Source organism: Rossellomorea marisflavi, assembly GCF_022170785.1.
GTDB lineage: Bacteria > Bacillota > Bacilli > Bacillales > Bacillaceae_B > Rossellomorea > Rossellomorea marisflavi_B.
This window is the reverse complement of sequence record NZ_CP081870.1, coordinates 4,152,942-4,210,612: the sequence shown is the minus strand read 5'-3', so window position 1 is coordinate 4,210,612 and position 57,671 is coordinate 4,152,942. Positions and strand designations below refer to the sequence as shown.

At 48.9% G+C, this 57,671-nt stretch carries 55 protein-coding genes and 2 pseudogenes (2 of these 57 cut by a window edge); 39 read left to right on the top strand and 18 right to left on the bottom strand.

Annotated elements, in window-relative coordinates:
- Positions 1–319 carry the 5' end (the start) of a DMT family transporter gene (locus tag K6T23_RS21655; RefSeq protein WP_238283313.1) on the bottom strand. 578 nt of this gene lie to the left of the window's left edge, so the window shows 319 of its 897 coding nt (coding positions 1–319); the start codon lies at positions 317–319; the stop codon falls past the left edge of the window.
- A gap of 287 nt (positions 320–606) precedes the next feature.
- Here K6T23_RS21655 and K6T23_RS21650 point away from each other — a divergent pair, with 287 nt between their 5' ends.
- From K6T23_RS21650 to K6T23_RS21620, 7 genes are all read left to right on the top strand, one after another.
- On the top strand, positions 607–1,458 hold the full coding sequence (locus K6T23_RS21650) for a PRD domain-containing protein (protein WP_142129811.1): 852 nt from the start codon (positions 607–609) through the stop codon (positions 1,456–1,458).
- Between the two features lie 103 nt (positions 1,459–1,561).
- On the top strand, positions 1,562–3,460 hold the full coding sequence (locus K6T23_RS21645; protein WP_238283312.1) for a beta-glucoside-specific PTS transporter subunit IIABC: 1,899 nt from the start codon (positions 1,562–1,564) through the stop codon (positions 3,458–3,460).
- Positions 3,461–3,526: 66 nt separating this feature from the next.
- Positions 3,527–4,993 carry a glycoside hydrolase family 1 protein gene (locus tag K6T23_RS21640; protein WP_056539667.1) on the top strand — a complete coding sequence of 489 codons (1,467 nt, stop codon included), beginning with the start codon at positions 3,527–3,529 and terminating at the stop codon, positions 4,991–4,993.
- A 155-nt stretch (positions 4,994–5,148) separates the two neighbouring features.
- Positions 5,149–5,583, top strand: coding sequence for a hypothetical protein (locus K6T23_RS21635; RefSeq protein ID WP_056539665.1), 435 nt, complete (start codon positions 5,149–5,151; stop codon positions 5,581–5,583).
- 182 nt (positions 5,584–5,765) lie between these two features.
- Positions 5,766–6,347, top strand: a complete 582-nt coding sequence (locus K6T23_RS21630; RefSeq protein ID WP_056539663.1) for a biotin transporter BioY — start codon at positions 5,766–5,768, stop codon at positions 6,345–6,347.
- A 99-nt stretch (positions 6,348–6,446) separates the two neighbouring features.
- Positions 6,447–7,907 carry an AMP-binding protein gene (locus K6T23_RS21625; protein WP_238283311.1) on the top strand — a complete coding sequence of 487 codons (1,461 nt, stop codon included), beginning with the start codon at positions 6,447–6,449 and terminating at the stop codon, positions 7,905–7,907.
- A complete protein-coding gene (locus K6T23_RS21620; protein WP_238283310.1) occupies positions 7,904–8,995 on the top strand; it encodes an acetyl-CoA C-acyltransferase in 1,092 nt (363 codons plus the stop codon). Before K6T23_RS21625 ends, K6T23_RS21620 begins: the two co-directional genes overlap by 4 nt.
- A 45-nt stretch (positions 8,996–9,040) precedes the next feature.
- Here the strand turns inward: K6T23_RS21620 and K6T23_RS21615 are convergent, their stop codons facing one another.
- From K6T23_RS21615 to K6T23_RS21600, 4 genes are all read right to left on the bottom strand, one after another.
- Positions 9,041–9,520, bottom strand: coding sequence for a DUF2798 domain-containing protein (locus tag K6T23_RS21615; RefSeq protein ID WP_159646283.1), 480 nt, complete (start codon positions 9,518–9,520; stop codon positions 9,041–9,043).
- 134 nt (positions 9,521–9,654) lie between these two features.
- Positions 9,655–10,917, bottom strand: coding sequence for an Nramp family divalent metal transporter (locus K6T23_RS21610; RefSeq protein WP_056539652.1), 1,263 nt, complete (start codon positions 10,915–10,917; stop codon positions 9,655–9,657).
- A gap of 227 nt (positions 10,918–11,144) precedes the next feature.
- Positions 11,145–12,542, bottom strand: a complete 1,398-nt coding sequence (locus K6T23_RS21605) for an MATE family efflux transporter (protein ID WP_238283309.1) — start codon at positions 12,540–12,542, stop codon at positions 11,145–11,147.
- Between the two features lie 29 nt (positions 12,543–12,571).
- Positions 12,572–13,399, bottom strand: a complete 828-nt coding sequence (locus K6T23_RS21600) for a MerR family transcriptional regulator (RefSeq protein ID WP_238283308.1) — start codon at positions 13,397–13,399, stop codon at positions 12,572–12,574.
- Between the two features lie 213 nt (positions 13,400–13,612).
- Here K6T23_RS21600 and K6T23_RS21595 point away from each other — a divergent pair, with 213 nt between their 5' ends.
- Positions 13,613–13,936: a helix-turn-helix domain-containing protein gene (locus K6T23_RS21595; protein ID WP_238283307.1), complete on the top strand. Its 324-nt coding sequence runs from the start codon at positions 13,613–13,615 to the stop codon at positions 13,934–13,936.
- Positions 13,937–14,029: 93 nt separating this feature from the next.
- Entirely contained in the window at positions 14,030–14,299 is a 270-nt protein-coding gene (locus tag K6T23_RS21590) for a hypothetical protein (protein WP_238283306.1), read from the top strand.
- A 71-nt stretch (positions 14,300–14,370) separates the two neighbouring features.
- Here the strand turns inward: K6T23_RS21590 and K6T23_RS21585 are convergent, their stop codons facing one another.
- Positions 14,371–15,552 carry an MFS transporter gene (locus K6T23_RS21585; protein WP_079514026.1) on the bottom strand — a complete coding sequence of 394 codons (1,182 nt, stop codon included), beginning with the start codon at positions 15,550–15,552 and terminating at the stop codon, positions 14,371–14,373.
- A gap of 242 nt (positions 15,553–15,794) precedes the next feature.
- Between K6T23_RS21585 and yeiL the strand changes: the two genes are divergently transcribed.
- From yeiL to K6T23_RS21570, 3 genes are all read left to right on the top strand, one after another.
- Positions 15,795–16,469 carry a transcriptional regulator YeiL gene (gene yeiL, locus K6T23_RS21580; protein WP_238283305.1) on the top strand — a complete coding sequence of 225 codons (675 nt, stop codon included), beginning with the start codon at positions 15,795–15,797 and terminating at the stop codon, positions 16,467–16,469.
- A gap of 11 nt (positions 16,470–16,480) precedes the next feature.
- The gene (locus K6T23_RS21575) at positions 16,481–17,182 is read left to right on the top strand and encodes a tubby C-terminal domain-like protein (protein WP_238283304.1); all 702 of its coding nucleotides are present in this window, start codon (positions 16,481–16,483) and stop codon (positions 17,180–17,182) included.
- A gap of 109 nt (positions 17,183–17,291) precedes the next feature.
- Positions 17,292–18,098 carry an MBL fold metallo-hydrolase gene (locus K6T23_RS21570; RefSeq protein WP_238283303.1) on the top strand — a complete coding sequence of 269 codons (807 nt, stop codon included), beginning with the start codon at positions 17,292–17,294 and terminating at the stop codon, positions 18,096–18,098.
- Positions 18,099–18,137: 39 nt separating this feature from the next.
- Here the strand turns inward: K6T23_RS21570 and K6T23_RS21565 are convergent, their stop codons facing one another.
- Positions 18,138–18,356, bottom strand: coding sequence for a TIGR04104 family putative zinc finger protein (locus K6T23_RS21565; protein WP_056539629.1), 219 nt, complete (start codon positions 18,354–18,356; stop codon positions 18,138–18,140).
- A gap of 161 nt (positions 18,357–18,517) precedes the next feature.
- Between K6T23_RS21565 and ytvI the strand changes: the two genes are divergently transcribed.
- Positions 18,518–19,576 carry a sporulation integral membrane protein YtvI gene (gene ytvI / locus K6T23_RS21560; RefSeq protein WP_079514034.1) on the top strand — a complete coding sequence of 353 codons (1,059 nt, stop codon included), beginning with the start codon at positions 18,518–18,520 and terminating at the stop codon, positions 19,574–19,576.
- Positions 19,577–19,629: 53 nt separating this feature from the next.
- On the opposite strand, the gene K6T23_RS21555 is transcribed toward ytvI, so the two are convergent.
- The 5 genes and pseudogenes from K6T23_RS21555 to K6T23_RS21535 all read right to left on the bottom strand — a co-directional run bounded on the left by K6T23_RS21555 (position 19,630) and on the right by K6T23_RS21535 (position 24,709).
- Complete coding sequence (locus K6T23_RS21555; protein WP_238283302.1) at positions 19,630–20,433, bottom strand: sulfite exporter TauE/SafE family protein; 804 nt, start codon at positions 20,431–20,433, stop codon at positions 19,630–19,632.
- Between the two features lie 84 nt (positions 20,434–20,517).
- Positions 20,518–22,428, bottom strand: a pseudogene (gene thrS, locus K6T23_RS21550) (threonine--tRNA ligase).
- Positions 22,429–23,105: 677 nt separating this feature from the next.
- Positions 23,106–23,480 (bottom strand): hypothetical protein, encoded by a 375-nt coding sequence (locus tag K6T23_RS21545; RefSeq protein WP_238283301.1) that lies wholly within the window; start codon positions 23,478–23,480, stop codon positions 23,106–23,108.
- Between the two features lie 223 nt (positions 23,481–23,703).
- Positions 23,704–24,266: pseudogene (locus tag K6T23_RS21540) on the bottom strand (TVP38/TMEM64 family protein).
- The gene (locus tag K6T23_RS21535; protein WP_238283300.1) at positions 24,263–24,709 is read right to left on the bottom strand and encodes a MarR family winged helix-turn-helix transcriptional regulator; all 447 of its coding nucleotides are present in this window, start codon (positions 24,707–24,709) and stop codon (positions 24,263–24,265) included. The pseudogene K6T23_RS21540 and the gene K6T23_RS21535 overlap by 4 nt, the downstream one beginning before the upstream one ends.
- 158 nt (positions 24,710–24,867) lie before the next feature.
- Between K6T23_RS21535 and K6T23_RS21530 the strand changes: the two genes are divergently transcribed.
- The 6 genes from K6T23_RS21530 (at position 24,868) to K6T23_RS21505 (ending at position 30,589) form a co-directional block, all read left to right on the top strand.
- Positions 24,868–25,245, top strand: a complete 378-nt coding sequence (locus K6T23_RS21530; RefSeq protein ID WP_238283299.1) for a GntR family transcriptional regulator — start codon at positions 24,868–24,870, stop codon at positions 25,243–25,245.
- Positions 25,245–26,126, top strand: coding sequence for an ABC transporter ATP-binding protein (locus K6T23_RS21525; protein WP_238283298.1), 882 nt, complete (start codon positions 25,245–25,247; stop codon positions 26,124–26,126). The genes K6T23_RS21530 and K6T23_RS21525 overlap by 1 nt, the downstream gene beginning before the upstream one ends.
- On the top strand, positions 26,107–26,715 hold the full coding sequence (locus K6T23_RS21520; RefSeq protein ID WP_238283297.1) for an ABC-2 transporter permease: 609 nt from the start codon (positions 26,107–26,109) through the stop codon (positions 26,713–26,715). The genes K6T23_RS21525 and K6T23_RS21520 overlap by 20 nt, the downstream gene beginning before the upstream one ends.
- A gap of 71 nt (positions 26,716–26,786) precedes the next feature.
- On the top strand, positions 26,787–27,260 hold the full coding sequence (locus K6T23_RS21515) for a hypothetical protein (RefSeq protein ID WP_238283296.1): 474 nt from the start codon (positions 26,787–26,789) through the stop codon (positions 27,258–27,260).
- A 123-nt stretch (positions 27,261–27,383) separates the two neighbouring features.
- Positions 27,384–28,142, top strand: coding sequence for an ABC transporter ATP-binding protein (locus tag K6T23_RS21510; RefSeq protein WP_238283295.1), 759 nt, complete (start codon positions 27,384–27,386; stop codon positions 28,140–28,142).
- Positions 28,139–30,589, top strand: coding sequence for an FtsX-like permease family protein (locus K6T23_RS21505; RefSeq protein ID WP_238283294.1), 2,451 nt, complete (start codon positions 28,139–28,141; stop codon positions 30,587–30,589). Before K6T23_RS21510 ends, K6T23_RS21505 begins: the two co-directional genes overlap by 4 nt.
- Before the next feature lie 259 nt (positions 30,590–30,848).
- Here the strand turns inward: K6T23_RS21505 and K6T23_RS21500 are convergent, their stop codons facing one another.
- Positions 30,849–31,283: a GNAT family N-acetyltransferase gene (locus K6T23_RS21500; protein WP_238283293.1), complete on the bottom strand. Its 435-nt coding sequence runs from the start codon at positions 31,281–31,283 to the stop codon at positions 30,849–30,851.
- 137 nt (positions 31,284–31,420) lie between these two features.
- On the opposite strand from K6T23_RS21500, the gene K6T23_RS21495 reads away from it, so the two are divergent.
- From K6T23_RS21495 to K6T23_RS21460, 8 genes are all read left to right on the top strand, one after another.
- A complete protein-coding gene (locus K6T23_RS21495) occupies positions 31,421–31,876 on the top strand; it encodes a MarR family winged helix-turn-helix transcriptional regulator (protein ID WP_238283292.1) in 456 nt (151 codons plus the stop codon).
- Positions 31,877–31,948: 72 nt separating this feature from the next.
- Positions 31,949–32,458, top strand: coding sequence for an arsinothricin resistance N-acetyltransferase ArsN1 family A (locus tag K6T23_RS21490; protein WP_420493486.1), 510 nt, complete (start codon positions 31,949–31,951; stop codon positions 32,456–32,458).
- The gene (locus K6T23_RS21485) at positions 32,455–33,756 is read left to right on the top strand and encodes an NAD(P)-binding domain-containing protein (RefSeq protein ID WP_238283290.1); all 1,302 of its coding nucleotides are present in this window, start codon (positions 32,455–32,457) and stop codon (positions 33,754–33,756) included. Before K6T23_RS21490 ends, K6T23_RS21485 begins: the two co-directional genes overlap by 4 nt.
- A 172-nt stretch (positions 33,757–33,928) precedes the next feature.
- Complete coding sequence (locus K6T23_RS21480; protein ID WP_238284495.1) at positions 33,929–34,255, top strand: ArsR/SmtB family transcription factor; 327 nt, start codon at positions 33,929–33,931, stop codon at positions 34,253–34,255.
- 13 nt (positions 34,256–34,268) lie between these two features.
- Positions 34,269–35,564, top strand: a complete 1,296-nt coding sequence (locus K6T23_RS21475) for an arsenical efflux pump membrane protein ArsB (protein WP_056539998.1) — start codon at positions 34,269–34,271, stop codon at positions 35,562–35,564.
- Positions 35,565–35,597: 33 nt separating this feature from the next.
- A complete protein-coding gene (arsC, locus tag K6T23_RS21470) occupies positions 35,598–36,017 on the top strand; it encodes an arsenate reductase (thioredoxin) (RefSeq protein WP_238283289.1) in 420 nt (139 codons plus the stop codon).
- 106 nt (positions 36,018–36,123) lie between these two features.
- Positions 36,124–36,819 carry a FadR/GntR family transcriptional regulator gene (locus K6T23_RS21465; protein ID WP_238283288.1) on the top strand — a complete coding sequence of 232 codons (696 nt, stop codon included), beginning with the start codon at positions 36,124–36,126 and terminating at the stop codon, positions 36,817–36,819.
- A 5-nt stretch (positions 36,820–36,824) separates the two neighbouring features.
- Entirely contained in the window at positions 36,825–37,994 is a 1,170-nt protein-coding gene (locus K6T23_RS21460) for a CynX/NimT family MFS transporter (protein WP_238283287.1), read from the top strand.
- Between the two features lie 38 nt (positions 37,995–38,032).
- Here the strand turns inward: K6T23_RS21460 and K6T23_RS21455 are convergent, their stop codons facing one another.
- Positions 38,033–38,701 (bottom strand): SOS response-associated peptidase, encoded by a 669-nt coding sequence (locus tag K6T23_RS21455; protein ID WP_238283286.1) that lies wholly within the window; start codon positions 38,699–38,701, stop codon positions 38,033–38,035.
- Between the two features lie 176 nt (positions 38,702–38,877).
- Between K6T23_RS21455 and K6T23_RS21450 the strand changes: the two genes are divergently transcribed.
- Together K6T23_RS21450 and K6T23_RS21445 are read left to right on the top strand one after the other, a co-directional pair.
- On the top strand, positions 38,878–39,600 hold the full coding sequence (locus K6T23_RS21450; protein ID WP_238283285.1) for a hypothetical protein: 723 nt from the start codon (positions 38,878–38,880) through the stop codon (positions 39,598–39,600).
- Positions 39,597–40,301, top strand: coding sequence for a hypothetical protein (locus K6T23_RS21445; protein ID WP_238283284.1), 705 nt, complete (start codon positions 39,597–39,599; stop codon positions 40,299–40,301). Before K6T23_RS21450 ends, K6T23_RS21445 begins: the two co-directional genes overlap by 4 nt.
- A gap of 274 nt (positions 40,302–40,575) precedes the next feature.
- Here K6T23_RS21445 and K6T23_RS21440 read toward each other — a convergent pair whose 3' ends face one another.
- Positions 40,576–41,361, bottom strand: coding sequence for a DUF3891 family protein (locus K6T23_RS21440; RefSeq protein ID WP_238283283.1), 786 nt, complete (start codon positions 41,359–41,361; stop codon positions 40,576–40,578).
- Positions 41,362–41,576: 215 nt separating this feature from the next.
- Between K6T23_RS21440 and K6T23_RS21435 the strand changes: the two genes are divergently transcribed.
- Positions 41,577–42,014, top strand: coding sequence for a hypothetical protein (locus tag K6T23_RS21435; RefSeq protein ID WP_238283282.1), 438 nt, complete (start codon positions 41,577–41,579; stop codon positions 42,012–42,014).
- 36 nt (positions 42,015–42,050) lie between these two features.
- Here K6T23_RS21435 and K6T23_RS21430 read toward each other — a convergent pair whose 3' ends face one another.
- Complete coding sequence (locus K6T23_RS21430) at positions 42,051–42,629, bottom strand: pentapeptide repeat-containing protein (RefSeq protein WP_238283281.1); 579 nt, start codon at positions 42,627–42,629, stop codon at positions 42,051–42,053.
- 188 nt (positions 42,630–42,817) lie between these two features.
- Here K6T23_RS21430 and K6T23_RS21425 point away from each other — a divergent pair, with 188 nt between their 5' ends.
- From K6T23_RS21425 to K6T23_RS21405, 5 genes are all read left to right on the top strand, one after another.
- On the top strand, positions 42,818–43,270 hold the full coding sequence (locus K6T23_RS21425; protein WP_048015655.1) for a MarR family winged helix-turn-helix transcriptional regulator: 453 nt from the start codon (positions 42,818–42,820) through the stop codon (positions 43,268–43,270).
- Positions 43,267–45,699 (top strand): MMPL family transporter, encoded by a 2,433-nt coding sequence (locus K6T23_RS21420; RefSeq protein WP_238283280.1) that lies wholly within the window; start codon positions 43,267–43,269, stop codon positions 45,697–45,699. The genes K6T23_RS21425 and K6T23_RS21420 overlap by 4 nt, the downstream gene beginning before the upstream one ends.
- 281 nt (positions 45,700–45,980) lie before the next feature.
- The gene (locus tag K6T23_RS21415; protein ID WP_238283279.1) at positions 45,981–47,702 is read left to right on the top strand and encodes a sensor histidine kinase; all 1,722 of its coding nucleotides are present in this window, start codon (positions 45,981–45,983) and stop codon (positions 47,700–47,702) included.
- Positions 47,680–48,828, top strand: coding sequence for a response regulator transcription factor (locus K6T23_RS21410; RefSeq protein WP_238283278.1), 1,149 nt, complete (start codon positions 47,680–47,682; stop codon positions 48,826–48,828). The genes K6T23_RS21415 and K6T23_RS21410 overlap by 23 nt, the downstream gene beginning before the upstream one ends.
- Positions 48,825–50,087, top strand: coding sequence for an ABC transporter substrate-binding protein (locus tag K6T23_RS21405; protein ID WP_238283277.1), 1,263 nt, complete (start codon positions 48,825–48,827; stop codon positions 50,085–50,087). The genes K6T23_RS21410 and K6T23_RS21405 overlap by 4 nt, the downstream gene beginning before the upstream one ends.
- 341 nt (positions 50,088–50,428) lie before the next feature.
- Here K6T23_RS21405 and K6T23_RS21400 read toward each other — a convergent pair whose 3' ends face one another.
- Complete coding sequence (locus K6T23_RS21400) at positions 50,429–50,608, bottom strand: hypothetical protein (protein WP_238283276.1); 180 nt, start codon at positions 50,606–50,608, stop codon at positions 50,429–50,431.
- Positions 50,609–51,180: 572 nt separating this feature from the next.
- Between K6T23_RS21400 and K6T23_RS21395 the strand changes: the two genes are divergently transcribed.
- The 3 genes from K6T23_RS21395 to K6T23_RS21385 all read left to right on the top strand — a co-directional run bounded on the left by K6T23_RS21395 (position 51,181) and on the right by K6T23_RS21385 (position 56,525).
- A complete protein-coding gene (locus K6T23_RS21395) occupies positions 51,181–52,464 on the top strand; it encodes an IS110 family RNA-guided transposase (protein WP_238281583.1) in 1,284 nt (427 codons plus the stop codon).
- A gap of 713 nt (positions 52,465–53,177) precedes the next feature.
- Positions 53,178–54,638 carry a glycoside hydrolase family 68 protein gene (locus K6T23_RS21390; RefSeq protein WP_238283275.1) on the top strand — a complete coding sequence of 487 codons (1,461 nt, stop codon included), beginning with the start codon at positions 53,178–53,180 and terminating at the stop codon, positions 54,636–54,638.
- A 315-nt stretch (positions 54,639–54,953) separates the two neighbouring features.
- Entirely contained in the window at positions 54,954–56,525 is a 1,572-nt protein-coding gene (locus K6T23_RS21385) for a glycoside hydrolase family 32 protein (RefSeq protein WP_238283274.1), read from the top strand.
- Positions 56,526–56,818: 293 nt separating this feature from the next.
- On the opposite strand, the gene K6T23_RS21380 is transcribed toward K6T23_RS21385, so the two are convergent.
- Positions 56,819–57,319, bottom strand: coding sequence for a GNAT family N-acetyltransferase (locus K6T23_RS21380; RefSeq protein ID WP_238283273.1), 501 nt, complete (start codon positions 57,317–57,319; stop codon positions 56,819–56,821).
- A gap of 220 nt (positions 57,320–57,539) precedes the next feature.
- On the opposite strand from K6T23_RS21380, the gene K6T23_RS21375 reads away from it, so the two are divergent.
- Positions 57,540–57,671, top strand: the 5' end (the start) of a protein-coding gene (locus K6T23_RS21375; protein WP_056539525.1) for a GntR family transcriptional regulator. It continues 498 nt past the right edge of the window; the window shows 132 of its 630 coding nt (coding positions 1–132); the start codon lies at positions 57,540–57,542; its stop codon lies beyond the right edge, outside the window.

Below are 57,671 nucleotides of genomic sequence, written 5' to 3'. Positions count from 1 at the left end.
CGATAATCGGCATCGTATAGACGAGGACAGAGGAAATGCCCGAGTCGACAAACTGGATCCCGTAGGTGCACAGGGCGTAATAGCCTACGCACATGAGCATGCCGAGGGCGAAGAATCTGCGCCACTCATTTCCTTTTGGAAGGATCGGTTTCCTTCTTATGATTAACACAGTGATGAGGACCAATGCACCGATGAACAGTCTCAGGGTCGTAAAGAAGAACGGAGGGATGTCTTGAAGTCCCACCTTCATGCTTACCCATAAATACCCCCAAATGATGCTGATGATTCCAATCATGCTGATGACTTTTATGTTTTTCATTTAGAAACAACTCCTATACAGTGTCAGCCACCTCAGTGGCACGGGAACCATCCTACAATCTGGAGTTGACTCCAAGTCAAGCATTTGCGAGGGTGGTATATAATGGATGTTTTAGTGCTGGTTCAAAACTATTGACATCGTTTTCACAAAGCAGTATAGTATGAGTACAAAGTCATATCAGGATTGTTACTGACTCGATCAGGCATTACCTATGTTAAAAGCACAAAGGTTCACTGTGTGTTTTTAAGATAGGATTTTGTTGTTTTAGGGGATATGGAGGACGTTCCATGAAATTTTCAAAGGCATTCAATAACAACGTAGCATTGGTAGAAGATCCATCAGGGACTGAATGGATTGTGATGGGGACGGGCGTAGGGTTCCAAAGGAAAAAGGGAGATCCCATTCCCGAAGAGAATATCCGGCGCAAATTCGTTGCAGAGCAGTCATCGACCCGCAGACCATTGATGCAGGTGTTGGATGAAATTGATTCCGAGGTCCTCGATGTTTCAGTGGAAATCATCAAGAATGCAGAGGCGGAGCTTGGGGTCACATTCAATAATAATAGTTACCTCACCCTCGCCGATCACCTGAATTTCGCCGTTAAACGAGCGAATGAACGGGTGGACTATCCCGATACGAACCGGTGGGAAGTGAAGAATCTTTATCCGAAGGAATACACAGCGGCGAAAAACGCCATCCGTCAGGTGTTCGACAGGCTGGACGTGCTGCTTCCGAAGAGTGAAGAAACCTTCATTACCTATCATTTTGTCAACGGACAGCAAGAACGCAAAACCGATATTGAAGAAACACTCAAGATGACAGAAGTGATCAACCGGATCATCGAGATCGTCCAGTATCACTTCCAGGTGAAGCTTGATGAGGATTCCCTCAATTACACCCGCTTCATCACGCATCTGCGCTACTTCTTTATCCGGCAGTTCAAACAGGAACAAGGCGACCCCGAGGAAGTCGATGTCACCTTACTTGAGGTCGTGAAGAACAAATATGAGAAAGCCTACCGGGCAGTGGAGAAAATCTCCCACCTGCTCCTCAAGCAATACGGCTGGACGCTGTCATCGAATGAGACCCTGTATCTCACGCTTCACGTGTGGCGCGTCACCAACCAATCAGCTAAATAGCTTCATGGTGGATTGTTACTGATTCGATCAGGCATTACCCAAATGGACTTGGCCAAAGGGCCGATTCCGTTTGGGTATTTTTTTGGACAAAAAGGGGGAACGAATGATGGCAAAGAAGTATAGAGAATTAGCCGAACAGGTAGTTGAAAACATCGGAGGTGGAGGGAACGTCGATCAGGCGTGGCATTGTGTCACCCGGCTCCGCTTCAATCTTCATGACAAAGAAAAGGTCAATATCGATACAATCAAATCAATCGACGGGGTGCTTGGCGCCCAGTTTTCAGGTGATCAGTTCCAGGTGATCATCGGGAACACGGTATCGGATGTATTCGAGGAAGTTGAACCGCTTGTGGGCGGATCCGGGAGTGCTCCGGAAGGCAAAGGACAAAAGCAAGGCGCGTTGTCTGCAGTCATGGACTTCATTTCCGGTATCTTCACTCCGATCCTGCCGGCTCTTGCCGGTGCGGGGTTACTGAAAGGGTTCTTGGCCCTGTTTGTTACTGTCGGATGGTTGAAGGATACGGGAGACACGTATGCCGTACTTAATGCCATAGGAGACAGCGTGTTCTACTTCATGCCGTTCTTCCTGGCCGTATCTGCTGCCCGTAAGCTAAAGACCAATGAATACTTGGCTCTTGCCGTGGCTGGAACGCTTATGTACCCGACGTTTATGAATGCAGCCAACGGTTTTACCGACGCGAAAAGCTTCACCTTGTTCGGTGCAGATTTCATCTCGATTCCTGTATTGAGCTATGCATCAAGCGTCGTACCGATCATCCTCGGCGTCATTCTGCTAAAGTACGTGTACAACTTAGTGAAAAAAGTGATTCCATCAGTCATTTCACTTATGTTCTCATCGATGATCACTTTGTTGATTGTTATGCCTCTTACCCTCTGGGTGATCGGCCCGCTTGGAACCAACCTAGGAAACGGCTTATCTGATATCTTCCTGTGGCTCTTCACACATGCAGGTCCTGTCGCAGGAGCGTTAATGGCCGGGTTGATGCCGTTGATCATCATGACCGGAATGCACTATGCATTCGTTCCGATTGCCATCCAAAATTTGAACCTATACGGCAATGACGCTGTCCTACAGCCGATGATGTTCATCAGCAACCTGGGACAGGCCGGATCCGCATTCGGTGTGGCTGTACGTACTAAGAATAAAGCACTTCGTCAAATGGCAATCTCGGCAGGGATCTCCGCCACTATCGGAATCACCGAGCCGGCCATGTACGGGGTCAATATGAAACTGAAAAAGCCATTTGTATACGCGTTGGGTTCCAGTGCCGTCCTTGGGGCGTTTGCCGGCTGGTACGGATTCAAAGCCTTCGCACTCGGCGGACTTGTGGGGGTATTCTCCCTCCCGGTCTTCGCAGATCCGAGCGGTGCATCAGCTGCGATCATCATTGCCATCATCCTGTTCGTCCTTTCGCTTCTCCTTCCGTTCATCCTTGTCCTGATCCTTGGGTTCGAGGATATCCCGGAAGACGGTGCGACTGTAAAAACAGATACTGAGCCGAAACAACCGATTGCTACTGGTAAACAAGGAAGCATCCAGTCTCCTCTTGAAGGAACCATTGTTCCACTGAAAGACGTATCCGACGCGACCTTTGCCGAAGAGATCATGGGAAAAGGGATTGCGATTGAACCATCTGCCAACCGTATTGTGGCGCCAATCAGCGGCACAATCATGGTCCTTGCCGATTCCAAGCATGCCATTGGGATCAAGGGGGACAACGGTGAAGAAATCCTCATCCATATCGGGATTGATACGGTTTCCTTGAAGGGTGAGCACTTCAAGGCCCATGTCGCAACGAATGACCGGATCGAAGCCGGTCAGGTGCTCGTCGAGTTTGACCGCGGCGCCATCAAGGAAGCGGGCTTGGAGGCGGTCACCATGGTGATCATCACCAATACGGCCGATTATCTGGATGTGCTGCCGATGAACGAATCCGGCCCGATCTTTGAAGGAGAACAACTGCTGACATTAGTGAAATAAATACAGCTTGGAGGCTGCAGAGCAGCAGTCTCCAAAGCATTCCATTATAGAAAGGGACGATGAAACATGACGAAAACAATAACAGGATTCAAACCAGACTTCCTATGGGGCGGAGCGACAGCTGCGAATCAGGTGGAAGGAGCATACAATCTTGATGGAAAAGGTCTTTCGACAGCTGATATGGTCCCTCATATCCCGAAGGAAAAGCGCGGACTCAACGTGAAAATGGACGTGACTTCCCAATACATCGAGGATGTCCTTGCGGGCAAAATCGACGATCGCTTCCCGAAACGTGACGGAATCGACTTTTATCATCGCTATAAAGAAGATATCGCGTTGTTTGCCGAGCTTGGCTTCAAAGTGTTCCGCCTCTCCATCAACTGGGCGAGGATCTTCCCGAACGGCAACGATGCCGAGCCGAATGAAGCAGGCCTTCAATTCTATGAGAACGTCTTTAAGGAACTGAAGAAATATGATATCGAGCCGCTCGTGACCCTGTCCCACTATGAGACACCACTAGAACTGACGCGCACATATAACGGTTGGTACAGCCGTGAAGTCATCGACTTCTACGTCCGCTACGCCGAAACGGTGTTCACCCGCTATAAGGACTACGTGAAATACTGGCTGACGTTCAATGAAATCAACGTGATCACGCACAGCCCGTACACCGGTGGAGGAGTCCTCATCGATCGCCTCCCTGAGAAAACAAGCGATCAGATTGCCTACCAGGCAGCCCACCACCAATTCGTGGCGAGTGCATTGGTGACGAAGCTTGCCCATGAGATCATCCCGGGTGCACAGGTAGGCTGTATGCTTGCCCGCATGCAGACATATCCTGTGACGAACCATCCAGATGATGTCCTGAAAGCACAGCGCATGAACGACCTCAACCTGTTCTTCACCGACGTCCATGCCAAAGGGGAGTACCCGTCCTTCATGAACCGATACTTCGCTGAAAACGGCATTGAAGTCATCAAGGAAAGAGGAGACGACGAGATCCTGAAGCAGTACCCGGTAGATTTCATCTCGTTCAGTTATTACATGTCCATTTCCGTGACAACCCACGGTGAATTCGAAGCAACGGCTGGAAACCTAGTAGAGGGTGCAGTGAAGAACCAATACCTCGAGTCATCCGACTGGGGCTGGCAGATCGATCCGAAAGGCCTCCGCGTGGCTCTTCAGGATTTCCAAACCCGCTACGGAAAACCACTATTCGTCGTGGAAAATGGTCTTGGAGCATACGACACGGTTGAAGAGGATGGTTCCATCCACGATCCTTACCGCATCGACTACCTTCGTCAGCATATCGAGCAGATGAAGGAAGCCGTGAAGGACGGAGTCGATCTTATGGGCTACACCGCTTGGGGACCGATCGACCTTGTGAGCATGTCTACTTCGGAAATGTCCAAGCGCTACGGGTTCATCTATGTGGATCAAGATGACGACGGAAACGGTACATTGAACCGTTCGAAAAAAGACTCCTTCGCCTGGTATCAAAAAGTGATTGAAACAAATGGTGAAGAACTATAATCCTTCAGGACGGCAGATGACCCTGCCGTCTTCTTTTTGTGCATTTAATGAATATAAATACCTACTAATAAATACCTAAAAAGATTGAATAATATTCCTTTTTATCGTATTCTAGTCAATGGTTTAAAAATAGAGAGTAGAATGGGAGATTCAACATGAAAAAACTACTGTATGTACTGATGGCCGGTCTAGTTTTACTGACAAGTGCCTGTTCGATTGGGAGTTCACCTGATAAGGCAGTCGAAGCCCTTTATAAGGCCGCACTTAAGAACGATGAAGAAACCTATAACAACATTGTCGGGGGTAACAGCGATCTTGTTGGTTCAATTGATATGGTTGCAGGAATGGTCCGCGAGATGGGCGGGGTAGAGAAGTTGAACTTCGAAACCATCAAAAAAAAGAACCTGCTTAAAGAGATTGAGGAAGATTTAGATGAACAATACCAGAATCCATGGGAAGTCGTCATGGTAAGTCCAAAGAAATCTGAGGATGAGGATGAAGAAGTCGTGTTCTGGATCATGGAGAAAGTTGACGGTGATTACCTCGTTGGCGAAGTCGACACCGACTATAAGGATGATGTATTAAAATAAACGATTGTTTGTGTGCCACCGGACCGCCTCTGATCAGGAGCTCTCCGGTGGTTTTTCATTTAGAAGCTACTCTTAACAGGGTGAATTTTTATATGTAAACCTGTAATAAAATTAAGTTGACATAAATCATCCCAGTGTCTATGATAAAACTATCAAATGACATAAAAACAGGTGATCATCATATGAAAATCAGAGAAATGACTTTAGTGGCGGTCTTCGCGGCCGTAATGGGCTCATTCGGGTTGATCCCGTCCATCGCCCTTAGCTTCACCCCGGTTCCCCTTACCCTTCAGACGATGGGTGTGCTCCTGTCGGGAGGTATTCTGGGGGCTAGACTGGGTTTCATGAGTCAGGCGGTATTCCTTCTACTTGTCGCCGCGGGCGTACCCCTTCTATCTGGTGGACGCGGCGGACTCGGTGTTTTCGTCGGTCCGAGCGGAGGCTACATCATTTCATGGGCTGTCACGGCGTTTGTCATCGGCTATGTACTGTCCCTTTTCAAAAAAGTGAAATTCCACCATGTGCTACTCGTGAATCTTACCGTCGGCATCTTCCTTATCTACCTGATCGGGATCCCGGTGCAGGCAATGGTCATGGGTATTTCGATGATGGATACGGTGAAGGTCAGCCTTGCCTACATACCGGGGGATATCATCAAGGCAGTGGTCGGGTCGATCCTCGTCTACAAGCTCCGCACCCATCCTGTCATCATGCGCTCACTGGGCTCGTTGAAACGGACAGGCAATCTATCGAAAACGGCTTAATCGAAAGGACACACTTGTGTCCTTTTTTGCTTTATAAGAAGGAATCCGCCATCTATTCCACGAAAGGGTCAAAACAGACCATACAAAAGGAGAGAAACGATGAAGACCATCACCAAGGCTTATACACAGCACGCAAAAATCAGAGCTGAAAAGACAGCCATCCATACAGAAGATAAAGACGTTACCTATCGGGAGTGGGCAGAAGCAGTCGAGCGAACAGCAGCTTGGCTACAATCCAGGGATGCAGGCAATCGGACAATCGGTATCCTCCTGCCAAACGGGATCGACTTCCTGCAGTTTTTCGCAGGGGCAGCCATGGCAGGGGGGAATGCCGTCCCTTATGACATGAAATGGAAGAAGTCGGAACTGGAGAAGCGGGTGTCCCTCTCGAAACCTAGCATTATTATCATGACTGAAAAATCCTTCAATCATTTGAACGGAGTATTTCCGGAGGCGAGAAAGGTTGAAGATTGTCTTCAAGAAATAGCGGATACGCCTTTCACAACCATCACACCCCCTGGAGACAATCCCCCTTTCTATACAGGCTTTACCTCCGGGACGACAGGCAGTCCGAAGGCCTTCGTGCGCTCCCATGATTCATGGGTGAAGAGCTTCGAGTGCAGTGTCCATGACTTCGGACTGGATGAAACGGTTCATACTCTCATACCGGGGTCCCTTTTTCACTCTCATTTCCTCTATGGAGCCATCAGTACGCTTCATCTTGGCGGAACGGTGTATCTATTGGATAAATTCTCTCCAAGCCAGACGATGGAGTGGCTTGGGTCCTGGCCCATCACAGCCCTCTATGTAGTCCCGACGATGGTGGAAGCCTTCCTGAAAGAAGGGCAGAGTGTGGAGAGGACATTCAAGCTTCTTTCCTCAGGGGCCAAATGGACGGAGGAATCAAAGGCGAAAATCGGGATGATGTTCCCCGCTATGGAAATGATCGAATTTTATGGAGCGGGTGAGTTGAGTTTTGTCTCCTTCCTAACGGGTCAAGACGGACAGTCCAAGACCTCGACTGTCGGAAAGCCGTGCCGGCATGTGGAAATCGAAATCCGTGATCGCAGCGGAGGGGTCATCACCTCTCCTGATGAGGTCGGGAAGATCCATGTCCGGAGTCCTTTCTTGATCGACGGCTACTATGAAGAGGAAGACGGGACGATTGAAGGGATAAGGGATAAAGACGGGTGGGCCACGGTCCATGATATGGGCAAGATTGATAAGGACGGGTTCCTGATCATTGAAGGACGGGAGAAAAACATGATTATGTACGGGGGCATCAATCTATTTCCGGAAGAGATTGAAACGGTCCTTGCCCGCCATCCGGGGGTGGAAGAGGTCGCCGTCATCGGGATGCCCGACACTTACTGGGGACAGATCGCCGTCGCTGTGGTAGTTGGACATGCGGAGAAACTTGAATTGAAGCGTTTCTGCAAGGATCATCTTGCTGGATACAAAGTGCCAAGACGGTGGCTCTTCGTCCCCTCCCTCCCTTATACGACGAGCGGGAAAGTAGCCAGGGCTGAGCTCCGAAGACAGCTGGAGTCTCCCGTATGAAAAGGGCTGTGATCGTCCAGGCGAAGCGAACCCCGATTGGAAAAGCCGGAGGAATTTTGAAGGAGCTGGAAGTCCATGAATTGGCGGCTCCCCTTATCCGTCATCTCGCCGGAGATGCCAAGGTCCCCATTTGTGATGTCATCCTCGGAAACGTGGTTGGTCCAGGAGGTAATGTGGCGCGCCTGGCAAGTCTCGAAGCGTGTATCCCTCTTGCTGTACCGGGAATGACCATCGACCGACAGTGCAGTGCAGGATTGGAGGCGATCCGCCTTGCTTGTCACCTTATCCAGGGAGAGGCTGGGCACGCATACATTGCAGGTGGAGCAGAAAGCGTCAGCACCTCACCGTTCCCAAGTCGCGCCCGGTTTTCACCGGATGAACTTGGGGACCCCGAGATGCCAGCAGCAGCCGAGCTGGTGGCCGAGCGATTCTTCATTACGAAGGAAGCCCAGGATGAGTATGCCCTCCTCAGTTTTGATCGGAGCTGGCGGGCCCATGAGGATGGCATGGTTCATCAGGAAATCCTCCCCCTTCCCGATGTGGATACTGACGAAGAGCTGATGAAAAAGAGGAATCTTCCTGCATTGTTGAAGAGGGCCAGACCCCTCATCAAACCGGGAGGCACCGTCACGGCCGCGAATAGCTGCGGAATCCATGACGGGGCTGCGGCTGTCCTTGTGATGGAGGAGTCCCTTGCAAGAAAGAAGGGCTTAAAACCCGTTCTGCGTTTTGTGGACAGTGAAGTCGTCGGGGTTCATCCCCACTTTCCAGGCGCAGGACCGATCCCGGCGATCAAGGAAATCCTCGAGCGCAATCAGCTTACAATGGACGACATCGGTTTGGTCGAAATCAATGAAGCGTTCGCCTCCAAGATTGTCGCATGCGCCACGGAGCTCTCCATCCCCTATGAAAAATTGAATGTATCGGGCGGTGCTTTGACGATCGGTCATCCATACGGGGCCTCTGGAAGCATCATGGTGACGAGGCTTTTTTATGAGGTGCAGAGACGGAACGGTGTCCGCTTCGTGTTAGCGGCCATTGGAAGCGGCGGAGGAATAGGGTTGACGGTATTGTTCGAGGTTGTTTAATGAGTGTTCCCGCCCATTATCATAAAGGGCGGGAATCACAAGGGATCAAGCAGCAGGTGTAAGGCGTGGTTTCACTACTTTTGTGAATAATCCCCGTACAAGTGGCCCCATGATGAGTAGCTGTAGCGGCAATGCCATGATGACATTCTTCCCGGCAATCATGAGGTAGGCTGTGAAGAGGTTTTCCACCTCCAACCCGTGAGCGAAGACGGCTGTCACAAGTCCGAAGACTGACATGAAGAGAACCATTCCAATGACCATGCAGGTTGACATGGCGAGGATCATGTTGATTTTTTTTGAACGGTCGATGGGGAGGCTGAACGCAATCTTCCTGGCAAGGGGTCCGACAACGGCGATATCCAGTAGCAGGGCAATCACGAGTCCTATGACGATTTCGACCACGGAGAACATGGAGAAATCTTGGATGGTTCCGTTAATGACAGCGTTATAGAGTGACATGACGATCACCATTCCGAAGCACATCATCACCCCGAATATGAGACCTTCTTTTTTAGAGCTTGGCATATTGATCATTCCTTCATTCATTTGTAATGAAGCTAAGGATACCAAGGAAGGTTCTTCTTTCGTAAGTGACAGATTTGTGAACAAATTAACCAACAAAAAAGAGCATCCCGGGTGGAATGCTCTTTTTTTCGTGGTCAAAGGAATGTATCGATAATCAAGTAACCGTTCAGGAGAATAACGATTCCGCAAATGATCCAGGCGATGGTGGTGGTCACCTTGTGATTCCGAAGTTCGCCCATGAGCTCCTTGTTGCTGGTGAACATGATGAGCGGGACGAGGGCGAAGGCGATACCGAATGACAGGATCACCTGACTGACGACGAGCGCCTTGGTTGCGTTGACGCCGGAGATGATGATGATCAGCGGCGGAAGCATCGTGATTGCCCGGCGCAGGTACAGATTGATGTGCCTGCGGATGAAGCCTTGCATGACGACATCACCTGTCATCGTTCCCACGGAGGAGCTGGAAAGACCGGCAATCAAGAGACCGAGGCCGAACAGGATGGCGGTGAATGAACCAAGGTTCGATCCGAGTTCGTTGAACATGACGGTCAGATCCTCGATTCGCATGCCCTTCTCGAAGAAGAGGGCTGCTGCGATGATGAGCATGCTCATATTGATGGCACCGGCGACGATCATGGCGATGACGATATCGATGAATTCAAAGCGGAAGATCTGTTTCTTTTCTTTTTCCGAACGTCCGACGATCCGCTTGTTCGTCAGAGCGGAATGAAGGTAGATCGCGTGGGGCATGACGGTGGCCCCGAGGATTCCTGCCGAGAGGATGATGCTCTCTGTCCCCTCAAAGGATGGCGTCACGATCCCCATACCGACGGCTGCCCAGTCCGGCTGGGCGAAAAATGTCTGCAGGGCGAATGCCAGGACGACCATGATGACCATGGCGGAGATCGTCGTCTCGAATGCCCGGTATCCCCTGCGCTGCATTTCGAGAATCGCAAAGGAGGCGACGGCCGTAATGATGGCCGACGGCACCATGCCGATCCCAAAGATGAGATGGAGACCCAGGGCGGCACCGATGAATTCCGCAAGGTCGGTGGCGATGATGACGAGTTCGCTCTGGAACCAGAGGAAGATCGATGTTTTCTTGGAGAATCGATCCCTCGCAACTTCAGGAAGATTCCGTCCTGTAGCGATGCCGAGTTTTGCTGATAAAGATTGAATGAGTACGGCCATTAAATTGGAAAAGGCAATGACCCACAGCAGCTGATAGCCGTAAGTGGATCCTGCGGCGATGTTGGTCGCAAAGTTACCTGGATCGATATAGGCGACGGCTGCGATGAAGGCGGGTCCGAGGAATGGCAGGATCCTCTTCCACCCTTTTACATCCCCTCTCAGGACGGCTTCTGCCGCAGACGTTGTTTTTGTTGACTGCTTCATGTATGTTCACCTGCTTCATGATAGTTAGTTATAGGTTAAAAAGTTTCCTTAGGTCAAACTTAACGTCATTATATTCCTGTCACCTGAAATTGTAAACCAAGAAACCCTGACTTTAACAAAAGAAAGATGACTTTATTTTTCCACAACCTTACCCATAAGAAACGTGTTCCTGCCCACTTAATAAAAAACAGCCCAAGTCGCTTTAAGACTTGGGCTGTTTTGGTCGTTCATCCGTGGATGGGATGCTTTGCAGACACAGGGGATGCGGAGAGTGTCTTCCTCCTGACGAAGAAGAAGAGCAAGGCCGTCATCGTCAGTTCTGCAAATGGCAAGGCGAGCCATACTCCGGTTGATCCCATCAGGGCAGGCAGGAGCAGTAAGAATGTGACAAGGAAAATGAATCCCCTCAAGAGGATGATCAGGGAAGACGCCCCGATCTGGCCCGTCGCCTGGAAGTAGGTCATATAGACAAAGTTGAATCCGAGGAAGAAGTATCCCAGGAAGAAGAGACGAAGGCCTTGTATGGCCATGGTTCGGACTTCCTCCGATTCGATCCCGAATAAGGATACAAGGAGGGGCGCTGCCACCAATCCGATACCAGTCAATCCGATTCCAAGAATCAGTGCGGCTTTTTCCCCGATTCTTACGCTGTCCTTGATGCTCCCTGTTTCCCGTGCTCCGTGATAGAAGCTGATCATCGGCTGCAGGGCGGCTTCGATACCGAAGAAGGTGATGAACATGAAGCTATGGAGATAATTGATGACAGAGAATGCGGCCACCCCATCTGTCCCCAGGAGATGGGCGATCGTCACATTGTAGCCTGCCACGAAAACGAACATCCCCATCTCAGCCAGCAGGCTGGGGAACCCGATGGAAAAGATGTGAAATAGTCGCTGGAGGCTCCATGCAAATGCCGGCTTCCGCAGGGAGCTTTCTTTTTTTATAAAATGGGTCAGGAGGATGAGTACGCCGACTGCTCCCCCTGTGACTGTGGAGACGGCAGCACCCGTCACCCCAAGTCCCCAGACGAAGATCGTCAGATAGTTCATGCCGATGTTGACCAGCGCCATGACGACCAGTGAGATCATAGAAAGAACGGGACTTCCGTCATTCCGGACAAAGATGCTCAGCACCTGTTCGAGGGCAATGATCCAACCGAAAAGGAACATGACGCTCAAGTATTCATGGGCGAAAGGGGCTGTATCCGAATTCGCTCCGAGCAAGCTCCCCACAGCCTCCATATTGACGTATCCCATGAACCCGAGAAGAGCGAGCAGGGTAATGACGGCGGTGACGGAAAGACTGAAGAAACTTCTTGCTGCATGATGATCAGAGCGCCCCAGGTGCATGGAGTAGAGCGTCCCGCCCCCCATCCCGATCCAGAGTGCAATGGCGAAGATGAGGGAGAATACAGGAAGGGCCACATTGACGCCCGCTAGCGCGATCTCACCGACGCCGTGGCCGATGAAGATGCCGTCGATCAGGATATTGACGGCCATGACCATCAGGCCGAACATGGACGGGAAGAAGTAGCGCAGGAATACCTTCTTCACCGGTTGCTTTAGAAATAGACTGTCTGTTGTTTCCATGGTGATTGGACCTCCATTGATGGTGATAGAAGTCATTGTAAACGTTCAAGCAGCTTGAAGGTCAATCATCTTCTTTTCACCGGAACCTGGATCATGGTCAGGTAATCGTTCTCATCCTTTACAACCGATTCATCGAGGATGTAGAGCTCGATTGCCTCCCCGTCGACAATGTAGCCGTGAGTATGGATATGGTCGAGTACGTGCAGATGGGCTTCTTTTATGTCTTCATAAGGCCCCTTATAGGGGTAGCAGGCGTACAGACCTCCTCTCAGGAAGTGGGGCGAGGCATGGTCTTCATTCAAGTCGAAGATGCGGCTGTATTTCACCGGCCCTTCTTCATGCAAGCTCGGATAATCGACGACAAAGCCGAGGTCCCCAGTGAAAAATCCATCGTAGACGTGGGACATCTGGGAGATCCTCTCCATATCGCTTAAATGGATCTCATCCATCTTCTCAATCATATCTACGGGCCCTTCATTGTAGTAATACGTGATCGAACGGGCGCTGAATTCCTTGATGGTGACAGTCGTTTCCGTCAGGAGGGACAGTCCTTCTTTGATGGTGGTGATCTTGTTCTGGATCTTGCGGGATATGATCTCCAGGTCCCGGATCTCCTGCCTGGTCTCCTCCAGTTTCCGTTGAAGGAGGTCGAGGGTCCCCTCGGGCGACCGCTTCTCCAGCTGTTCCTTGATATCCTTGATGGCAAACCCGTTCTTCCTCAGGAAGATGATGGCATCCAGCGTGGCAAACTGCTCGATGCCATAGTAGCGGTATTGATTCTGTTCGTCTGTATATTTAGGGCTGAATAATCCAATCTCGTCATAATAGCGAAGCGTCGGTTTTGATAATTTGAAGAGTTTGGATATTTCTCCGATCTTCAATCGTTTTCTCATAGTCCCTCACCTTTACATAGAAATCGTTTTTACCATTCTACCCCAAAAGCAAGCAATGGGAGGAATATGGAGTATGAAACGAGAATACAGCTCTTAAGAATGGCAGTTTTGGAATGCAACCACAGGTTGCGGACGTTCAACCAATGACTTCTTCCGGGGGCGTGAACGTGGGATTATACTGGATTCATACAAATGAACAGGTGGTTGATAGGAATGGAACTGGCCGGGAATTTAAAAAGAAAGCGTGAAGAGTGCAGGCTGTCCCAGGATGACGTTGCTTCAAAGCTGAATATCTCAAGGCAGTCGATATCGAAGTGGGAAACGGGAAAATGCTACCCCGATCTGGATAATCTGATCCTTTTGAGCGATCTGTATAAGATATCACTTGATGAATTGATCAAAGGGGTTAAAAGCTTTCAGGAGCGGATCATCATCAAGGAAACGGGGAGTGTAAGGAGCATGTGGCCCTGGTGGGTGATCTTCCCTGCATTTGGCATGCTGTATGGACTGGTGTCGATGATTCTAAATCGTTTTTGATCCTCCATGTGTGATTCCGGTACCGCCAAGTGGATGGGGGACTCTCCAATCCGTTATACTGGATAAAATGGAAGGACAGGCGGAGGTGAAATCATGGAACAGTTTGTCAGTCCCGGCAAGGTAGTGGCTTCAGCCGGGGCATTCATCTTCGGGGGAATTGCCTTGAATCTGCTTCTCCATCCATTGGGCTCGCACGAGATGATGGGATTCCTACTCTTCCTGGTTGTAGGAGCCGTGCTTTATTATGGCCTGCTCACGTTGCATCGCATCAACAGGATGATAACAATGGCCCTGTTAGGATTGATCGGAATCGGGAGCATGGTGACGGCCGTGTACCTGCTTCTGCATCCGGTGGCCCATTAGGCTGTTAATTACACACAAAAAAAGGAATCCCGCCTCCTCAGGCAAAGGATTCCTTTTTGTAATGCTCTCCATCAACTTGCAAGGGACGACTGGGCACTCCGGTCGTTTTTCTGTATCTTCCGGTAAACGAGTGCGATGATGAATGATGGGATGGTGCAGACGATCATTCCCAAAAACGCGTAGCGCGGATCGATTTCGTACAGAAATCCTCCAAACAGGGTGAAGATGGCGGTGCTCCAGCTGAGGGCGAGGGCGGAATAGATGCCCTGCGCCTTCGGGACGTCCTTCGGTGCGATGTTCTTGATCAGATACTGCATGAACGCATAGTGTCCCATGGCAAATGAGCAGGCGTGCAGAAGCTGTGAAACCGAGAACACGGCGACGCTCGGGAAGGCGAAGACAAGGAGCCAGCGGACGGTCGAACCGAGTGCGGCCGTTGCAAGCATCGTCCCGACAGATACGTTCCGGAATAAGCGGTCTGCCACGAGGAAGAACAGGATTTCAGCGATGACCCCGATGTTCATGATGGCCCCGATCCAGGACTTTGGCGCATCGATTTCCTGAAGGAAGATGTACCCGTAGTTGTAGTAAGACGCATGGGCAGCTTGTAGCAGGATGACGATGACAAGGACAAGGCCGAAATGTTTCACCTTGAACAGCTTGAGCATGGCCCCTCGGACGGCCGGCAAGGGCTTCGGCTTATTCGACAGGATATCTGGAGCCTTCAGCATCCCGAGTCCGAGCAAGAGAAACAGCCCGATTAATAAGGCCCAGATGATGACCCCATCGCCAAGCTTACTTGTGAACAGTGTGAGGATCAGTCCACCGATGACGAAGCCGAGGGACCCCCACGAGCGGCTTTTCCCGTAATGCTTCAGCTGTTTGTTCTGCACAAGGACACCGGCCGCCGTGTCGAGTGCAGGCATGAGCGTAGGATAGAAGAAGTGCAGCAGCAGGACAACAGCCATGAGGGTCCAGTAGGAACTTGCCGGGATGCAAAGAAGGATGGCGAGAAAGGTCCCGATCCCCATGCCGTTCAAAAGCATCTTGCTGCTGAATTTAGAAGAAAGATAGGGGAAGGCGAACAGGGTGGAGAGTCCTCGGATCACGAGCCCAAGACTCATGATCAAGCTTGCCTCTGCCACCGTTACCCCCTTCGAGTTGATCATCCAGCCCGTCCAATACGGCAGGAAGATCCCCCATGTAAGATAAAAGGTGAAAAATTGTCTACTCATCCAGCGTTGTGTATTCATGTCGATTCCTCCATTTGATTGCATCATACCAAGGAGAACGGCAAAAAAATATGAGAAATCTCACATTCTGAGAAAAACACGTCTTTCCACCCCCCTTATGACTATGGTAGATTTTAGATATTATAACTGGAGGTGGGAAGAATCGACTTCATCCTTGATACGTTAGTGGGAGTTGGACTCGTATTTATGATCCTGATCACCTTTCTTCTTTATACATTGTGGAAAAAAGGAAGGTAAGTGCCATGAAGAAAATCACAGGTTCCACAAGACAAAGCATCATGAAACGTCATTCCATAGGGTCCTTCTTTTCCTTTCCCATGGAACGGCATCTGGAAGTCCACGTGTTCGAGCGTGATGAATGGCTGATCCGGGAAGGGACAAGGCCGGACTATTTTTATTATGTAATCGAAGGAAAGGCGAAAATCTATGTGACATATTCCAACGGAAAAGTCTCCTTGATCAACTTTGTGAATGCCCATGACTTCATCGGTGAGATGGAGCTTGTGAACGAAGTATATTATTCTAAGGGAATCCAGGCACTTACAAGAACGGTCTGCTATGCTGTTCCACTCGAATCATTCCGCGATCAGCTGCTAGAAGACGCCACGTTCTTGAGGGAGTTGACCAAGTTCCTTACGTTGAAGGCGACTGCCATGTCGGCCAAGTATTCTCAAACCCTGTCTTTTCCACTCGAGAATCGACTGGCCGATTTCATCCTCCAGACGGCGGACGGTACTGTCTATAAAGAGAAGCACGTGACGGTCTGCGATTTCCTTGGCGTTTCGTACAGACATCTCCTTCATGTGCTCTCATCCTTTACACAAAAAGGATACATCAGGAAAGAAGGAACCCGTTACATCATCATCGATGCCAGGGCACTTGAGGTCCTGGCCGAACTTCTGAGAAATGAAAGCTGAAAGTAGGGAAAATGTTGATCCAATTACTCTTTTATTTTGTCATGGTCATGGTCGTGGCCTTGTTCCGCTATCTTGTCTTCGATGCCGTTGATCCCGAGCTGTTGGGAGCGGCCCTCCTTTTTCCCGTCGGAGCCCTTATTCTGTATGTATTGACCAAACATATCGAAAAGAGAGAGCAGGCATACGTTCCGAAGGATGTGAAGGGGTGGAGCTTTTATCACCTTCAACGGTCCTTCTCCGTCCCGAAGCCTTTATTCGAAGGAAATCAAAAAAGAGGGTATCTTAAGCGATATTACGAGAGCAAGCGCCGTTTCATCATCGGAGAGATGGTCAGTTCTAACTGGTACGTCTCCTTGGAGATCAAGATTGATGGAGATCTCTATCAGGTTAAATGGTACCGGGAACGCCGGTTTTCCATGAAGGAGCATTGGGAAATCGTTCGGAACGGAAAGCTGATCGGCCAAGCGGAGACACTGGCGAACTCAAAGGGGATAGGCAAACGGAAGGAAGTAATCGAATTCCGCATCAGAGAGCGGACGCTTCAAACGATTACCAATCCGGTCACCTCGACGATATCGGTGCATTCGGGTGATGCTGCAATCGGCACTTTGAAGCGGAATCATACGGTGAGTAACGTTTCGGTCATGGAAGTCGGGAACCGTGACCTCGAGGCACTGGTGGCGCTCATCCTGCATCATTTTTATTTCAAGTAAGTCATGAAAGGAGTGGGGAGATTCCTGCTTCTTTTTCTTCTGAAAAAGTGAGTGATTATTCATTCATGTGGTACAGTAGAGAAAAGAGAAATGACGGGGAGGGTTCTACGTGCTTTTTAAACAAAAATCATGTCAAAGTGAGCAATCAGGAGTTCGATTGTTCGAGTGTAGACAAGAAGCATTCAGAGTTCAATTGAATTGCTATGCGTTTGCAGCCGGCGATGTCCTGATTGATACCGGTTCGCATTCGTTGCGTAGCCATTTCCGACCGTTCATTGATGAGGTGAATCCCGAAATGGTCTTGATCACGCACCATCATGAGGATCATATAGGAAACGCCTCTTATTGTAACAGCAAAGGAATCCCGGTCTTGATGAATCCTCTTTACCGTAAGGAATGTAAGGAAAAGGCAACCTACCCCTTTTACAGACGGGTATTCTGGGGTAAACGTCCTGCATTCCAATCAGAGCCGTTGCCTGAGGTCATCCATTCCGGACGGGATGTGTTTAAGGTCATCTCCACTCCGGGACATGCCGCCGATCACGTTTCATTCCTGAAAGAGTCAACCGGGCAACTATTCTCGGGGGACCTCTACGTTTCTCCTAAAACGAAAATTGTACTGCGGGAAGAAAGCATACCTGCCATCATCCGCTCGATCAGAGAAATACTCACGTATGACTTCGACGAGATGTTCTGCTGTCATGCAGGCTACGTGAAGAATGGAAAAAAAGCCATGAAGCTGAAGCTTGAGTACTTAACAAAAATTAAGGAAAAGGTGACGGCCCTGCATCATGAGGGCCTTGGAGTCAATGAGATTCAACAGACTATGTTCCCGAAAAAGTACCCGATCATGTCATTTTCCAGAGGAGAATGGGACTCCAAACATATTGTTTCGTCCATTCTCAAAGAATTATAGAAACCGGCGCGATCCCTTACCGATCATGCCGGTTCAGATTCACCAGAGGGGCTCTTTCTCTCCGCTCAGCTTGATGATGAAAGGGAAAAGCAGAATGGCCACCACACTGATGAATCCCAGGCTCATCATCCTCTGCGACTCGGCAGAAATATATTGGGTGGTACCACAGTGAGGACAGCTTTTTCCTTCTTTGGAGAAACCAAGCCTCCAAATATCTCGTCCCTTCCATTTATTCTGACAGCTTGTACAAGCCACCACGTTGATCAACTCCTTTGCACTTATTTACGGATGGACCACTAAACAGGTTTCATTGAGATTTCGATTTTTACTAAAGATTTACTTTCCTTCCTATACACTTTAGAATTAAAGTACTATAGTGGCAGTTGCCTATTGGCTCTCAGAAGGAAGGTTATTGATAGTTGAATCGAGTTCTAGTTAAACGCGTCATCATGTTTGTGCTTCTCCTTGTTGCTTTTGTGTTTGTGTATATTTACTTTTCGGTGTTCCTCCCCATATTCCTTGCCCTTTTGACAGCCATGGTCATGGAACCGCTTGTCAAGTGGGTGAAGAAGCTCCTTAAATCTGAGAAACGTCTCCTACCAGTCATCATCGTCTTCACCACGTTCATGCTCGTGTGTGCATGGGGACTGTATTTCACGGTGACAAGGGTGTTTAATTCCTTGTATGAATGGTCGTTGAATATTCCGGTCTACGCAAAGGATATTCAGATTTTTGTCAATGATCAGGTGATCCGCTTCAATGAATTCATCGATGAAGTCCCGCAGGGTGATCGGATTGTCAAAGAGATCGAGAAACAGTCCCAAGGACTGACCGACACAGCCGTGCATCTGACTTCGCAGCTGATCAATGCCATCGGTTCAGCGCTTCAGTCAATTCCAAATATGGTATTTGTCACTCTGATCTATCTCATCACCTTTTTCCTCTTCAGTCTGGATCTGCCGAAGCTTTTGAATATGTTCTTCAATTTCTTCAAGCCGGAAACATCGGGTAAACTTCGCTTTGTATTCCAGAAGATGAGCAAAGTGTTCATGGGGTACTGGAAGGCTCAATTCATCTTGAGTATCGGAGTATTCCTGATCACCTACATCGCATTATTATTCATCTCGCCAAAGGTTGCTCTCATCATGAGCATCATTATCTGGCTCGTCGATATCATCCCCCTTTATGTGGGACCGGCACTGGTGCTTGCGCCATGGGGCCTACTCGCCATGATTCTGGGAGACATGAACGGAGGACTGGCTTTGATCGTTCTCGCGGCTGTGATCACCATCGTCCGCCGTGCCATCGAGCCGAAGATCCTTGGGGACTCGATCGGCCTTGCTGCCTTGCCGACCGTGTTGACCATGTACTTCGGATTCGTCTTCTTCGGAGTGATGGGGCTGATCCTTGGACCATTCGTATATATCGCCATCCGCTCTGCCAAGGAAGCGGGCCTTTTCCAACTGAATAAAGGATAAAAAAACGGGGACGAATCCGGTGCAGGTCAGCACCGGATTCGTCCCCGTTTTATTTACGCCACAATCATCATGATGATCACGACGGCCAGTATGGCAAGATAGGCTTTTGAAAAGATTCCGTCAGGCAGCTTCTGTGCCCATTTTCTTCCGAATGGGACCCCGATGAACCCCCCTATCGTGAAACCTACAAGAGCAGGGAGATAAATGAATCCAATTGTGGATGCAGGCATATGGTCTACCTGCAAACCTGAAACCAAGTAGCTGATTGCCCCTACAATGGCAATGGGGAGACCGAGTGGGGTCGCCAGTGCGACAGCATTCAGCATGCGCATGCCATGTTTCCGGAGAAACGGGATGGTCATGACGCTCCCACCGATGCCGAGGAGGGTGGAGATGAATCCGATCCCTGTACCGAAGACAGTCGCAGCCTTTTTTCCTGGAAGCTCAAAGTCATCGTCCTCCCGATCCGAGGTGAACGTCTTCTTCACCAAATTGCTTATCAGGATATAGGAGAGCAGGGCGATGAAGAGGTATCGCAGCACCTCGCTGTCGATGAAGATGGCCACGATTCCACCGATGAGCGATCCAATCGCAACGAACCAGGCCAGCTTCTTGAAGACAGACCACTTGATGTTTCCTTTTCTTGAGTGATTATAGGTTGAGTTGAATGAGTTGATGATCATGACGGCAAGGGATGATCCGATGGCTGTGTGCATGAGGTATTCATGAGGGATCGTGTCGGGCAGGAATGCATACAGCACCGGTACTACGACGAAGCCCCCACCGAAACCGAACATACTTGAGAGAATCCCGATCAGAATCCCGATCAAGCCGAACATGATAAGAGAAACAGTCATGTTGACACCTTCCTTGTTGGATTGAGGCAGCTTTATCTTTTTAGGATACGCTACTTTTTGGCATTCAACAAGGCGACTTTCCCATCATTGCTTGTCGCGGATCTGATCTCTTACCTTTTCAACGAAATCATTTACGGGGTATTCCTCAAGCTTCTCGCTTCCATAGCGCCGGACGGTGACGGAGCCACTCTCTTTCTCTTTATCTCCAAGCACAAGAATATATGGAACTTTTCGCATTTGTCCTTCGCGGATCTTCTTCCCCAGCTTTTCACTCCTATTATTCAAAGAGGTACGGATTCATGCCTGGCGAAGTTTCAGCACAACGCTTTCGGCATATGGCGTGTGCGCATCCGAAACGTGGATGACCTCGACCTGCTTAGGCGCGAGCCAAAGGGGGAACGCTCCTCCAAAGTGCTCGATCAGGATGCCGAGGAAGCGATCTATGGAACCGAAGACGGCACGATGGATGACGACTGGGCGCACTTTCTCGTTTTCTTCATTCACGTATGTCAGATCGAACTTCTCGGGAAGCTGGAAGTCGAGCTGGACTGTCGCGCACTGATGGCTGCGCTTGATGGCATCCCTGATGTGGATATCGATCTTCGGTCCGTAGAAAGCCCCGTCTCCTTCATTGATTTTGTATGGATAACCGATTTTCTTTAATACGTTCTCCAGAGCAGACTCTGCTTGGTCCCAAAGATCAGGATGTCCCATGAAGTCATCCGGCCGAGTGGAGAGCTCGATTTCGTAGCTGAAGCCGAATACCCGATACACATGATCGATGATCTTCAAGGCTAGGGACACTTCTGCCTCGATCTGTTCCGGGGTCACAAAGATATGGGCGTCATCCTGACAGAAGCTACGGACGCGCAATAAGCCATTGAGGGCCCCGCTGAACTCATGTCGATGTACTTGACCGAACTCTGCCATTCGGATCGGCAGGTCCCGGTAGGAGCGGAGACCATTCTTGAAGATCAACATATGTCCAGGGCAGTTCATGGGCTTCAGGGCAAACGATTGATCGTCGACCTGAGTGAAGTACATATTTTCTTTATAATGATCCCAGTGGCCGGACTGCTCCCAAAGGCGCTGATTCATCATCAGGGGAGTGCGTACTTCCTGATAATCGTACGATGTCTGGAGGTCTCTTAAGAAGGATTCCAGCTCATTCCGGATCAACTGTCCGTTCGCCAAGTAAAAGGGCATCCCCGGAGCTTCTTCAGAGAACATGAACAGGTCGAGCTCCTTCCCGAGCTTACGGTGATTCCGTTTTTCCGCCTCTTTTAGAAAAAGGAAGTGCTCCTCCATTTCCTTATTCGACGCAAAGGCAACCCCGTAGATCCGTTGAAGCATACGGTTGTCGCTGTCCCCGCGCCAGTATGCCCCTGAGGCACTCATAAGCTTGAAGTGCTTCACCTTGCCAGTGGATGGCGCATGGGGGCCACGGCATAAATCATAGAAATCCCCTTGTTGGTAAACAGTTATGGCTTCACCGGCAGGAATATCTTCAAGCAGTTCCAGTTTCAATGGATCATGAGAGAAAAGGTCCTGCGCCTCATCCTTTGTCACTTCTTTTCGGAGGACAAGAAGATCCTCTTGAACGATCTGTCCCATCATGTCCTCGATCTCCACCAGATCCTCCGGGACTAAAGCTTTTTCTATATCGATATCATAATAGAATCCGTTCTCGATCACCGGTCCTACTCCGAAAGAGGCGTCCGGATACAGTCGTATGATCGCCTGGGCAAGGATATGGGCAGCCGAGTGGCGTAAGACACCGATTCCCTCCTGAGAACCTGCATCGTAAATGGCAATGTCAGCGTCCTCAAGAATCGGTCGTGTCAAATCAACCGTCGTTCCATTCACACTCCCTGCCACGGCTTTTTTGCGTAAGCCCGGGCTGATCGACTGAGCGATATCGGTCAGTGTGACACCTTGTGGGAATTCTTGTTGTTGACCATCTGGAAATTGAATCCTAACGTGTTGATTTGACATCTTCTTTGTCTCCTTTTCTATAAAAATAAAAAAACACATGACGTCCCAAGAAGGGACGAGCATGTGTTGATTACCCGTGGTTCCACCCAAATTCCCACCGCAAGCGGTGGCTCATTGAATATGCTGTAACATCGCATAAAACGGCGCAAGTTTCCAAGCGCGGCTCAAAGGGAGTAAAACCGGATGCTGCATTGGGGAGCTTTCAGCCTTGTCTCCCTTCTCTGTAAACCGTTCATCCTGCCTCGTATCCTCGTCATGGCCTAGTCGATTGATTAAATTGTTACCAACTATACCAGAGTAAGAAAATAATGTAAATAATTTATTTTCCTGATAATTCTGTTGGGTTTTAAAGTTGATTGATCACTATTTTAAATGGGCTATAAAAAGCTCTTCATTATTCGTAATAATAAGCATTTGTCCAATGGTAATCTTTATTATTGCTTTTACACCATTTAACAAAGTCCTTTTTTTGTTCTTTTTTAAACGTAATCCAATCATTCAAAAGTTCTCTGTAATAGTTAATTTCGTCATCAATATTCTTCCTGGTTTGTGTGCACTCTACCTTATCATTTAACTGCTGTAAATTGGAAATAAGGATAGTATCTTCTTCAATATTGCCCAAATATAAATCTTCAGATATATGGTGAAACGAATACCAAAGTGAGTAAAAATTAATATTAATTAGTTTCAATAATGATAGCTTTTTCCACCAGATCTTCTGTTTGTAAAAACAAGCCATACCACCTATATGGTCCTGGTTCTTTAGGATTTTTCTTGATCCATTCCTCAAGTATAGGCTTTAATAAATTTTCTTCTAAAGGGTGAACAAGTAAGTGGTGAATATTGTCTGATGATTCAAATAAAGTAAATAGCCAACAAGCGAAATTCTGTTGTTTGTCATTATCCCATTCCCTTGCTTCATCTATAAAGGAGGATAAAGCTTTAAAGGATTCCTTCCGTAGCCCTTTTTCCTTGAGAACACAAAACTTTTTGAATAAAGGGTATTCATCTAATCTGTCGTTTTTCAAGACATTAGTATAGATATCTTCCATTTTGCACTTCCCACCTCTTTTCAAATTAGTCGCCATTGATCGAGTTGCCGACCCTTATGTTTTCAAAACCGAACAGTGTCCTCATTGTTCACCGGAACACGTTTAGAATTCGGACAAGTATCAATTATCAACATTTACCTTTAACAGAGAGTTCATAATAAATAGGCTTCCTATGGTTAAATAGTGTCGAGCATTCGTAATTATTATTCATCATACAGGAGCTTCAACTGGATGGTCGTGAATAAAGCCTTCGGAGGGTAAGGAAGATGAAAATTCCTGCAAGGGAGGCAAGTATCCATTTCCCCATCCCTGTCCACTGAATGACCTGATATACCGAGAATCCCTCTATTAAAATGGCAGGGATTTTGCCAAGGGAACTTGCCGCAGCGAAGATCGGCCAGGGCGTTTTGCCGATAGCCGCTATGAACGTCACCAACCCCGATGGTACAAAGGGCATGATCCTAAGGGAAGGATAAGGAGAAACGAATCCTTTCCAGAGGCCACTAGCAGTCTCTGAACTTTGGGGTTGGAGAACCCCTTCCGATCCTTCAGCTGCCCGAAGCCTTTACGATAAAGGAAAAAGGCGATGAGGGCCCCGATTACCTCCCCGATGAATGACACGCCGATTCCACCCCAGAGGCCGAATACAGCGAGGTTTGCAGCAGTCAAAAAGACGCTGGGAACGACGCCTAGAACGCTGATGACGATATTCAATACGATGCTGATGACGACGGCTATCGACTCATAGGCTAGGAAGAGGTCGATCGTCTGCTGCTGCCAGTTCACTCGTCGTCCCCTTGACGATCCATGACGATTCCTTGAAGCTTACGCGCAATGTCTCGCATCTGCTTTGTTTCATCGATGCTTAATTGAGCGTAATAGTGATCAATGATGTATTGATCGACGAGTTCATACTCTTTGAAGTATTCCTCGCCCTTTTCCCCCAGGGTCAAAAATGTTTCCCTTCGATTGTCTGGATTGATGGATCGATTTACATAACCGTCTGATTCGAGTTTTTTAACAAGCTGGCTCACGGAGCTCATGGACAGGTTGAATTGTTCCGCCACGTCCTGAATCTTAGTTTTCCTGATTTCATAGACATATTTCATGATCATGAACTGCTTAGGAGGGATTTCGTGGTTCAATGTCGCAAAATGATGTTTCAGAAGATGGCTGTTGATGGAGTTGAAGATGGATACGGCTTCTTTGATATAGTCAGCTTGATTCAAGTTTATTCACCTCTAACTGTTTATGTTGTTAAACTATTTAATACATTAAAATATTTGAGAGCTCGGGTCAATTACAACCGTTTTGGAAATTCCTATTGTATATATTGTATATATTGTGTATATTGTTACATATAAAGTAAAAAGTGAGAGGTTCAGGTATGAAAATCCTAATTTCAAATCGCTCCAAGAAGCCGATTTATGAACAGATCAACGAACAGGTGAAGGAGCAGATCATATCGGGGCATCTTCCAGCCGGAAAGAGTCTGCCATCCATGAGGCAGCTGGCAAAGGAACTCAGCGTAAGCTTGATTACGACGAAGCGTGCGTACGAAGAGCTCGAGAAGAATGGCTACATTTACTCTGTTGTTGGAAAAGGGTCGTTCGTTGCTGATCAAAACAGCGAGCTGATAAAGGAAGAGAAGATGAAGGGGATTGAAGAGCAGCTCTCTGCAGCCATCCGGAGCGGGAAGGAAATGGGAATCGCCCTTTCCGAACTCCAAGAGTTGCTTGATATGTTATTTAGGGAGGAAAACTGATGGAGAATGCAATTGAACTGAGGAATGTGGAGAAACGATTCAACGGCTTTGAAATCAATGATTTTTCATTGGAAGTGAAGAAGGGATTCATAACAGGATTGATCGGGGGGAACGGTGTCGGAAAATCCACGACGCTCAAGATGATTCTGAACCTGTTGAAGCCTGACCGTGGAGAGCTGAAGGTGTTCGGGTTGAACTACAGCGATCATGAGAAGGATATCAAAGAACGGATCGGCTTCGTATTTGATGAGAATGTCTTCTACGAGCAGCTGACACTCCACGAAATGAAGAAAATCGCGAAGTGGTCCTATTCCAGATGGGATGATAACGTGTTCGAACAATATGTAACGATGTTCCAGCTCCCATTGAAGAAGAAGCTTAAGACTTTTTCGAAAGGGATGCTCATGAAGGCCTCCCTGGCCGTCGCATTTTCCCATCACGCAGAACTTATCCTGATGGATGAACCGACGGCAGGTCTTGACCCCATCTTCCGCAGGGAGCTCCTCGATATTCTTCATAGCGTGATGGAAGAGGGTGAGAAGACGATCCTTTATTCCACTCACATTACGACGGATCTTGAAAGCGCGGCCGATTACATCACGTTCATTCATGACGGTCGGCATATTTTCACGAAACCTTATTACAAGATTGAAGAAGATTATGCATTAATCAAGGGCGGGCTTGAACTGCTGGATGCAGACACGGAGAAGGAGTTTGTCAGCTTGAAGAAGACGAAATTCGGCTTTGAAGCCCTGACGGCAGACCGGGGGAAGGCCGAGGACCTCTTCGGCGGTCATGCCCTCATTGAGGCACCGACGTTGGAGGATATTATGTACTACACGAAGAAAGGGGACCGGTTCCATGCTTCAGTTAATTCGTAAGGATTTCATGCTCCACCGGAATATCCTCGTGATCCTATTGGGCGTCTTGATCCTCTATCTCGTCCTGGGGGCTCCGCCGATTTGGGTGGGGCTGGTCTTCATTCTGGTTCTGTCGATGTCGACGTTCGGGAACGATGAGAAAGCGACGATTAATCTCCTCTTGAATTCCCTTCCGTTCACCCGTAAGGAAATCGTCAGTTCCAAGTATCTCAGCGTTCTGATCTATACGGTTGTCATCACGGTGCTGCTCTACGTGGGGAGTCTGATCATTCACGAAACGAACATGGAATGGCAAGGAATCATCTTCATGACGATGCTGTCCCTCCTGTCCCTTTCCTTCATGTTGCCGTTTGCCTACCAGTTTGCATCCAAGTATTTGATGATTGCCTTTCTTGTGCTGTCCGCTGTCTACTTTGCCGTCGTGACGATGTTCGTCCCCAATTTGAATGACATCATCAGGGAATTCGTCGGGACGCTGGTCTCCCTGCAAAGTGCCATTCCCTATCTGATGGTCTGTGCGGTGGTCCTGTTGGTCTTCGCGCTCTCGTGGGTCCTATCGATCCGGATTTATGAGAAAAAAGTATTTTAGCCTGATCCGCTCATATTAATCCAGCTTCATGGAGACAATACGCTTGAAGATTCATTGAGGAGGGCGTATTGATGACGAAGCATCCAAGACTCTTGTTGTGGTTGATCTTATTGGTTCCGTGGCTGTCGGCTCCATTCCTTGGGAAGGAAACGATCAAGCGATACGGATTGACCAGCTTGTTCATAAGTGTATTCATCAGTTTAGAATCAATCCTCGCCAAGAAGAGAAAGTGGTGGTGGTTTTATGAAAAGCTTTTCCCAGGGGCATATGGAGAAATGCCACTCGTATGGGGACAGTTTTTCATTGGAACCCTCTGGATCATGAAATTTTCTTACGGGAAGATATTTCGTTTCTTGTTGACAAATCTTGTGACCGATCTGTTCTTCATCTATCCATTTTCAGCTTTTCTTAAGAGACAAGGGCTATTCTCATATGTCAGGTTAAATCAGATCCAGGTGTATGGTGTCTTTTTCTTGAAGTCGATTCTGATATATTTGTTCCAGATGGTAAGGGGAGCAATTGGAAAGAAGGCACCTATAGAATGATACGGAATAAGACCCGGGGCTTTTACATGCTTCTGGTCTTTTTTATTGAAAAATTTGAAGGAAACGCTCATTGGTTGTAAAATTACAACAATAATGGATAGATTATCTTGAATGGGGTGGCTCATGAGTCAGTCGGTATTGGAGATCAGCAATTTACATAAGAAGTACCAAGGTGCAGGTCACGAGGTGAACGCCTTGAAGGGGGTATCATTTTCCCTGGAACAGGGGGAGATGCTGACCATCATGGGAACAAGCGGTTCTGGAAAGAGCACGCTCCTGAATATCCTCGGAGCACTGGATGAGCCGAGTGGAGGTTCTATCATGCTGAACGGAGAAGAGAAAACCCGATTTTTCAAGGAACCGGATGCCACCCTCTACCGTCGCGATCACATCGGGTTCATCTTCCAGTCATTTAACCTTCTAAAGGACCTCACGGTTGAAGAAAATATCGGTCTGCCCCTGGTGTTGAAAGGCGTGGAGAAGAACATAGTGAAGCAAAAGGTGGAAGAGATGCTGGGTCTCGTGCAGCTTTCGGATTGGCGTAAGCACAGGCCGGTCGAGCTATCCGGAGGGCAGCAACAGCGTGTGGCCATCGGGCGTGCCCTGATCACTTCGCCTCCCATCATCCTTGCAGACGAACTAACGGGCAACCTGGACTTCAATACAAGCAGGGACATTTTACATATGCTAGTCGAACTGAAAGAAACATTCCAAAAAAGCGTCATCGTGGTCACCCATGATCCGAATGTGGCGACCTATGGGGACCGGGTCCTCTTCTTCCATGATGGTCAGATCGTGGATGAACACCGGTGTAAAGGGAGTGGCGACCTTTCAGCCATCCTGAAGAAATTCCAGATGATCATGGAGCTACGCAATCAATGAGGGGCATGAAGACGATCTTCGCCACCTCCATGCGCTTCCTGAGGGCAAATCCGTTCATCACCCTGTCTTCGATTCTGAGCGTCTGTCTCTCCATCTCCCTCGTTCTCACCATGATTCTGTTTGCCATGAATGCCAAGCAGACGGTGAAGGATGAAGTCACGGAAATGTTCGGGACGATGGATCTGTCTGTGGGATATGATACCGCCGATAACGGGGTCATCGATCAGGATTTCCTTGACCGGCTGACCGCAATGGAAGGTGTAGAAGAGACGTCCAATGTCCTCATATCTCAGCTTGCTCTTTCTTCATTCGGAGGCGAAGCCCCAACTTACAGTCTCGGGGTCGGTACCGATGAGCTGGTCAAGAGCCGCTATCATTTCAAGAAAGAGGTGGGGGAAGGAGAGATCATCATTAATGAGTCCCTTGCCAAGGCTCTAGGAGTGGGGGTAGGGGATGAGTTGAAGGTGGAAGGGAAGACCCTTTCCTTGATTGAGACGTTCAAGGACAATACGGGAACGGGGGTTGTGCCCGATATCCTGATTCTTTCTTATGATGACGTGAAGCGCTTCATGGGTGGGGACATCGAAGCCACCTATGTGCTGGTGAAGACGGCAGCAGGAACAGACAATCTCAAGCTTGCGACGCAAATCAAGGGATTGGATGAGGGACTCCGCGTCGAACTGGCAGAAGAGAATCCGTATCTGACAGCGAATCTGTCATCCCTCTCCATCTTTATTTATGTCCTTAGCTTCTTCGTCCTGATCGTGACCTCACTCCTGATCATCTCGAACTTTGAAACGTTCTTATACAAATATAAACAGCAGTTTGCCATCATGAGGTCGATCGGGGCAACTGCGAAGCAGCTCTTTGGAATCATTTTGATCCAAAGCAGTGTCATCACGGCAACAGGCGCCTTCCTTGGTGTGGGGCTCGCTTACCTCAGTCAGCGCTATGTCCAGGGTTTCCTCCAGGATTGGATGGGCATCGCTGTGGCACGTGGAGACTTCCATACCGGCACCGCCCTTTGGGTGACTGTGGCATGTGCCTTCCTGATCCAGCTGTTTCTTCTGGTCCCGGCCCTTAAAAACGGGAAGACCCTTCCATTGAAGGTCATGCAGGAGAATGAGGAGCTCTCGTTCTCCACCACGGGCAGGAGGTTCATAGGCAGGGCCCTGCTCATCATAAGCATCGTCGTGCTGGTATTCGGAAAGCTGGTGGCGGTGGACGAGGAGAATCAGGTGTTGTGCGTGCTTGCTGCCGCGACCATCTTCACCCTTTCCATTTTCGTCCTGTTCCCACTCTATCTCTCACCGATCCTGAAGAAGAGCGCGCCCTTCCTGCGGAGAGTTGGCGGAAATGCTTCCTACGTCGCAATCCGGAATGTCATTCCCCAGGTGAAGAAAAATACATTCGTGATTCTCACGGTGAGCATGATGATGATCATTGCCGTATTTGGATCCGTCATGCTGAAGACGATCCAGAACAATGAAGCCCTGTATCTGAAGAGCCAGTTTCCGACTGAAGTCGTGTTGCAGTCAAGACTGGAGTCGACATCCCTTGATCCATTCAAACTGAAGGAATCAGTGGAAGAAAAAATACCTGGTTCTGAAGCAAGCTTCATCAGTACCTATACAGGGGCCGCCCTTATGGAAGGGGATTCCCGATTGGACGTGACGGTCCTGAGGGGTGATCTGGATGGGATGGTGGAGCAAGGATTCATCGATGAATCATTCAGTGATGAGGATGGTGTGATTGTCTCTGAACCTTTTGCCAGGAAGCATGATTTAAAAGCGGGGGACCGCCTTCAATTGGAAGCATTCTCGAATGATTTGGAGGATTATGTTCCGTTGAACCCTTTAAAGGTAGCCGCAATCGAAGGTGAGTTATTTGATACGGATATCCTATTGGATTGGAAGGACGATACGTTCAGTGACGCAGGATTTGCGAGGATGTTCGTCAGCGGAGGGGATCCCGGGCAACTGGAATCATTGAAGGGTGAGTTTCCGGAACTGCAAGTCCACTCGTACGGGCAGTCTGTTAAAGAATCGAATGAAATGTTCCAACAGCGCTGGTCCATCTTCATCATCTTCCTTGGCGTGATGCTTCTGAGCGTCACAATCGGTGTCTTCAACACCCTATTGAACAATATTCATTCGAAGCGTAAGGAGTTTGCCATATTAAGGACCCTGTCACTTACCAGGAAAGGAATCATCAGTGTGATCCTCACACAGGTGCTATTATACATCATGATCGGATTAAGTCTTGGTATCGTGGTTGGAGCCGTCATCTCCTATATCATCAATATCATTGATCCGGGACCGCTGGCCATTAACTACGGCATCATAGGAGGGATTGTCCTTACGATGGTGGTGACGACCCTGATCATATTCACCCCTCTCGCCTACCGCATCGGGGGAAGGAAGCTGACAGAAGAATTGAACGAATAAGCCCTGATTCTGTCACATTTGGACGCATCCGGATAGGGTTGTTTTCAAGGCTGTTGTGTTACAATGGGCGTATCAATATCCATGAAGGGTTGGTTATACATGAAGAAATTCTGGATCATTTTGGGTATGATCTTATTGTTCTTTATTTTCGGTGGTCTGATCACGATGTATATCACGGGTAACGTGCTGAATTGATAAATTGCCTGGGAACGCTTGAATATAAGCATTCCCAGGTTTTATTGTTTCACGTGAAACGCTTTCATTTATGCATGACGATCCTGGTGTCATTCTTTGTGAAGGAGTGCCGTTCATAAAATCCTTCCGCAGGAGATCCCGGAGAGGTGAGGAGGTAGATCGACTCAATTCCTTCACGGTTCAGTTCCCTTTCCAAGTGAGAGAGGAGCGTGGATCCAATTCCTTTTCCCTGGATGGATGGGTCGACGCAAAGCTCTGCGATATAGAAGGTCATCCCTTTTGATGTCCTTTTGGCATTCCCTGCAATGAAGCCGGCGGGCTTTCCATCAATGTGCTGGGTATAACCGCGGAACTTTGGTGTGCTCAGGAGGTCCGACAGCCGTTCCGATGCCGACTCCACGGTCCATGTTTCGTTCCAGGGCGGAGAATTGAATACATCGATGTACAGGTGGATGCAATCAGTCAGTTTTTCTTTGGTGAGAATCGTTAGTGATGACATTATGCCGCCGTCCTTTCTAGGAAATAGGATTGTTTCACACATAAATAGTAGACTATTTTCAAAAAAAGAAAAAGAATAATACCAATAGTTGACTTAATCAACTATTGGTATTATCATGTAAGCAAGGAAGTGATTCTATGAATAAAGAAAAGCAGAGTGAGATGCGCGAAATGCTTCAGCAGCTTGTCAGGGATTTCGGATTATTGCAACGAGATGGATCCGACTGCTGCGGAATCACGGTCACGCAAAGTCATATTGTGTATGAGCTTCAGAAAAGCCCTGCTATCTCCCTTCAAACGCTGGCTCAAAAGCTGGTGATGGATACGGGTATGCTAAGCAAACAAGTAAACAAGCTTGTAGAAATGGAGCTCCTTTCCCGGACAGCCGATCCAAAAGACCGGCGCTACGTGCTCCTTGCCCTGACAGATGCAGGTGAAGAAAAAGCGGACGAAATTGCTGGTCAGATGCTCCAATACATCGGGAATATTTTTCAGTTCATAGATCCGGCAAAACACGATCAGGTCATGGAAAGTATGAGTTTCCTCCTCTCGGCTATGCGCCAGAACGGAGGAAATGGAAGCTGCGCCACTTGATGGGAGTGGTGTTGCTTTCGGGCTAATAGTTGATAAAGTCAATAAATGACCAATTCAAATGGAGGTGGTGGAGTGATTCGTCATGCTACAGAAAAGGACCTACCAGCGATCCTGTCGATATACAACGAGGGGATTGAAGACCGGATTGCCACGCTGGAAACAGATCAAAAAGACGCAGTCTACATAAACCAATGGTTTCAAAGTCATACGGGTCGATACATCGTACTGGTTTCTGAAGGAATGGGTGGAATCAACGGATATGCAAGTATTCAACCGTACAGCCCGCGTGCGGCCTACGCCGGGGTGGGCGAGTTGTCAGTTTATATCAGGCGGGGAGCAAGAGGGCAAGGGATCGGCGGGCAGCTTCTGAGGAACCTGGAGGAGGAAGCGGCCAAAAAACAGTTTCACAAACTTGTCCTCTTCACCTTCCCGTTTAATACCCTGGGGCAAGGGCTCTACAGGAAACGTGGATACCGGGAAGTGGGAATCTTTAAGGATCAAGGAATACTGGATGGGAAATTTGTCGATGTCATGATCATGGAAAAAATTCTACCAACTAACCAAAAGGAGAAAGAATTATGAACCAATCATCTCAATTACCAGTTGCCATCATCGGAGCGGGACCAGTCGGATTGGCAGTTGCCGCTCATCTTATCAGTTACGGTCAACCGTTTGTCCTATTTGAAGCAGGAGAAGCGGTCGGAGCGAATATCAAGACGTGGGAACATATCCGCCTCTTCTCACCTTGGAGGTATAACATGGATAAAAAATCAGTGGAGCTGTTAAAACGCCAAGGGTGGCAGGAGCCGGATCTCGAAGCGCTGCCGACAGGACGGGAGCTGGTCGATGACTACCTCATCCCCCTTTCTGAGACCGTTGGGATAAAGCCTTATCTTGAACTGAATGCAAAGGTTTTGTCAATCAGCAAGAAAGATCGCGATAAGATGAAGACGGCAGGCCGTGATGAAGTCCCGTTTGTCCTCTACGTCGAGCGTGACGGGGAAGTCTCCAAGGTTGAAGCGCAGGCCGTCATCGATGCTACGGGGACCTGGGGGAACCCGAACCCGGCCAATTCAGATGGTGTCTGGCTTTCCGGTGAGCGACGTGCCAACGAACGATCATTCTATGGCATGCCGGATGTGACGGGTAAACATCGTGAACGGTACTCCGGAAAAAATGTGGCTGTTGTCGGGAGCGGGCACTCCGCCATTAATGCCCTCCTTGAACTGGCAACACTGAAAGAAGCATACCCTGAAACGGGAATTGTCTGGATCATCCGTAAGAAAAGCGTCCGTGAGGCTTACGGTGGTGAGGAGAAAGACGCTCTTGCTGCCAGGGGAGAACTAGGGAGCCGCATCCATCGCCTCGTCGATTCCGGCATCGTCCAAGTATATGAAGGATTCAAGATCGAGCAAGTGAGGTCTGCTGATGATGGAACGTTGATCATCAAGAATTCCACAACTGAAATCAAAGGAGTGGATGAAATGATCGTCAGCACGGGCAATCGCCCGGACCGCAGCATTTTCAGCGAACTGCGGACGGCGATCGATGAAGCGACAGAAAGTGTGAAAGCCCTCGCTCCTCTCATTGATCCGAACGTCCATAGCTGCGGGACAGTAAGACCGCATGGTGAGAAGGAACTCAGTCAGCCGGAAAAAAACTTCTACATTGTCGGAGCAAAGAGCTATGGCAGGGCTCCTACATTCCTCATGGCAACCGGGTATGAGCAAGTAAGGTCTGTGGTGGCACACATAAGCCAAGACGAAGAGGCCGCCTCGAAAGTGGAACTGGAACTCCCTGAAACCGGCGTATGCAGTGTGACCTTTTCAAAACCGGCCACAACAGCGTCTTCCTGCAGTGCATCAAGCTCCTGCAGCTGAGTGATGAAACACTGAAACACGGGGACGGTTCCGATGCGACAAAAGGTGTCGCATCGGAACCGTCCCTATGCGTTTTTATATAAGTCGTTGATTATATAAGTGGTTCATTATATAATTCGTACATACAAATGAATGTGCAGGGAGGGGATTGGTGTTGACTACGATAGCAGCTATGGATGCAAAGAGGGTTTCGGCTTGTATGAAGACGCTTGGTGACCCGACGCGCCTGATGATGATGAAGCTGTTGAGCTCGGATGATTATTGTGTCTGTCAGTTCGTGGATATGTTTGAAGTGAGTCAGCCGTCCATCAGCCAGCATTTGAAAAAGCTGAAGATTGCCGACTATGTGAATGAAGAACGAAGGGGTCAGTGGCGCTATTTTTCATTAAATGCCGCGTGTCCGGAACATGAATTGATCCAGCTGATCCTTCAACAAATTCCCGACAGCGATGAGGTACTTCAACAATTGAGATGCAGGGGCGAGAACGCAACCTGCTAGAGGAGGAATTATGTTGACAGAAGTAATATTGGCATCGGTGATTTTCCTGATCACACTGGTGCTGGTCATATGGCAGCCGAAGGGCTTGTCGATCGGCTGGTCTGCCTGCGGCGGTGCAATCTTGGCTCTGCTCTTGGGAGTGGTCACATTCAGTGATGTCATCGATGTTACATCGATTGTATGGAACGCTACCCTGACCTTCATTGCCATCATCCTGATATCACTCATTCTCGATGAAATCGGGTTCTTTGAATGGGCAGCCCTTCATATGGCCAAAGCGGCCAAGGGTAGCGGGGTCCGCATGTTCATCTACGTTTCGCTTTTAGGGGCCGTGGTGGCAGCCTTATTTGCAAATGACGGAGCGGCATTGATTCTGACGCCTATCGTCTTGGCGATGGTTAGGAATCTCAACTTTAATGAGAAGCTCGTATTTCCTTTCATCATGGCGAGTGGATTCATTGCGGATACTACATCGCTTCCCCTTGTGGTGAGCAATCTGGTCAACATAGTATCGGCAGACTACTTCAACATCGGATTCGTGGAATATGCTTCACGCATGATCATCCCGAACTTCTTCTCCCTTGGAGCAAGCATACTGGTTCTCTATCTCTTCTTCCGAAAGAGCATCCCGGGGAAATATGATGTGTCCCAGCTGAAAAAACCGGTGGACGCCATCAAAGATGAGAAAATGTTCAAGCTGTCGTGGGTGGTCCTGGCTGTTTTGCTTGCGGGCTATTTCGTCAGCGAATTCATCGGGATTCCCGTCTCCATCGTAGCGGGGATCGTCGCAATCTTTTTCCTGATCATGGCGAAACGAAGTCCCGTGGTGAACACGAAGACGGTCATCAAGGGTGCGCCATGGGCCATCGTGTTCTTCTCGATCGGGATGTATGTGGTGGTATATGGACTTCGCAACGCAGGTCTCACTGATATCCTTTCCGATGCCATCCAGGCTACGGCGGACCAAGGGCTGTTTGCGGCAACGATCGGAATGGGCTTCATTGCGGCCATCCTTTCCTCCGTCATGAATAATATGCCGACGGTGATGATTGACGCGATTGCCATATCGGATACGAATACGACGGGGGTCATCCGGGAAGCCTTGATTTATGCGAATGTCATCGGCTCTGACCTGGGGCCGAAGATCACCCCAATCGGTTCCCTCGCCACCTTGCTATGGCTTCATGTATTGTCCCTTAAGGGCGTGAAGATCTCTTGGGGAACATACTTCAAAACAGGTATCATCCTGACGATCCCGACCCTGTTCATTACCCTGGTCGGACTGTATCTCTGGTTACTGATCCTATAAAATCACACTACTCGTTGTAAGGAGAGACGCACCATGTCAAAGAAAACCATTTACTTTTTATGTACAGGAAATTCATGCCGCAGCCAGATGGCTGAAGGCTGGGCAAAAAAACACCTGGGAGACGAGTGGAACGTCTACAGTGCAGGAATCGAAGCCCATGGCTTGAATCCCAATGCTGTAAAGGCGATGAAGGAAGCGGATATTGATATCTCGAATCAAACATCTGATATCATTGATCCGGCCATCATGAATTCAGCGGATCTTGTCGTGACCCTATGCGGGGATGCGGCAGATAAGTGTCCTGTGACACCGCCTACCGTAAAACGTGAACACTGGGGCTTTGACGATCCGGCCAAGGCAACAGGATCTGAAGAAGAAAAATGGGCATTCTTCCAGCGAGTACGGGATGAAATCGGAGAACGTATCGAGCGTTTCGCCCGTACAGGAGAATAACAAAAAGAAGCGCAGGAGCGGTTTTTTCAACCGCTCCTGCGCTTCTTTTTATGTTATACTCATCCAATGAACCAATCATCCTACCTTTAAAAGGGGTCAGATCATTATGGAAAAGGTGCAATCAAAAACATTGACGGAGCAGGCACTGAATCAGCTTGAACAACTTCTTGAGAGCGGGGAGTGGCCGATTGGTGAGAAGATTCCGCCGGAACCGGTCCTGATGGACACCCTGGGGATCAGCCGCAATACCCTTCGGGAAGCCATCCGATCCCTTGTTCACGCCGGATATCTGGAAACGAGACAGGGAATCGGAACCACCGTGAAGAGTCACAGCGGCCTTGACCGTGCCCTTCGTAAACGGATGAGAGCAGGCGATTTGGTGGAGGTCCTTGAGCTGAGGCTGGCCCTCGAACGGGAGGCAGCTGAAAAGGCAGCCCTGAGAAGGACGGACGAACAGGTTGGGGAAATGCGCGGCCTCCTGGCTTTGTGGAAGAAATCCGCTGAAGAGGGAAAAGCCTCGTCATTCGTCCGGCATGATAGTGCGTTCCACCAAGCGGTTATTCGTGCATCAGGAAACTCGATGTTTATGGAGATGTATGACTCCATCATCGATTCTGTCCATCAATCAATCTATAACCTTATTGACCTGAACGACTTGAATCAGGAAGATATCAGGATGCACACAGAGCTTCTATCAGCCATAGAGGCGCAGGACCCTGTGAAAGCGTCCGAATGCGTCAAAAAGTATCTTGGGACGCTGATTGATCAAGTCAACGCCAGTGAACATAACAGAAAGAAGTGAACCGTATGCAAGAAGCAAAGCAACAACAGGCGGGCTGGATAGCCGTCATCGGAGTGATCTTCATCGCCATGAATCTGAGGGCTCCGATCACCTCTGTTGGACCGCTCATCCCATTGATCCAAGGGGACTTCCATTTTTCTAACGCTGTGGCGGGGAGCATCATGACCATCCCACTTATCGCCTTTGCCCTTTTTTCACCGTTTGCGCCAAGACTTTCCCTGAAGTTTGGGCTCGAACCGGTCATTTATGCGGCTCTTATCGTATTGCTTGCAGGCATGGTCCTGCGCGTCTTCCCCCATGGCAGCTGGCTTTTCGTCGGCACCGGTCTTGTCGGGATCGCCATTGCCATCTGTAACGTACTCATGCCGGCCCTGGTGAAAAAGTCGTTCCCCATGAAGGTCGGATTGATCACGGGAGTCTACGGGATTTCCATGAACGTCTTCGGGAGCCTGGCATCAGGCGTCAGTGTCCCACTTGCCCAGTCAAGCTCCCTTGGCTGGCGCGCTTCACTCGGGGTTTGGGCCATCCTTGCCGTGCTCTCGGTCATCCTATGGAGCTTCTTATTGAAATCAGTCAAAAAAGAAAAGATGATCGAGCCTCCGGCGGTGAAGGTACGTATGTGGAACTCTCTGAAGGCCTGGCATGTCACGGTCTTCATGGGTATCCAGTCCTTCATGTTTTACACCCTTCTTACCTGGCTTCCGGCCATCCTTCATGACCAGGGGTATACCCTCAATGAGGCAGGTTGGGTCGTGTCGACGCTTCAGATGGCGATCATCCCCATGACGTTCATCATCCCCGTCGTAGCAGAGAAGATGAGTGATCAAAGGTGGTTGACGATTGGGTCTGTCATCCTTCTGTTCCTTGGATTGATCGGGTTGATCACAGGCTTCCTGACCGTGTTATCTGTCCTCCTGATCGGGGTCGGCATCGGAACGATGTTCGGCCTCGCCATGATGTTCTTCGTCCTGAGGACAACAGACAGCGCCCAGGCGGCCGGATTGTCTGGTATGGCCCAATCCATGGGTTACTTATTGGCGGCAGTGGGTCCCGTGTTCTTCGGTTACCTACATGACCTGTCCGCCAATTGGACGATTCCATTCATCCTGCTCATGCTCCTGACCCTGATCCAGCTCTTTGTCGGGATCGGTGCAAGTAAGGGGAAACTCGAATAATGCAAACGAAGCACGGGGATTCCCGTGCTTCTTCGTATTTACAAGCTATTCAGCGGAGACAGGACGTCGGCCACGTCGTTCTTCGGTGAGTTGACAAGCTCGCTCACGGCATAGAGCTCCATTTCTTCAGCCGGATAAGGGACCAGAAGCGATTTCAGCTCGTCAACCGAATGATTGGAAGGGTCCAGCCACCTGGCGTAATCCGTACGTTTCAAAATGACGGGCATGCGGTCATGGACGTCTTCTGTCACGGCATTCGGAGTCGTCGTGATGATGGTGCACGTATGAAGGGGAGCATCTCCTTTTTTCCACGTTTCCCACAATCCCGCGAAGGCAAAGGGCTTTCCGTTCTTCATGATGAAGCGGTATGGTTGCTTGCGGTCATCGACCTTTTTCCATTCGTAGAAGCCATCAGCGATGATCAGGCAGCGCTTCTTCTTGAACGGTTCCCTGAAGCTTGGCTTCTTTTCAATCCCTTCAGCACGTGCGTTGATCATCTTATAGCCGATCTTCGCTTCCTTTGCCCAGTGGGGAACAAGCCCCCATCTCAACGTGCCACCCCTGCGCTTCTTCCCGTCTGAAATAATGGAAAACACCTCTTGGCTCGGGGCGATATTGAACCTTGGCTGAAGGTCGGCGGACAAGTCGAATTCGAACTGCTGTTGAAGTTCATGTACACTCTCAATCAATGAAAAACGGCCGCACATGCTTCCGCCCCCTGTCATTTTTTTAATCAGTATACCAACAATACGCCGAATTCAATCAGGAAAACCATGTTTTCATACTGAATGAAAGATCAATATATGATAAAATATGGAAATGATGGGTTTGTGATGAAGATTCTACATATACGTAACTATAGAGATATATAGGGGGAATGAACATGGCGACTTACGTTAATGGGGGCGTCCTATCGTGGCTGATGCCCGCAATTGCATGGGGCATATTGATCATAGGTGCGGTTTTTATGATAAGACGACAGAAGAACCAAGCTCCATTCTGGAAGGCATTCCTAGTTTTCATGGTAGGGGTATTTACCATTTCATACACATTTGAGCCGAGGGGGATCATGGTCAGAATCCCGATCCTTCCACTGGGCGTTTTGATCCTTTATTTGACCTTGAGGCGGAAAAATGGGAGATGGGAGAGGTATCGCCGTTTCGCCTGGTTCGGGTTTGCCGGGAATATTCTTCTGGCGATCATGGCACTGGCGGCCATTCCGCTCAGTGCCATTGTTTATCCATCAGATGATCCGGCTACGTATCTATCAAATCCAGAGAAGGTCTCCCTTGTTCAGAGTCATCCTGCGGCATCGAATGTTAGCCTTGATCAGAAGAAATTGGCTGAACAGCTGGATGGAATGACGGAGGCACAGCCAGAGGGAGAGTCGTGGTACCGAGAATCAACGGTGGAAGATGAAAATCAGTCCAAAGCACCGGAGCGCTTCCCATATCTCCTCAGTGGCGTCGAGCCGAAGTGGGGAAGCGGTCTTTCATCGCTGATCTATGTTGAAGGAAACGGGAAGGGCTTGCTGATTTTATCTGGCGATACCCAATACTACTATCAACTCTCTGAATCAATCATAAAAGGGGGCGGGGCGGAATGAAGAATGTGAAACGGATGATCGTCATCGTCCTTGCCGTCTCCTTGATTGCCTTTGGCTTTGTCTATTGGTTCAAGCTGGCTCCGGCGGGTCCGCTACCTGGTGATAAAGGAGCGATAAAAGAGATCAACGGGCTGCTGAACAAAACAGGTACGAATGAAAAGGTGCAGGTGGAGGTCATTCTGGATAAGGTGCAAGCCGATGACCGCCATGCCTTCATCCCCTTCGAAACCGATGACGGAGGTCGCGGCTTCAGCCTCTGGGTATGGAAGGATCATCAGTGGAAGGCATCGTCTGCCACAACAGTCGGATACCCGGTAATCTGGAAGGCACGTCCTGGAGATCCATCGAGCTACCGCATGGTCTGGAGTCTTGATCCAGCTGAGAAAGTCGATCGTCTGGCATTCTACCTGATCCAGAAACGTTCTTTCCAAAACGAAGCGTATCAACCCCGGATCCAGATGGAAAAGGCCATCCCCTTCGCAGAGCATCCATACGGGGCCATCAAGGTCCCTGAGGAGTGGCGGACCATAATCCGCGGTGAAGTGGCTGAGTTCGAGGTGCCCCGTGTGGAATTCGGATGGAGGTCACTCGATTCTTCCGGAGAAGATGTTTTCATAGAAGGCAAGGATCAGTCTTCTTATCTCCGGTATCAGGATCACCAGGATCTGATGATACCGCTGGAGAAAAATGAATTGGAATAGGGTAAGAGCTGGGACAAACACATTTTAGTCATAATGAAACCCGCATTCATTTGCCTACGATCAGGAGGATGAATGCGGGTTTTAACTTTGTTTCGTGAACAATACGATTTCAATATTTCCAGCGGTAGATTGGAGTGCAAGAAGACAGTTGCGGGAAGAGGCTCACGGGCTTCCCGCGGAAAGTGAAGTCTTGCACGGTAATCATAAGGGGAATAAAGAGCCAATTCTGATTGTGTTCGTCATGAAAGACTCACTTTCTTATTTTGTTTGTCTGCTATTCTCTCATCACGAGTGGACCGGCGCTGCTGATCGTAATGCTGTGGGTAGACATATAAGCGGAATCATAGGCTTTGGCAACCCCATTATGGAGAATAGAAGATATACTCACTTCTTTATAGAACAGTTCCACGGTGAAGGGATGCTTGAAGGGAGCTCCGGTTATTGCGATGTCATGAGGGCCGGTCCACTGTCCTTTCAACGGGTCATCGGTGTGATTAAAGTCTTCCGTATGTTTGAATCCATTTTTGAACCAAGGGTGCTCTTCGGCTTTCGATACACCGGGACGATTCAGGCAAATGAACAGAGACAAATCGTCCGAGAATTGGAGAAGGGTGAAATGCTCTTGAAGGAGATCTCCATCCAGAGCGGGCAGCTGTTTCCGCAGTTCGGTTTGTCGTCGGTCTTCCTTTTCCAGGAAGCGCAGGCAGTCGGGATCTGAGGTATTGGAAAAGAACGAACAAAAGTGAAGGCTGCATAGAAGTCCTGCGTAAGGATGCCTATCTGACACCTCATCCAGCCCCCGTTCATAGAAAACGAGCTTAGGGACGAGCGGGTAGTCGGAAAAAGTGAAAGGACGGTGTACGGCATCGTTCCAGACTGGTGCTTTGTCCAATCCGATCCAGCTCCTATCATGTTGGTAAGAAGCATACAGAAGTTCGTCCCAAAAGGCGTTCGATCTTAGTAAGGAAGCGTCGAAGTGCTTCACGATCTCTCCTGACAGGAAGGCATGGTCATGCTGTTTGATCATGATGAAGGAATCATTCGTTTCACGGATGATCATAGCGGAATCCCCCTCACAATAGATAATGCCATTTTATCGCACGCCTCGATTTGCTGTAAAACGTATTACGCATTCAGCCTCTGGGAAGCCCTAGGTGATCGGGATATAAGAAGAATAGGTCCCAGGTCTGAGCGGAAATCGACCTGAAGCTCGTTCCCAATCATCAAGTGGCACTGGTATGCTGGTGTTAAACAGAAGAAACGGGTGGATGATAAATGAGACGATTGATGATATGCATCGTGTTGCTGGCTGTAGGGAGTACCCTGATTTTGACGGGATGCTCTTCTGGGAAAAGCGAAAAGGGAGGACTCGACGGGCTTCAGGATATCCAAAAAATCGATCAGACGGAGAATGGGGAAATCATTCAGACCGTAAGCGATGCAGATGAGATCAACTCTTTCAGCAAAGGGCTTGAAGTGGAACAATGGAAGCCGGCAGGAGAACAGAAAGAAGATCAAGGTGCGGGGAGAACCTACATTTTTTACCGGACCGACACGGTGAAGTTCGGGGAGAAACAAGCAGTAGAAAAGGATTTGAAGGAAGTGGCGCGCGTCACCCTGTATAAGGAGAAACCTTATGTCCGTTTGACGTACGCTGGTGTGGAGATGGCATTTGAAGTGCCAATGGAAGTCTACAAACGATTGAATCAATGAAAAAGACCCCTGAATCGGTTTCAGGGGTCTTCTCATTCAGCGGATATCGAGGCCAAGGAGCGCAGCAAAGGAAAGAGCCTGCTTTTCGGAGACGATGCAGCCTTTCAGATCTTCCATTGAAACTAGGATGGACTCGAAAAACGAGGTGCTGAGATCGATCCCCTTCAGTTTCGTTCCGTCAAAGCTTACGTCATCGAGATCACAAAGATCATAGATGACCTTCGACAGCTTGCAGTTGAAGAAGTCGGATCGCTTCATATTGGACTCTTTGAAGATCACTTTTTCGAACTTGGAATCACTGAAATTACACATAGTCATGAGACAGTTCTCGAAGGTGACATTCCCGTAGCGGCTTTCAGGCAGCTGGACGCCCATAAGCTTGCATTCCTGGAACGTGGCGCGATGAATGCTCGCCCCTGTCATATCCACGTTGGAAAAGTCACAGTTGATGAACTCGACATCGGTGAGGTCGATATTTCGGAAAGAGGTCCCCTGGAAGGAGGAATTCTTGATGACCATGCCGGAAAGGTGCACTCGGTCGATCTCCTCTTCGTCAAAGATGGATCCATCGATCTCAAGGTTACTTAAATACGGGTCTTCCTCCATGAAAATCATTTGGAAGTTCCCTTGCGTGAGTTGGCGGGGTAGTTTTGGTTTATCGATTTTAATAGGAAACACCTGCTTTATTTGAAGTCGGTGGGGGACAAACCCCTCCTACCTAGTGTAGCATCTTCTTCCTTGACATTAAATAGTTGACCCCCTAAACTAATGGAGTGATCATATTAGTTTAGGGGGTCAACTACTTGGATAAGCGTCTGATTGAGGCAGTGGAGCTGTTCGAGGATGTGATGGTGTTCGGGACCGAGCGCGTGCTCAGGGATGTCGAAGCCGAAGTGTGGCAGGAATATTCCCGGGAACAAATCCAGGTCTTGAAGCTGTTGAATAAAAACGGTCCGCTGCCGGCCGGTGCCATTGCTGAACTTCAATGTGTGCATCGAAGTGCGATTTCCAACCGGCTGAAGAAACTTGAAGAAAAAGAATTGATTGAAATTGTCAAAGCCGAGGGCGATCACCGCTCGAAGCTCGTCAGCCTGACGCAGCATGGTCGTGCTGTTGTGAAGGAATCCGACCAGGCAGTTTACGATTATATTGAGGCATTGTTTGCCGATCAGGTGGAGGATGAAGAGTTAGATCAATTCCTCCAGATGTTCAAAAAGATTAAACATATACTGAAATTGGAGGGTGAACGTAAGTGAAGAATATTATCAAATTCAAATGGCCGATCACCATCGGCATGATCATTTTGACCGTTCTGCTTTTCGTCCTTGCACCGAATCTTTCCAAGCAGGCGGAGGATGCCGGGACATTCCAGCTTCCGAAAGATGCAGGATCCCAGCGTGCAGCTGAAATCCTTGAAGACGCCGGAGCCGGGGATGAAACGATTTCCCTCGTGTATGCACTCGACGGCAAGCTCGATGATGCCGCGAGGAAAGACATTCAGAAGGATGTCGATCAACTGAAGGATCTTGGAGATCCCGTGAAATCGATCCTTGATCCGTTTGAAAACAAAGACACGGAATCCCAGCTTGTTTCGGAGGATGGGAAGACTGTCCTCGTTCCGATTACTGTAGACGGCACACAGGAAGAAGTCGTCGAGCTTGCCGATTCCATTCAATCGGATATCATCGATGGGAAGAAAGATGTCTACCTGACTGGGGAAGCATTGATTAATAATGATGTGAATCTGAGCGCCCAGGAAGGGTTGAAGAAAACGGAAATTATCACCGTCGTCTTGATCTTCGCCCTTCTACTTGCCGTTTTCCGTTCCATCGTCACACCGTTCATTCCGCTAATTTCCGTGGGGATCACCTATCTTCTCAGTCAGTCGATCGTGGCATTCTTCATCGACTGGTTCGGATTCCCCGTATCAAACTATACGCAGATCTTCCTAGTAGCCATCCTGTTCGGGATCGGGACGGATTACTGTATCCTGCTTCTAAGCCGCTTCAAGGAAGAGCTCGGTGCAGGAAAGCCTGTCAAGGATGCCATCATCCGTACGTATAAGACGGCGGGCCGTACCCTTTATATTAGCGGACTCGCCGTATTCATCGGATTCTTCGCCATCGGATTTGCCGACTTCCCGATCTTCAAATCGGCCGTGGCCGTTGCGGTCGGAATTGCGGTTCTACTTCTTGTTTTGAGCACCGTTATGCCGTTCTTCATGGCGACATTGAAAGAAAAACTGTTCTGGCCATCGAAAAAATCCGTTTCCCATAACGATAGTAAGCTGTGGGGTTGGATGAGCAAGCTGTCGGTCAATCGTCCGATTCTTTCCATGCTTGTCGTGGCCGTCATCACCGTTCCGCTTCTGTTGACCTATGACGATGCCCTTTCATTCAATACAGTAGATGAAATCGGTGATAACTATGATTCTGTCAAAGGCCTGCATGCCATTGAAGATGGATTCGGGCAAGGGGACTCCCTGCCGGTGCAAGTGCTCCTCTCAAGCGATAAGGAATTGATCACGGAAGATATCGTCCCTTATGTAGAGAAGCTGAGCAGTGAACTAGAAAAAGTCGATGGCGTGAAGAGCGTCCGCTCCGTGACACGTCCGACGGGAGAAGTCATCAATGAGTTCTATGCAGATTACCAGCTTGGTAAGATTGCAGAAGGAATCGATCAGGCATCTGATGGAGTCGGTCAGACTGCAGATGGCATCAAGCAGTCCATGTCCCTCCCGCCTGAAGTCCAGGCTCAGGCTGCCCAGTCCGGTCAACAGCCGAATCCGGTTGAAGGACTTGATCAAATCAAAGATGGTCTCGACCAGGCAAGCAATCAGCTGAAGGATATGGCTGACAGCAAGGCGATCCGCGATACAGGCACCTTTGTCCCAGAAGGAACCCTAGGTCAGGATGAGTTCAAACAAGTGCTCGACCGCTATGCCTTCGATGATAAAAAAGGTACGCAGCTTGAAGTCATCCTCGAAGACAATCCGTATTCTCCGGAAGCGATCGATACCGTTGAGAAAATTGATGAGGCAACGCAGCGCGTCATCAAAGACACACCACTTGAAAAGGCAGAAGTCGCCTTCGGCGGGGTGTCCAGCATCAACCGCGATCTCAATGATATCTCGACGAGCGACTTCACCCAGACCGTGACAATCATGCTTATCAGTCTGTTCGTCGTACTGGCGATCCTGTTCCGCTCATTCATTATGCCGCTCTATATGATCGGTTCCCTGCTTTTGACGTACTTCACGTCTGTTGCCGTGGCCGAACTGATCTTCATGAACGGATTCGGATATGACGGCATCAGCTGGGCGGTTCCATTCTTCGGATTCGTCATGCTCGTAGCCCTCGGGGTTGATTATTCCATCTTCCTCCTCGACCGCTTCCGCGAAGAAGCAGCCGGAGGAATAACCGTGACGGAGGCCATCAAGATCTCCATGTCCAAGATGGGGACCGTCATCATCACCGCCGCCATCATCCTGGCCGGAACCTTCGCTGCCATGATGCCATCCGGCGTTCTCAGCCTTGTGCAGATTGCGACCATCGTCATCACGGGTCTCCTCCTGTACGGACTGATCGTCCTGCCGCTCCTTATCCCAGCCATGACCGTGTCATTCGGCAAGGGCGTGTGGTGGCCGTTCAAACCTCAGAAAGAAAAAGATAAAGCACGCTCATAACATGATAAACAGAAAGCCCCTTGCGGATCCGCAAGGGGCTTTCTTCATTGCCTGTTGATGAGGCGGTTGTTATGGAGGGTCAGGTAGGTGAGTTCGTTGTACATCATGATAATACCAAACTCCCTATCACATACTATCTATGACAGTATGTGAAGTCCTGCTACTTCTGATGCATTGACCCTATACGGTTCTCTGTTATAGTTTAGGTTTGTTGAAAATTTGGTATGGTTGAGGGAAAGGGGGGTGACATGATGCGGAGTGTACGGTCCAGGTTATTCGGGATGCTGGTGATTTTTATTATTCTGCCCTATTTCTTATCTGTTTTTATTATTTATGACAATACGAGATCATCGGTCGAGGAACATGAGATCGAGAAGAGCCGGGAAGAGCTTGAAGAAGGCAGCAGGGCTCTTCAGCGGTACTTTGACGAGATGATCGAGCTCTCCTACTCCCTCTATAATGACCCGGATGTGCTGAGCGTGTTCGAAAACGGACTGAATGATGAGCAGAGAAAACCGTTTGAACGGAGCATGAAGATCTTCTCGATCAGCCGTCCTGAAATCAGGCAGATGAGGATCTATTTTGAAAAGGATTCATCTGCTTTGAGTGTGTATCAGTCGAAGTTCAGTGCGCCGAAAAAACAGGAGGACTACGTGAACCAGGCTCCTTTTCGAACTCTGTATGAGTCCGATGACAATTTCTTCATAGAAAGGCCGCATGTGATTGAAAATGCCAATAATGCGGCGATCCTGCCTGAGTCCGACCGCACCCGGGTGTTGACAATCCATCATAAAGTTACCAATGTGTTGTCAGGTGAATTCCTTGGCTTCATTTCCATGGATATCGATGTCACCGCCTATTCCTCCCTGATCCTCAATCTTTCTGACGGCGGTGAGAGCCGCTTGACTCTTCTCGATGGGGAGGATCGCATCATGTATTCCAGTCAGCGTCTCAACGGGAGCGAATCAGGGGATGAAGGAGACAAGCTGGTCCTCGAAGAGAGGCTGAAAGGTAATATCGATGGGTGGAGGCTCGTCAAGGTGATCGACCGTGATGTTCTCTTCAGAGACGTAAATCAAGCGGCCACGACGAATATCTTATTGGGAATCGGTGTCGTGCTCTTGGGCATCATCATGGTGGTGGTCATTTCCCATATCATCACCAAGCCCATCGAGAAAATGAGTGAAAAGGTCCGGAGCATCGGCGGGGAGAATATGGATGTGGACTTCACCACCTCCCGTAAGGACGAGCTCGGCCATCTCGAAGATCATATGGATGAGATGATGGACCGCATCAATCAGCATATCGACCGCGAGTACAAACTTGAGATCGAGAGCAGGAAAAATCAATTCCGCGCCCTCAGATCGCAAGTGAACCCGCACTTCCTGTTCAATGCCCTGCAAACGATCGGTGCTGTGGCCCTGAAGTCGGGGGCGAAGGATGTATACAAACTCATCACGTCCCTTTCGAAGATGATGAGGTACTCCCTCCGTGCCGATCAATGGGTGACCGTACAGGAGGAGCTCGACTACATCGAGACATATCTCTCCATGCAACGGGAGCGGTTTGGCGAGGGCGTTCATGCTGATATCGAGGTGGACGCGGAGGTTCGTACTGCTTCTATTCCAAGCATGCTTCTGCAACCCCTGGTCGAGAATTATTTCAAGCACAGCTATGAAGAAGGATATGATGAAGCGCCCCTTTCCATTACGGGTGAAAGGGTCGGAGGATCCATCCTCTTTACCGTGCAGAACACGGGGGCATCCATATCGGACGAGGACCTTGGACAGATTCGGTCTTCTATCTACGGAGCACCGTCGGGTCAGGACGGGGGAATCGGCTTGAAGAATATCTACGATCGCCTGCGATTGAATTTTAAAGAAAACGCATCTTTTCAGCTGGATACATTGGAAGGAAGGGGCTTCAGGATCGTCATGAAGCTACCTTTTATGGAAGATAAGGAAGAAGGGGGAGACAGCGATGAAAGCACTGATCGTCGATGATGAACGCAATGTACGGAACGTCATCCGCCAGCTTGGGGACTGGGATGTGTCCGGTATCACCATGCTGCTGGAAGCGTCAAATGGATACGAGGCCCTCGACATCGTCCGCACGGAAAACCCCGATATCATTTTTACAGACATTAAAATGCCTAGGATGACAGGACTGGAGCTCATTGAAGAGCTTAATACACTCGGGTATACGGGAAAGATCATTCTGGTCACAGGCTACGACGATTATACATTCATGAGAAAAGCGATCCAGCTCAACAGCTTTGACTATCTACTGAAGCCCATCGATGCCGATGCGTTCGATTCGGTTTTGAACAGGGTCGTGACGGCAATCGGAGAGGAAGCTTTGGAAGACGGGGAGATTGTTGAAGAAGCGAGGCGTCTCCGCAGCAATCAGATCTTTACCTCTGCGTGCACCGGCGGAGGAACGGAAGAGCTGGCAGCTTTCCTTCCAGCGGATGAGGAGCTGGAGATGTCCCTTCTTTCCTTCTACCACACCCATCTGCCCGAACCACATATGGATGCCCTGAAGGGTGAGCTTCAGGAGAAGGGCATGGGAAATGTGTTTGCCTTTCTCGAAGAAGAAAATCTGTACGGAGTCCTGACTGTGAAGGGTCAGTGGGTCTACGTAGAAGAATGGGTGAGCGGTCATATCGATCTGCCCATCCGCCTTGTCCAGGGGGAGCTCCCCGATCTGGATGAGCTGTCATCTACCTTTAGCAAACTGCAGGGTGAGCTGCAACAGAACCACTACAGGAGCATCCGGAGCCTTGACGAACTCGAGTCTGCGCGGCGGATTCAGGAAATTGTATCGTACGTGGAAACCTACTATATGGAGGATATCTCTCTTGACCGCCTCTCAAAGATGTTTTTCCTCACAAGGGAACATATCTCCAGGACGTTCAAGAAAGAAACAGGCCTTCCCCTTTCCAAATTCGTGGCGAAACTCCGCATCGAGCAGGCAAAAGTATGGTTGATCGACTCTGATGAGACGATCTATTCCATTGCGACCATGCTCGGCTATCAGGATGAGAAGTACTTCTCGAAGCTGTTTAAAAAAGTGACGGGTTTTACTCCCTATGAGTTCCGCTCCGGGAATAGCGGGGTGAAAGAATGAAAAAACCGATATCGGTTCTGCTATCGACCCTGATCGTCAGCTCCATCGCCCTATCCGCATGCGGGGGACGTGATGATCAACAGAAAAGTCATAAGGATGAGAAACCTGTCACCCTTACCGTGAGGAATCCGAAAGTCGAAATCGCAAATGAATTTGAAGAGATGACCAAAAAATATGAAGAAACCCATCACGGGGTCAGGATCAAGGTCGAGACCGTGGGTGGTGCTTCAGATGATTACTCGGATATTACCGCTAAACTCACTGCGGGAAAGGGCCCCGATATTTTCACGAATATAGGGGATGAAGCGATGAAGGAATGGATCCGTTATCTCGAAGACTTATCGGATGAACCGTGGGTGGACGAAGCCTCCCCTCATACGCTTGATGGGATCACCCTTGACGGGAAAGTATATGGGGAGCCCATGAGCATTGAAGGGTTCGGTGTTGTCTATAACCGCGAACTCTTCAAGGAAGCGGGCATCACCGAACCACCGAAAACGTTCTCGGAACTCGAAGCGTCTGCCCGCAAGCTCTCATCTAAAGGGATCACGCCCTTTGCCAACGGATATTATGAAGATTGGAAGCTCGGTCATCACTTGACGAGCGTGGCCTTCGCCGAAGAAGGTCCCGGCTTCGTGAAGGCACTGAATGAAAAGGGCACTCATTTTTCCGACAGTGAAGAGTTCAACCGTCTATTCTCACTCATCGATCTGACGGTCCGATATGGCAATACAGCTCCAGCGACAACGGATTACTACACGGAGGTCGACCTTTTCAAGGAAGGAAAGGCTGCCATGATCCTTCAGGGGAACTGGGTGGAGCCATTGATGGGTGATGCGCCCACGGGGATCTTCCCCCTTCCCCTCAATGACAGGGGAGACGCCAAGATGATTGCGGGTGTACCGAGCTATTGGGTGATCAATAAACAATCGTCGGAAACCAAAAAGAAAGAAGCGAAACGCTTCCTTCGGTGGATGGTGTCTTCTGAAAAAGGACAGGAGTATATGACGGAGCGCTTCCGGTTCATTCCGGCGTTCAAGAACGTGCCGGTGAATGATCTCGGTCCTCTGGGTAAAGAGACACATTCGTTGATCAGCGAGAACAGGACGTTCAATTGGTCTTCTTTCTCTCCTTGTATCAAGAAAGAATTTGGGGAGATCATGAAAGCATATATCAATAAAGAGAGTACGAGGGAGCAGGCACTCAGAGGTTTTGATGAGGCTTGGAATGAAGGGGCTTGTGCGGCTCCTTCCCCTTGAACGCACGGCATATCAGCCGTGCTTTTTTTATTGGGTTTGAGGATGTTCGTTCTATTTCCATGCAATCGAGGTGTGGGAGAGGGGTGTGCTGATTTGAAACAGATATCGCCCTCTTGTTTTTGTGATGAGTATGTGGTGAAGACAAGATCGTTCCGTTTCGCTGCGGCCACCCGCTTTCCATGGGGTGTCCGGTGAGCCGCTTCGGCTGCGCCTGCAGGGTCTCCCCTTGCCCGCTATTCCCATAGAAGTCGGGAGGCCTCCGCTGCACTTCACTCTGTGCAATGCAGTGGATTCTGTGCTGATTTGGAACAGGGAATCGCCATCCTGATCTTGTAATGTGGTTATGGTGGAGAAGAGATCGTTCCGTTTCGCTGCGGCCACCCGCTTTCCATGGGGCGTGCGGTGAGCCGCTTCGGCGTTGCCTGCAGGGTCTCACCCTGCCCGCTATTCCCATAGGAGTCGGGAGGCCTTCGCTGCACTTCACTCTGTGCGGTGGAGAGGGGTGTGCTAATTCGGAACATGACATCACATCCTTCGGTCTTTTCTGAAATGACGTTCTAACCTAATTTATGAACGATTACCACACCAAGTCCAATAGCATTGAGTGGATTGGAGCGGAAGGGATTTGACTCCTGCGGAAAAGGGGGATGTTCGAGACCCCGCAGGCACGAGGAGGCTCTACATGCTCCCCGCGGAAAGCAAATCCCTGCAGCGCAAAGGAACGAACTACCTATTAAGTTCCCCCTTGTGAAGTTTTTTTTGATCGATCATCCGGATAAGGTCCTTGTAGCTAAAGAGAAAAAGCCTTATCTCTTTCATTATCAACACTCAAGTATTGGAGACGCTCATTTATAGCTACATTATGAAAATATATCCTACTCCCATATCAAAGAGTGGATTGGAGCGGAAGGGATTTGACTCCTGCGGAAAAGGGGGATGATCGAGACCCCGCAGGCACGAGGAGCATTCCTGTTATAAAAGAATATGAGGATAAAGTGAGATTTTAGCGATGTGCATAAAAAAAGCTCCCTTGGTACGATAGAGAGTGTCATGCGCATGACCTCGAATTAAGTACCGAAGGGAGACTTCAACTATGGATTTTACACAAAATGAACGACTTAATCAAATTAATGAACAGACTTTAATCATCGGCATTGATATTGCCAAACACAAGCACGTCGCCAGGGCCATTGATGATCGAGGAATCGACTTATCGAAGCGTCTGGTTTTTCCGAATTCGTTAGAAGGATTCCAATTGTTACTAGAGTGGGCTCGACAATTAAGTGCGGACACATCCCGTCCGAACTTAATGTTGGGGATGGAGCCTACGGGACATTATTGGATGAATCTAGCTTACTTCTTGAAATCCCAGGGCGAGCGCCCTGTGGTGGTAAACCCGATGAAGGTCAAGAAATCAAAAGAACTGGATGATGACTCGCCTACCAAAAATGATACAAAGGATGCGAAGGTCATCGCTCAAGTCATGCGAGCAGGGCGGTATCATGAGCCTACCTTGCCGGAAGGCATCTATGCCGAGTTACGTGAAGGCGTGAAACTCTTTGATATCATTCAAGAAGATCTCTCTTCCATCAAAGCACAAATCCATAACGTTCTGGATCGGTATTTCCCTGAATTCTTGACGGTGTTTAAGAAGTGGAATGGAAAGATGGCGATGGCGCTTCTGAAGTTAGGCTATCTTCCAACAGATATTCGACAGAAGACAGAAGAGGAACTTCTATACGACGTAAAGGCATTAGGGACCAAAAATGTAGGGGTGGCGCGTATGCGCCACTTAAAGAAAGTAGCTGACTCCAGTGTTGGGATGACCGTAGGTCTCCGCATGGCTCGTGAAGAGCTTCGCTATCTCGTTGATCAGTATGAGGCCTTAAACGAACGTCTGGACAATCTGAAAGAAGAACTTGAAGAACTGGTTCTTACGGTTCCTGGCGCAGATCTTATGATGGCGATCAATGGCGTGGGAGCGATGACCATTGTTGGGTTCTTCGCCGAGATTGGTGACTTATCAAATTATAAAGATCCACGACAGATTATTAAATTAGCAGGACTGAATCTGATGATGAACCAATCCGGCACACATCGAGGGAAAACAACCATTACTAAGCGTGGGCGACGAAGGTTGCGTTCCATTCTGTATCAAGTCGCCCGCCCTTTAACTTTTCATAATGACGCCTTTAAAGCTCTTCATCAGTATTATAAACACAGACGAACGAATCCTCTTAAAGGGAAACAGTCTTTTGTCGCACTAGGACGTAAACTGATTAAGGTCTTATTTGTCATAGGCACACGAAAGTGTGCGTTTAGTGAGGAACGCATGCTTCGCGATATCCCTCATATGAGAGATGTGCAGGCAGCTTAACGTATGATGTCCAGCAGTCAATATCCCTTAGTTTTTTGATGGTTTCTTAGGTAATCAAAAGAAGCACGGATAAGCCGGTCACTATTCCAAGCATTAGGGCATAGACCCACCCGAGGAGCATTTCCGGCAACCACACATGGTCAGGTCGAACGAAGGAATTTACGCGCATAGACGCTGAGAGAAATGGGAGGGTCCACCGCCATGTCGTATGTGGAGATCCAATAGTGCGATCATAAATTAGTACCTATTAATGGAAAAAAGACGCCAGGTTTCTTCAGACGCTTAGTGCGTTTCCATATATATTTAAATATGGATGAATTTATTCAAATGTGCCATGTCGCCTCTTTTGAACGCCTACGAAAACCTGAGAAAAACCTAGGAATACTAAGAACTACTGAATTTTCATGAGGGAGGCTCGACATGCCCCCCGCGGAAAGCAAATCCCTGCAGCGCAAAGGAACGGACTTATGTAATAACGGACACTGTATTTAGCCGTTTACTATCATCATAACGAAGAAAATCATGCCTTGGAGAAAGCAACCCCATCTTTCAGGCGACTATAGACCCACATATCAATTTAAGACGAAATCTATATCAATCCCTGCCATATCCACCAGAGTCCCGTCCTCCTATAATTCAATTGTAAGGCATCGGAGCATTCGCCCCAGCCCTTACCGAATTCATATCATAACCACACATAGGAGGAGTACTTAATGAACGTTCGTCAATTTGCAGCAGTTTCTTTAAGTGCAGCCATCTTGTTCGGAGGCAGCTTCACATCTGCATCTGCCAAGGGCGGGGCTGACGAAAAAGGATACAAGGAAACATACGGCACGTCACAGATCACACGTCAAGACATGAAGGATATGATCAACCAGCACGGTGATGACAAGTTCACTGTCCCATCCTTTGATGCTTCCACAATCAAAAACGTAGAATCCGCAACAAAAACCGATGAGAATGGCAATAAAATCAAAATGGACGTGTGGGACACATGGCCACTTCAAAACGCTGATGGCACTGTAGCTGAATACAAAGGCTACCAGATCGTCTTCGGTCTTGCCGGTGACCCGAAAAACCCTAACGACACATTCATCTATATGTTCTATAAAAAAGCAGGCGATGACTCCATCGACGCATGGAAAAACGCTGGACGCGTCTTCGATGACGAAGACAAAAACAAAGCAGACGACAAATATCTTCCAGGTCAACTAGAAGAGTGGTCAGGTTCTGCCTTGTTCACGGATGACGGCGAAATCCGTTTGTTCTACACAAATCGTGGAGACTTCGATGAGAGCAAGGAGCTCTTCGGACGCCAAACATTGACAACTGCCCAAGTCAACGTTTCTGAAAAAGGAGACAAAGATTTGCAGGTTGATGGAATTGAAGATCACAAGTCCATCTTCAACGGCGGAGACGGCAAAACCTACGAAAACGTAGAGAAAGCCTTCGAAGATCGCAACTTCAACAATAACCACACCTTCCGTGACCCGCACTACATCGAAGACAAAGGTCATAAATACCTTGTATTCGAGGCCAACACTGGTACAGAATACGGATACTCAGGTGAAGACAATCTTTACAACCGTGCATACTACGGCAAAAGCATGAAGTTCTTCCGCGACGAGCTTAAGAACCTTCAAAACAGCCCTAAAAAAGAAACAGCTGAACTTGCGAACGGTGCAATGGGAATCATCGAGATCAACGATGATTACACATTCAAAAAAGAGAAGAAACCTCTTCTTGTTTCCAACACAGTGACAGATGAAATCGAACGTCCAAATATCTTTAAGAAAGACGGTAAATTCTATCTGTTCACAAGCGCTCGCGGTTCCAAGATGACGATCGATGGCATTGACGATGAAGACATCTACATGCTTGGGTATGTGTCAAATTCCTTGGATGGTCCATTCAAACCGATGAACAAAACGGGAATCGTCCTTCACCAGGATCTTGATCCGAATGATATCACTTGGAATTACGCGCATTATGTAATTCCTCAGGAAAAGTCCGACAAATTTGTGGTAACCAGCTACATGACAAATCGCGGATACTTTGCCGATCACAAATCAACCTTTGCTCCATCCTTCTTGCTTGATATCAAGAACAAGAAATCTTCTGTCGTGAAAGATGGAACGCTTGAGCAAGGTCAAATCACGTACGACGGGAAATAACCTTTGAAAAAGGAAAAAAGAAATGTCAGCAAGTGGCATTTCTTTTTTCTATTAGCACGCAGCGCTTCCCCGCTGCGCTGGGGTGCCTCCCGGTCACGCACAGGTCAAATTCCTTCCATCAACAACAGTGAGTTACTACACAGCACCTAGTTGACTGTCTTACACTCGTATCTCCTAACAGGTGTAAGCTTCCCCTCTCCTTATGTACTCGAAGGAATCTGTGCAGTGAGTGAGGCCCCGCAGCGAGGCGGGGATGTACGCCCGTAATCTAGTTAATAATGACAACCCAACTATAAACAGGTGGTGAAGAATAAAATGAAATCTATAGGAAAGAAGGGGATATGGGTGTTGGTGGCCATCCTGATCCTTGTCATCGGTGGCGTCGTCCTCTGGGTCAATGCGAAAGAAGACGGTGAAAAGAAAGAGACGGGAAAAGACGGAAATGAGGTCTCATACCGTTCTTCCTATCATTTCACCACCCCTGACAAATGGAAAAACGATCCTCAAAAACCGATCTATTATAAAGGTGAATATCACTATTACTATCTCTATAACAAAGATTACCCTGATGGTAACGGTACTGAATGGCGTCATGCCGTCTCGAAAGACCTGGTCCACTGGAAGGATGAAGGTGTGGCCATTCCGAAGTATACCAATGATAACGGTGATCCCTGGTCCGGCTCAGTGGTCATAGACCGTGAGAATAAAGCTGGTTTTGGGAAAGATGCCTTCATCGCCATCGTGACCCAGCCGTCCAAAGAAACCGGAGCGCAGGAGCAATATCTCTGGTATAGCACGGACGGAGGGAAAACGTTCAAGAATCACAGTGAAGACCCAGTCCTTGAGAACCCGGGAATAGAGGATTTCCGCGATCCGAAGGTCGTATGGGATGATGAACGGAATAAATGGGTGATGCTCATGGCAGAAGGATCAAAGGTTGGATTCTATGAATCCGACAACTTGAAAGACTGGTCATTCACCGGGGATTTTCAAACGGAGGACCTCGGTGTCCTTGAGTGTCCAGATCTCTTCCGGATGCGGACGGAGGACGGAACGGAGAAATGGGTTCTCGGAGTCAGTGCCAACGGTGAATCCGTCGGTAAACCGAATACGTATGCTTACTGGTCAGGTGAATTCAATGGTGATACATTCGAAACTGACGAGGAAGAACCGAAGTGGCTTGATTACGGATTCGATTGGTATGGGGCCGTGACATTCGAAGACGGCGAGGCAGAAGACAAGATGGAGAAGCGCTATGCACTTGCGTGGATGAACAAATGGTCGTACGCGAACAACACCCCTACCATCGAGCATGATGATTTCAACGGGACGGACTCCATTGTCAGAGAAATCCGCCTGGAAGGGGATGACGAAGAAGGTTATACCCTTGTGTCCAACCCTGTTCCGGCCCTGGATGATCTGGTCACCTCTACAGAAGAATTCGGGGATATGACAGTGGAGGAAGGGCGAGAGTCGCTTGACTCACTCGGCGAAACGTTCCGTCTTGAAGCCGACATTTCCTGGGAAGAGGCGGAGCGTATTGGTATGCGCCTCAGAGAGTCAGAAGACGATGAGCGCCACGTTGATGTCGGTTTTTCTCCACGGGATGGCTATTCATTCGTCAATCGCTCCAAGACCGATCAACCGGATGAAGAAGGGGATTTCCTTGAGAGCAAAGCGCCCTACAAGACTTTTGACCAAAAAGTCCATATGACGATCCTTGTGGATAAGACGAGTGTCGAACTCTTCATGGACAATGGCAGGACCGTGCATACGAATCTCGTATTCCCACGCCCCGATGATCAAGGGATTTCCTTATTTGTCGAAGGGGGAAGCGCCACGTTTGAAAATGTGAAGATCGATCACATGGGCAAAACCGCCGAGTAAATGAAGAGACTGGGTCAAACGTGTTTGAGTCATGGTAAAACCCGCATTGATTTGTCTGCAATCAGGCAAATCAATGCGGTTTTTTCATTTGTTTCATGATCAGTCATTGTTTCTAGCGGTTGATTGGAGTGCAAGACGAAGACTCCAGCGGGAAGAGTAGCTGATGTGAGACCCCCCAGGCTTGCGAGGAGGCTCACGGGCTACCCGCGCGCAGTCTTGCACGGAAATCATGAGCGGTATAAAGAACCCCTAAGGATCGTGTTCATTAGGATATGTTCCTTCTGTTTTGCAATTTATAGCTGGAGGCCCATCAATACGTTATCCACGTATCGGCCATCGTCGAATTTATACTGCCGGATTTCCCGGCCTTCTTCGACAAACCCGGCTTTTTTATAGGAGGCGATGGCCCTTTCATTGGTAGCAAATACGCCAAGACAGATCTTTTCGATCTCCTCCTGGTCCCTCGCCCAGCTGATAAGATGCTGAAGCATGCGTGAACCAAGTCCCCGATTGCGATAGTCGGGCAGAATTCCGATACCGAAAGATCCGTTGTGTCTCATCCGCTTCATCCGGCTGCGGTTGAAGAAAAGGAAGGCCACGACCTTCCCATCCGCTTCCGCTACGAAGGTGATTCCGCCGGCTTCGGCCCGTTCGGCCATCTCCTTTACCTGTCCTACGTGATCGAGGCTGAACTCCTCATCTGTGGTCAGAAAGTATTCTTGCTCTGAAATCGTGTTGCGGCGGATGGCGATGATCGCCCCCGCATCTGCTTCTGTTCCTTGTCTGATGATCATGATCGTCCTCCTGTGGTTGTGTACTGTTCCCGGATTCTTGGTGTTGAACATGGAGGCTGCCGGTGTTGGAAATATCTACATCCTCTATTTTGCCATGAAGATGTTGAACAGGAAACGATCATTTTTACTACTTCAGTTGTTTTGTTGCCATCTTCCACCTTGTTTTTCCCACAAAGGTAGGATAGCATTTTCCCAATAGCATAATTATCAGAGGTGGATCATGAATCGAGTCAATCACGGGAAAGAATCATTGCCTGAGAAGGTGTATCATCATCTGCTTCAACAAATTTTGAATGGTGCCATCAAAGCGGGTGAGAAAATCATAGAAGAGGATGTCGCCAGGGATCTCGGT

Bases quoted from the DNA above. Each gene is read 5' to 3' on its own strand.
- K6T23_RS21445 (WP_238283284.1), top strand. From the start codon at position 39,597: ATGAAGAATGTGAAACGGATGATCGTCATCGTCCTTGCCGTCTCCTTG.
- K6T23_RS21455 (WP_238283286.1), bottom strand. From the start codon at position 38,701: ATGTGCGGCCGTTTTTCATTGATTGAGAGTGTACATGAACTTCAACAG.
- K6T23_RS21435 (WP_238283282.1), top strand. From the start codon at position 41,577: ATGAGACGATTGATGATATGCATCGTGTTGCTGGCTGTAGGGAGTACC.
- K6T23_RS21415 (WP_238283279.1), top strand. From the start codon at position 45,981: ATGCTGGTGATTTTTATTATTCTGCCCTATTTCTTATCTGTTTTTATT.
- K6T23_RS21645 (WP_238283312.1), top strand. From the start codon at position 1,562: ATGATGGCAAAGAAGTATAGAGAATTAGCCGAACAGGTAGTTGAAAAC.
- K6T23_RS21440 (WP_238283283.1), bottom strand. From the start codon at position 41,361: ATGATCATCCGTGAAACGAATGATTCCTTCATCATGATCAAACAGCAT.
- K6T23_RS21545 (WP_238283301.1), bottom strand. From the start codon at position 23,480: ATGGAAGATATCTATACTAATGTCTTGAAAAACGACAGATTAGATGAA.
- K6T23_RS21480 (WP_238284495.1), top strand. From the start codon at position 33,929: ATGGATGCAAAGAGGGTTTCGGCTTGTATGAAGACGCTTGGTGACCCG.
- K6T23_RS21640 (WP_056539667.1), top strand. From the start codon at position 3,527: ATGACGAAAACAATAACAGGATTCAAACCAGACTTCCTATGGGGCGGA.
- K6T23_RS21430 (WP_238283281.1), bottom strand. From the start codon at position 42,629: ATGATTTTCATGGAGGAAGACCCGTATTTAAGTAACCTTGAGATCGAT.
- K6T23_RS21390 (WP_238283275.1), top strand. From the start codon at position 53,178: ATGAACGTTCGTCAATTTGCAGCAGTTTCTTTAAGTGCAGCCATCTTG.
- K6T23_RS21635 (WP_056539665.1), top strand. From the start codon at position 5,149: ATGAAAAAACTACTGTATGTACTGATGGCCGGTCTAGTTTTACTGACA.
- K6T23_RS21410 (WP_238283278.1), top strand. From the start codon at position 47,680: ATGAAAGCACTGATCGTCGATGATGAACGCAATGTACGGAACGTCATC.
- K6T23_RS21485 (WP_238283290.1), top strand. From the start codon at position 32,455: ATGAACCAATCATCTCAATTACCAGTTGCCATCATCGGAGCGGGACCA.
- arsC (WP_238283289.1), top strand. From the start codon at position 35,598: ATGTCAAAGAAAACCATTTACTTTTTATGTACAGGAAATTCATGCCGC.
- K6T23_RS21400 (WP_238283276.1), bottom strand. From the start codon at position 50,608: ATGTTCCGAATTAGCACACCCCTCTCCACCGCACAGAGTGAAGTGCAG.
- K6T23_RS21650 (WP_142129811.1), top strand. From the start codon at position 607: ATGAAATTTTCAAAGGCATTCAATAACAACGTAGCATTGGTAGAAGAT.
- K6T23_RS21380 (WP_238283273.1), bottom strand. From the start codon at position 57,319: ATGATCATCAGACAAGGAACAGAAGCAGATGCGGGGGCGATCATCGCC.
- K6T23_RS21600 (WP_238283308.1), bottom strand. From the start codon at position 13,399: ATGAGAAAACGATTGAAGATCGGAGAAATATCCAAACTCTTCAAATTA.
- K6T23_RS21555 (WP_238283302.1), bottom strand. From the start codon at position 20,433: ATGACTGTTTCTCTTATCATGTTCGGCTTGATCGGGATTCTGATCGGG.
- K6T23_RS21595 (WP_238283307.1), top strand. From the start codon at position 13,613: ATGGAACTGGCCGGGAATTTAAAAAGAAAGCGTGAAGAGTGCAGGCTG.
- K6T23_RS21520 (WP_238283297.1), top strand. From the start codon at position 26,107: ATGCTTCAGTTAATTCGTAAGGATTTCATGCTCCACCGGAATATCCTC.
- K6T23_RS21610 (WP_056539652.1), bottom strand. From the start codon at position 10,917: ATGAAGCAGTCAACAAAAACAACGTCTGCGGCAGAAGCCGTCCTGAGA.
- K6T23_RS21500 (WP_238283293.1), bottom strand. From the start codon at position 31,283: ATGTCATCACTAACGATTCTCACCAAAGAAAAACTGACTGATTGCATC.
- K6T23_RS21385 (WP_238283274.1), top strand. From the start codon at position 54,954: ATGAAATCTATAGGAAAGAAGGGGATATGGGTGTTGGTGGCCATCCTG.
- K6T23_RS21620 (WP_238283310.1), top strand. From the start codon at position 7,904: ATGAAAAGGGCTGTGATCGTCCAGGCGAAGCGAACCCCGATTGGAAAA.
- K6T23_RS21515 (WP_238283296.1), top strand. From the start codon at position 26,787: ATGACGAAGCATCCAAGACTCTTGTTGTGGTTGATCTTATTGGTTCCG.
- K6T23_RS21510 (WP_238283295.1), top strand. From the start codon at position 27,384: ATGAGTCAGTCGGTATTGGAGATCAGCAATTTACATAAGAAGTACCAA.
- K6T23_RS21395 (WP_238281583.1), top strand. From the start codon at position 51,181: ATGGATTTTACACAAAATGAACGACTTAATCAAATTAATGAACAGACT.
- K6T23_RS21450 (WP_238283285.1), top strand. From the start codon at position 38,878: ATGGCGACTTACGTTAATGGGGGCGTCCTATCGTGGCTGATGCCCGCA.
- K6T23_RS21605 (WP_238283309.1), bottom strand. From the start codon at position 12,542: ATGACTTCTATCACCATCAATGGAGGTCCAATCACCATGGAAACAACA.
- K6T23_RS21585 (WP_079514026.1), bottom strand. From the start codon at position 15,552: ATGAATACACAACGCTGGATGAGTAGACAATTTTTCACCTTTTATCTT.
- K6T23_RS21630 (WP_056539663.1), top strand. From the start codon at position 5,766: ATGAAAATCAGAGAAATGACTTTAGTGGCGGTCTTCGCGGCCGTAATG.
- K6T23_RS21460 (WP_238283287.1), top strand. From the start codon at position 36,825: ATGCAAGAAGCAAAGCAACAACAGGCGGGCTGGATAGCCGTCATCGGA.
- K6T23_RS21615 (WP_159646283.1), bottom strand. From the start codon at position 9,520: ATGCCAAGCTCTAAAAAAGAAGGTCTCATATTCGGGGTGATGATGTGC.
- K6T23_RS21525 (WP_238283298.1), top strand. From the start codon at position 25,245: ATGGAGAATGCAATTGAACTGAGGAATGTGGAGAAACGATTCAACGGC.
- K6T23_RS21530 (WP_238283299.1), top strand. From the start codon at position 24,868: ATGAAAATCCTAATTTCAAATCGCTCCAAGAAGCCGATTTATGAACAG.
- K6T23_RS21625 (WP_238283311.1), top strand. From the start codon at position 6,447: ATGAAGACCATCACCAAGGCTTATACACAGCACGCAAAAATCAGAGCT.
- K6T23_RS21495 (WP_238283292.1), top strand. From the start codon at position 31,421: ATGAATAAAGAAAAGCAGAGTGAGATGCGCGAAATGCTTCAGCAGCTT.
- K6T23_RS21575 (WP_238283304.1), top strand. From the start codon at position 16,481: ATGTTGATCCAATTACTCTTTTATTTTGTCATGGTCATGGTCGTGGCC.
- yeiL (WP_238283305.1), top strand. From the start codon at position 15,795: ATGAAGAAAATCACAGGTTCCACAAGACAAAGCATCATGAAACGTCAT.
- K6T23_RS21465 (WP_238283288.1), top strand. From the start codon at position 36,124: ATGGAAAAGGTGCAATCAAAAACATTGACGGAGCAGGCACTGAATCAG.
- K6T23_RS21590 (WP_238283306.1), top strand. From the start codon at position 14,030: ATGGAACAGTTTGTCAGTCCCGGCAAGGTAGTGGCTTCAGCCGGGGCA.
- K6T23_RS21505 (WP_238283294.1), top strand. From the start codon at position 28,139: ATGAGGGGCATGAAGACGATCTTCGCCACCTCCATGCGCTTCCTGAGG.
- K6T23_RS21405 (WP_238283277.1), top strand. From the start codon at position 48,825: ATGAAAAAACCGATATCGGTTCTGCTATCGACCCTGATCGTCAGCTCC.